Raw genomic sequence first — 55,880 nt, 5'->3', positions numbered from 1 at the left:
GAAGTCGCGGTGCAGCGCCTTGAGCTGGGTCCGCAGCTCCCATTTCATGTGCGGGTCGATCACCGTCAGCGGCTCGTCGAAGAGGAGCGCATTGACGTCCTCGCGCACCATGCCGCGGCCGAGGCTGATCTTCTGCTTGGCGTCGGCGGTCAACCCCCGCGCCTTGCGGTCGAGTTCGGCCTCCATGCCGATCATCGCCGCGATCGTCTGCACCCGCTCGGCGACGTAGCCCGCCGAGGCGCCGCGATTGCGGAGCGGGAAGGCCAGATTGTCGCGCACGCTCATGGTGTCGTAGACGACCGGGAACTGGAACACCTGCGCGATGTTGCGCTCGGCGGTGGCGGCGTGGGTCACGTCCTTGTCGTCGAAGAGGATGCGCCCCCGCGAGGGCTGCAAAAGCCCCGAGATGATGTTGAGCAGCGTGGACTTGCCGCAGCCCGAGGCGCCGAGCAGCGCGTAGGCCTCCCCGTCGGCCCAGACGTGATCGAGCTGCTTGAGCGCCCAGTCCTCCTCGCCCTTTGGGTCGGGCTTGTAGGAATGCGCGAGGTTGTCGAGCGTGATGCGCGCCATGTCTCTCTCCTCCCCCTCAGGCCGCGTCCGCGTAGGCCGCCGCCGCCGCGAGGCGCCCGTCCTCGCCGAAGACGTAGACATGCGCCGGGTCGAGCCAGACGTCGATCTCGGCCCCCTGCGTCAGGTCGTGCACGCCGTGAATGAGCCCCACCCAGCGCTCGCCGTGGTGGTCGAGGTGCAAAAAGGTCTCGGAGCCGGTGATCTCGGTCACGCTCAACGTCGCGGTGAAGTGCATCGCGTCCTCGACGTGGCGCTCCGCCTCGAGATGGTTGGGCCGGAAGCCCGCGACGTAGCGGCCGTCCGAAAGCTCGGCGAGGTGGCCCGTGGCCTGCGCGCTCTGGCCGTCGCCGAACATCAGCCGGTGGCCGGTCTTGGAGATCGGCAGGAAGTTCATCGGCGGGTCGGAAAAGACGCGCGCGGTCGTCGCGTCCACCGGGCGGCGATAGACCTCTGCCGTGGGGCCGAACTGCGCGACCCGCCCTTCCGAGAGCGCCGCGGTGTTGCCGCCCAGAAGGAGCGCCTCCTCCGGCTCGGTCGTGGCGTAGACGAAGATCGCGCCCGACTCGCGGAAGATGCGCGGGATCTCGACGCGCAACTCCTCGCGCAGCTTGTAATCGAGGTTCGCCAGCGGCTCGTCGAGGAGCACGAGGCCCGCGTCCTTCACCAGCGCGCGGGCCAGCGCGCAGCGCTGCTGCTGCCCGCCCGACAGCTCCAGCGGCCGGCGGTCGAGCATCGGCGCGAGCTTCATCAGCTCCGCCGTCTCGCGCACGCGGCGGTCGATCTCGTCGGCCGGGCGGCGCTGCAGGCGCAGGGGCGAGGCGATGTTCTCGTAGACGGTGAGCGTGGGGTAGTTGATGAACTGCTGATAGACCATCGCCACCTGGCGCTCCTGCACCGGCACGCCGGTCACGTCCCGCCCCTCCCAGAGGACGCGCCCCTCGGTCGGCTGGTCGAGGCCGGCCATCAGCCGCATCAGCGAGGTCTTCCCAGAGAGCGTCGGCCCGAGCAGCACGTTCATCGTGCCCTTCTCGAGCGTCAGCTCCGTCGGATGGATATGCACCGCCCCGCGGACGGTCTTGGCCACGCCGTCGAGCACAAGCGTCATCGCGCTCTCCTCCCTATTCCGCCGCGCGGGCGTCGTCCCTCTCGCGGCGCTGCTCGGCCATCCAGGCGTCGATCTCGGCGACCTCCGCCGCGGTGAGCCGGAGCCCGAGTTTCGTTCTTCTCCAGACGACGTCCTCCGCCGTCCGCGCGTATTCGTGGCGCATGAGCCAGCCGAGCTCTGCCTCGGTCAGCCCGCCGCCGAAGCTGCGCCCCGGCCCGCCGGCGGCGTCCATGAGGCGGCGCGCCTCGGTGCCGTAGGCGCGCACCAGCCGCCGCGCCTCCTCCGGCGCGAGGGCAGGGTAGGCCGCCGCGAGATCGGAGATCAGCGCCTCCACCCCGTCCACCGGGAAGTCGCCCCCCGGCAGCGGCGCCCGCGCGGTCCAGGGCGCGCCGGCCTTCGGGAAGTGACGCCCGATCTTCTCCAGCGCGGCCTCGGCGAGACGGCGGTAGGTGGTGATCTTGCCGCCGAAGACGTTCAGGAGCGGCGCGCCCTCCGCTTCGTCGAGGCTGAGCACGTAGTCGCGCGTCGCCGCCGTCGCCGATTTCGCCCCGTCGTCGTAGAGCGGCCGCACGCCCGCGTAGGTCCAGACGACGTCCTCCCGGGTGACGGGGCGGGCGAAATACTGCGAGGCGAAGTCGAGGAGGTAGTCCTGCTCCTCCTCGGTGCAGACCACCGGCTCGGCGGGGTCGGGGTGATCGGCGTCGGTGGTGCCGATCAGGGTGAAATCGCGCTCATAGGGAATGGCGAAGATGATCCGCCCGTCGGTTCCCTGAAAGAAATAGGCCTTGTCGTGCTCGAAGAGCTTGCGCGTCACGATGTGGCTGCCGCGCACCAGGCGCACGCCCTCGCGGCTCGGGATGTGGGCGACGTCGCGGATCACCTGCCCGACCCACGGCCCGCCCGCGTTGACGAGCATCCGCGCATGCGTGGCCCAGCGCGCGCCGGTCTCCACGTCCTCGAGCTCGATCCGCCACAGGTCGCCCTCGCGCGCCGCCTCGACCACGCGGGTGCGCGTCATGATCTCCGCGCCATGCGCCGCCGCGTCGCGCGCGTTCAGCACCACGAGGCGCGAGTCCTCGATCCAGCAGTCAGAGTATTCGAAGGCGCGGCGGAAGTCGGGCTTCAGCGGCGCGCCCTCGGGCGCCGTCGTCAGGTCGAGCGTCCGCGTGCCCGGCAGGATCTTCCGTCCGCCGAGATGGTCATAGAGAAAGAGCCCCAGCCGGATCAGCCACGCCGGCCGTCGCCCCTTCATCCACGGCATGACGCGGTTGAGGAGACGCGAGGTCGGCGTCTCGGATTCGAACCGCATCTCGGGGTGGTAGGGCAGCACGAAGCGCAGCGGCCAGGCGATGTGCGGCATCGCCTCGAGCAGCACCTCGCGCTCGATCAGCGCCTCCCGCACGAGGCGGAACTCGAAATACTCGAGGTAGCGGAGACCGCCGTGGAAGAGCTTGGTGGAGGACGACGACGTCGCCTGCGCCAGATCGCCCATCTCGGCGAGGCGCACCGAAAGGCCCCGGCCGGCCGCATCGCGGGCGATGCCGCAGCCGTTGATGCCGCCGCCGATCACGAAAAGATCGGCCGGTTCCCGGTCGCGCGTCACAGCGGGCACTGTGCTCCTCCCTCTTCCCTGATAGCGGAAACAAACAGATTCGCGGCATGTTGGTCAACGCAGATTTTTCGGTTTTGAGCGTTTTTGTTTGTTTGGCTGGAAAGGACGACCTGCGCCGCAGAAATTCCCGAAGAAACACAAAGGGAAACGCATATCGGGGCGCCCGGTTCCCGTGCCGCGGCGCGGGGCTCGCACCCGCGCGACCGTGCGCGACCGCCGCTGAGCGCGCTGTCATGCGCGCCGCCGATGCGCGCCCGCGCGCGCCCATGCGCGAAACTGCTCGCCTCACGCGCGCGGCGGATGCTATACATCCGGCGCGCGCCGCGGGTGCGGGGAAGGCAGGAAAAGGACGAGACCCATGTCGCAGTCGTTCCGGCAGCGGGACATCCTCGAGATCGCGCGCGCCGAGGGCCGCGTGCGGGTCGAGGACCTGGTGACGCGCTTCGGCGTCTCGGCGCAGACCATCCGGCGCGACCTGAGCGAGCTCGCCGACTCCGGCTGGTTGGAGCGCGTGCACGGCGGCGCGGTGCTGCGCTCGAGCGTGACCAACATCGGCTACGAGGACCGGCGCGACACCAACGAGGCGGCGAAGGCCGCGATCGCCGAGGCCTGTAGCGTGGCGATCCCGGACGGCGCGACGCTCTTTCTCGGCATCGGCACCACGACCGAGGCGGTCGCCGCGCATCTTCTCGGCCACCGCGAGCTTCTGGTGGTGACCAACAACATCAACGTCGCCAACATCCTCGCCGCCAACCGGGAATGCGAGATCGTGCTCTCCGGCGGGCGCCTGCGCCGCTCCGACGGCGGGCTCGTCGGCACGCTGACCACCAGCGTGCTCGAGCAGTTCCGCTTCGACGTGGCGGTGATCGGCTGCTCGGCGATCGCGGAGGACGGGGAGCTTCTGGACTTCGACTTTCAGGAGGTGGGCGTCAGCCAGAGCATCATCCGCCGCGCCCGCGCGACGTGGCTCGTGGCCGATCACTCCAAGTTCGAGCGCAGCGCGCCGGTGCGCGTGGGCTCGCTGCGCGACGTGGACCGCTTCTTCACCAGCGCGCCGCTCCCCGAAGAGGTGCTGCGCCTCTGCCGCGACTGGGGGACCGAGGCGCATGTCGTCGCGCCGGAGGCCGAGCCGCGCGAGCGCGCCGCGGGCTGATCCGTCAGGCGGCGCCCTCGGCGCGCACTTCCTCGGCCACGGCCTCCACGAACCAGTCGAAGCCCTCGCTGACGAGGGCCGGGGAGGCGTGCAGGTCGATCTGCACCGCGTCGAGCGGCGGCAGGCCGAGGCGCGCGCCCGCCTCGACGCAGCCCGCGGGCACGCTGGGGCGCGTCTTGACCGTCGCGGCGAGGCCCGCGCTCACCGGCTGATTGAGCCCGATGGGCGAGGTGCTGACGTAAGGTTCATGCCACGCGCGCCCCGCGCGGCCGAGCGCGGCGAGGGCGTGCGCGCGGAAGATGCAGCCCTCCGGATTGAGCGCGAGCGCCAGCGGCGCGGCCGGGTCGGGGGCGAAGTCGGGATGCGCGACCCAGATCATCCGCTTGAGCCCGAGGGGACGGCCGGTGCGCGTCGGCTCGTGGCGCACGGCGAGGATCACGTCCAGATCGCCCGCCTGGAACGCCGCGACGAGGCGGGAGGAGATGTCGCAGACGATCTCGATCTGAAGCCCCGGCTGCGCCGCGCGCGCCCGCGGCAGGAGACCGGGCAGATAGGTCTCCGCCTGCTCGCCGGGCAGGCCGAAGCGGATGCGCTCGGGCGCGCGGTCGCGGGCGACCTCTTCGCGGGCGTGATCGGCGAGCGTCAGCAGCCGCCGCGCGTAGGGCAGCAGCCGTCGGCCCTCCGCCGTCAGCGTGACCGACCGGCTGGTGCGCGCGAAGAGCGTCACGCCTAGATCGGCCTCCAGCCGCTTGATCTGCAGGCTGACGGCCGACTGCGTGCGGTTCAGCAGCGCGGCGGCCGGGCTGAAGCCGCCGCTTTCGGCCACGGCGAGGAAGGCGCGGAGCAGGTCGTTCGTCATCACCGATGAGCCATCGCAATAGATGCATCGAGAATAACTCGTTTCACAGATGGATTCGAGCCGCCTATCCCTGACGGCGTCCGACAGACCACGACCGACAGGATCCCATCCCATGACCGCGACACCGCTGCCCGGGGCGCCCGGGCGGACCCATCCGCTCGGCCGCATCATCGACCTCGACGCCTATCCCATCGACCGCCTCGCCACGCCGGAGGGGCGCGACCTCGTGGCGCGCTGCCGCGCGCAGCTCGGCGAGGACGGCTGCGTCGTGCTCGCCGATTTCATCCGCCCCGAGATGCGCGCCGACCTCGAGGCGGAGACCGCGCGCCTCTCGCCCGCGGCGCACATCAACGCGACCGAGACGAACCCCTACAACTCTGCCGGCGACCCGGCGCTGCCGCAGGACCACCCGAAGAACCGCTTCGACGACCGGACCAACGGCTTCGTCGCCGGCGACCTGATCGGCGAGGAGACGATGATCCGGCGCATCTACCGCGACCCGGATTTTCAGGCGTTCGTCCGGCAGGTGGTGGACGAGCCCGAGATCCACGAATTCGCCGACCCGCTCGCGGATCTCGTGGTCAACGTGCTGAAGGAGGGCCGCCAGCATCCGTGGCACTTCGACAGTAACGACTACATCGTCACGCTCTGCACCCGGAAGCCCGAGGCGGGCGGCGTCTTTCAGTACGTGCCGAACATCCGCGGGCCGCAGGGCGAGAACTTCGAGGGCGTGCAGGCGGTGCTCGACGGCGATCACTCCGCGCTGAAGTCGCTCGACGTGACGCCCGGCGATCTGCAGGTGTTCTTCGGGCGCAACGCGCTGCACCGCGTCACCCCGGTCGAGGGCCCGCGCGAGCGCCACTCGGTGATCTTCGCCTACGCCCGCGAGCCCGGCTTCGTCGGCCGCCCCGAGCGCGCGCGCCGCATCTTCGGGCGCACCGCGCCGGTCCACGACGCGATGGCGCAAGAGGGCGTCGTCCGGTCCGACGCGCTCGCCGACTGACGCCCGCGCCCCACGCCACAAGGAGACAGACCCGATGAGCATCGTCGAAAGCGAGGCGCTGACCGACAGCGAGCCCGACGACATCCCCGTGGTGCCCTCCGCGCCCACCGGCAACACCGACCCGATCCCGCAGGCCTTCGACCCGAAGCGCCTGCGCGCCGGACGGCTGACGCGGCTCAGGACCATGATGGCCGAGGAGGGCTACGCCGCGCTCGTCCTCTTCGATCCGAACAACCAGCGCTACGCCACCGGCTCGCGCAACATGTTCGGCTACTTCCTGCGCAACTCCACCCGCTACATCTACGTGCCGCTGCAGGGGCCGGTGATCCTCTTCGAGTATCCCGGCAGCGCGCATGTCTCGACCTGGCTCGAGACCATCGACGAGCATCGCACCTCCAACGTCGTCTGGTCGGCGGTGAACCAGCGCGACGACGTTTCGTCCGATCCCTTCGGACAGGAGATCGCGGAGCTCGTGCGCGCCCACGGCGGCGGCAACCGGAAGGTCGGGCTCGACCGCGCGGCGGTGAACCTCGTCCGCTCGCTGGAGGCCGAGGGGCTCGACGTCTTCGACTGCATGCAGGACACGCTCCACTGCCGGCGCATCAAGACGCCCGAGGAGATCGCCTGCCTCGCGCAGTCGGTCGCCGCGACCGAGGCCGCCGTCTGGGAGGTGGAGAAGGCGATCGAGCCCGGCGTCACCGAGAACGACCTCTTCGCCACGCTCTACGGCAACGTCATCAAGCAGGGCGGCGAGTTCATCGAGACGCGGCTGCTGAGTTCCGGGCCGCGCACCAACCCGTGGTTCAACGAGGCGAGCGACCGCGTCCTGCGCCCCGGGGAGCTCGTGGCGATGGACACCGACACGATCGGCTGCCACGGCTACTACTGCGATTTCTCGCGCACGTTCCACGCCGGCCCCGGCCGGCCGACGGGCTATCAGCAGAGCCTCTACCAGATGGCCTTCGAGCAGATTCACTACAACATGGACCTGCTGCGCCCCGGCCTCGGCTACCGCGAGCTTGCCGAGACCGCCTGGAAGATCCCCGAGCGCTTTCTCGACCTGCGCTATCCCTCGATCATCCACGGCGTCGGGCTGCACGGCGAGACGCCGCTCGTCGCGCACCACATGGATTTCGACCGCTTCTCGAAGGACGGGGTGCTGGAGCCCGGAATGGTCGTCTCGGTCGAGAGCTACATCGGCGAGCCGGGCGCGGCCGACGGCGTGAAGCTCGAGGAGCAGGTCGTCATCACCGAGACCGGCATCGCGAAGATGTCGCGCTACCCCTACGACGAGGCGCTGCTGGGCCGCGCGGTCTGAGCCCGCGCGATTTCGCGCTTCGCCCCGCGGCCGGCCGGCGTTAGGCTGGCCGCGGAGGTGGGCGCGTGGCGATCAAGCTCGAGATGATGCGCTGTTTCCGCGCGGTGGCGGAGCGCGGCACGCTCGCCGAGGCGGCGGAGGCGCTGGGCCGCACGCCCTCGGCCGTCTCGATGACGCTCTCGCAGTTCGAGCGCGAGGTGGGCGGCGCGCTCTTCGAGGGCGCGGGCAAGGGCCGGCTGACGCCCCTCGGGCGGATGGTGCTGGACGAGGTGACGGAGGCGCTCGACCACTTCGACCGCCGCCTGCGCGCGATCGAGGGGGCGGCGCGCGCCGAGGCGGGGGTCGTCCGGCTCGCCGTGACGCCTTCGCTCGCGACGGCCATCATGCCCGCCGTCGTCGAGCGCTTCCGCGCCGCGCACGCGGGCGTCCAGATCGAGATGCGCGACATGGATTCCCGCGCCGTCGTCGAGGCGCTGAAGGGCGAACGCGCCGACATCGGCCTCGCCACGGCGGCGGAGACCGACGGCATCGCGCGGCGCAGGCTCTTCTCCGACGCCTTCGGCGCGGTGGTCCCGGCGGGCCACCCGCTCGCCGGGCGCGCGGCCTGCGGCTGGGCGGAGCTTTCGGGCGAACGCTTCATCTCCAACGGGCTCTGCGACCTGATCCCCGATCCGGCCTTCGCGCCCATCCGCGAGGGGGCGGGGCTGCGCGTGCCCAACACCACCTCGCTCCTGGCGCTGGTGCGCGCGGGGCTGGGCGTGACCGTGCTGCCGCGCCTCGCGCTGGCGCAGGGCGAGACGGGCGTCGCCTTCGTGCCGCTCGAGGCGGTGGGCACCCGCCGGGAGGTGCATCTTCTCACCCGCGCCGGGCGCCCGCTCGCCCCCGCCGCGCGGGCCTTCGCCGACGGGATCGCGGCGGCGCGCGATCTCTGGGCCGGCGCGCTTCAGGCGGACTGAAGCAGATTTCAGAACTTGAGGTTTGCGCGACCGCCTGCCGCCGGGGCAGGCTGGATGCGAAACGCCGAGGGGACCGCATGACCTGCCGCATCGACGCCCTGCAATACGCCAACTGGTCGGAAAAGGTGTTCCGCCAGATGCGGGCGGGCGGGCTCGACGCGGTGCATGTCACCATCGCCTACCACGAGACCTTCCGCGAGGCGGTGGCCAACGTCGAACGCTGGAACCGCTGGTTCGAGCGCTTCCCCGATCTGATATTCCAGGGCTTCACCGGCGACGACGTGCGCCGCGCGCGGGCCGAGGGGCGCACGGCGATCTTCCTCGGCTTCCAGAACCCGTCGCCCATCGAAGACGACATCGGCCTCGTCGAGGTCTGGCACCGCCTCGGCGCGCGCTTCATGCAGCTCAGCTACAACAACCAGTCGCTGCTCGCCACCGGCTGCTATGAGGCCGAGGACCCCGGCCTGACGCGCATGGGGCGGGAGGTGATCGCCGAGATGAACCGCGTCGGCATGGTCGTGGACATGAGCCATTCCGCCGACCGCTCCACCATCGAGGCGGCCGCGCTGTCCGAGCGGCCGATCGCGGTGACCCACGCCAACCCGCACGCCTGGCACCCGGCGCTCCGGAACAAGCGCGACGCAGTGATCCGCGCGGTGACGGAGAACGGGGGGATGATGGGCTTCTCGCTCTATCCCCACCACCTGAAGGACGGCTCCGCCTGCACGCTCGGGAGCTTCTGCGAGATGGTCGCGCGCACCGCCGAGCGCTTCGGCGTCCGGCATTTCGGCATCGGCTCCGATCTCTGCCAGGATCAGCCCGACAGCGTGGTGGACTGGATGCGCACCGGGCGCTGGACCAGGGGGCCGGACTACGGCGAGGGCAGCGCGGCGGCGCCCGGCTTCCCGCCGCAGCCCGCCTTCTTCCGCGACAACCGGGATTTCCCCGGCCTCGCCGAGGGGCTGCGCGCCGTGGGCTTCGACGCGGAGGAGGTCGCGGCGCTGATGGGGGGCAACTGGCTCGCCTTCTTCGACGCGAGCTTCGGGCCGCGCGCCCCCGCGCGGGAGGTGCGGGCGGCCGAATAGGAGGGACGCGCATGGACGGATCGGCGAGCCGCCCCGAGACGATCGCGCCGCGCCCGGCGGCGACGGTCATGCGCCTCGCGCGGCTCGGCGCGCTCCACCAGACGCGGCTGTCGTTCATGCGCGTGCTGCTGCGCCGGCTCCGGCGGGAGGGCTGGCGCTTCGAGCGCCGCGCCTTCGCGATCGACGCCCGCGGCGTGGGCGAGGCCGTCTACACCATGCACGGACCCGAGCGCAGCTATTCGCTCGTCGCCTTCGGCCACGACCTGCCGGACGCGATGCGCTCCGACCGGGTGATCGCGACCGCATGGGACGCGACCTTCACGCTCTTCGACGGGGTGCCGACCGAGGACGACATCGCGCGCCTGCGCGCCGAGGTGCCCCGGCAGGAGGCCGGCCGCGTCAGCGAGCGGGAGTTGTCGCTGAGCCGCGCCAACCGCTCGGTGCGGCTCTTTTCCCACGTGGTCGAGGCGCTCGCCGCCGGGCGTCAGCCCGATCCCGCGCAGGTGGAGGCGGTGGGCTATCTGATGCGCACCACGGCCGTCTACGGCTCGGGCAAGTTCGGCGCCGCCGACCGCGCCGCGATCGAGGACCGGCCCGAGTTCGCCGCGCCCTTCCAGCCCGAGATGCTCTCGGTCTGGCTGACCCGCGCCTTCGTCCTCGACATGGTCGAGGAGATGGCCCGCCGCCGCGCGCCCGACCGGGCGGTGCCGCTCGATCCCGCGCTGCGCCGGCGCTTCGGGATCGGCAATTCCACCGGCCTCGGCATGGCGCCTTTTCTCGTGAGCCATCCGATCCTCCTGAACAACTGGATCGCCGCGCGGGAGGAGGCGCTGGCGCGCGTGCGCCGTCTGCCCGTGGCCGATGCCGAGGCGGCCGCGCGCTTCCGCGCCATGCTGCCGCGCGCGCAGGCCTGCGTGGCGCGCTGGCGCTCGGAGCATCCGGTGCAGCGCGCCCGCCTCGCCGCGCTCGGCGCCGATCTGGAGCGGCTCGCGGACCATGTCGCCGCCGCCGGGCTCTCGGGCGATCACCCGTGGGACGCGCTCTGGCGCTGGGGGGAGGGCGCGCTCTCGGAGGAGGGGCAGGAGATGCTCGTCTCGCTCCTTCTCGAGCCGCACGGGGCGCTGGTGGACGGCCTCGCGGAGTGCATGAGCGCGGGGGAGGAGACGGGCCTGGGCCTCGACGGGACGATGACCGCGGGCACGCTCCGCGCGCTCCTCGAAGAGGTCTACGACTGGGCGCTCGCCATCGACTGGGACGCGCCCGAGGCGCAGGCGCGGTGCTGGTACGTCTCCGAGGAGAAGCTCGAGCCCCGCCTCGGCGAGCGCTGGGCCGAGGAGATCGCGCCGTGGGAGCAGCCCCTCGCCCCCGGCCGGGACGCCGCGCGGCTCCACGCCGCGCTCCGCGACGAACCCCCGGGCGCGCCGGTGGCCGAGCTCCTCCTGCGCCGGCCGGAGCATCGCGCCGCCGTGCGCCGCGCGCAGATCGCCGCGCGCCGGCCCTACGCCGAGATCCGCGACAACACGATCGGTGCCGACCTGATGCCGATCGACATGCTGCGCGCGAAGCTCTCCTTCTTCGGGGCGGGCTGCTTCGATCCGCGCTCGGATCGCTGGGTGCGCATCGAAATGTACCGCGGCGCGCCCTTCCCGCACGAGCTGCACGACCTGCCCGAGGACGACTGGGCCTGGCCGGAGGCGGAGGCGTGACGCCGCTCTCGCTCGGCGAGGCCGAGGCGCTGGCGCGCAAGGCGGCGCGCGGCGCGGGGCTTGACTGGGGCACGGCGGAGGAGGCGGGCCGCGCGGTGCGCTGGCTCTGCGCGCACCAATTTCCGGGGGGCGAGGCGCTGGCCGGGCTTCTGATTGCGAGCGACCGCGTCCCCCCGGCGCGCCGCGCGCCGGTCTGCGGGATGGTCTGGCGCGCGCGGGCGGGCTGCCTCTGCCCGGTGACGGCGGGGGCGGCGCTCGCCGACCGGGCCGGGGCCGGGCCGCACGCGGTGACGCTGGCCGATCTCGCGTGGCCGCTCCTCCTCCTGCCCTTCGCGCAGGCGGCGGCCGCGCGCCATGGCGCCACGCTGCGGGTGGCGTGGCCCGGGTTCCGCGCCGACGTGGCGGCGGGGGCGCTCGCGCTCGGCCCGGCCGAGGCAGGCGAGGCCGCGCGCGCCGCCGAGGTCACCTGCCGCCCTGTGCCGGTGCCGCAGGGCGAGGGCCGGCCGCGCGGCTATCGCGCCGCGCTCCGGCCCGCGGCCCGCGCCGCGCTGGAGCGCTTCGCCGCGCGCACCTACGCCCCGGCCACGCAGGCCGGACGCCTCGCCGGGGCGGGGGCCGGGCTCACCGACAATGACTGACGCGCCGCGGGGCAGGGCAGGGGGCGCGCGTCCCGCGCCGCCGCCCCCGGCCGCCTGACCCTCACCGAAAGGACACCGACCGCATGACCACCGAGACGCTGACGCTCGCCGAAATCGAGACGCTCGCCTTCGAGGCGCTGACCCGGGCGGGGGCCAGCCGCGCGCAGGCGCAGCCGCTCGCCCGCGCCACCGCCGAGACGGAGGCCGACGGCGTGGCGAGCCACGGGCTCGCCTACATCCCGGTCTATTGCGAGCACCTGCGCTGCGGCAAGGTGCGGGGCGACGCGGTGCCCGAGGTCACGCGCCCCCGGCCCGGGCTCGTCGTCGCCGACGCGGGGCAGGGCTTCGCCCATGCCGCGATCGCGGCGGGCTTCGCCGAGGCGATCCCGGCGGCGCGGACGCAGGGCGTCGCCGCGCTCGCCGTGCGGGAGTCCTACAATTGCGGGGTGCTCGGCGTGCACACGCGCGCGCTCGCGGAGGCGGGGCTCGTCGGGCTCGGCTTCACCAACGCGCCGGCCTCGATCGCGCCGGCGGGCGGGGCGCGGCCGGTGGTGGGCACCAACCCGGTCTCGCTCGCCGCGCCGGACGGGGCGGGGGGCGTCGCGCTTCTGATCGACCAGAGCGCGAGCGTGATCGCCAAGTCCGAGATCATGGCCCACGCGCGGGAGGGCCGCGCGATCCCCGAGGGCTGGGCGCTCGGCCCCGACGGAGCGGCGACGACCGATCCCGAGCGCGCGCTCGCCGGCTCCATGGCGCCGGCGGGGGGCTACAAGGGCGCGGGCCTCGCGCTTCTGGTGGAGGTCATGGCGGCGGCGCTCACCGGCGCGACGCTCGGCCGCGACGCGAGCCCCTTCTCCGGGCCGAAGGGCGGCCCGCCGCGCACCGGGCAATGCTTCGTCGCGCTGGACCCGGCGGCGAGCTCGGGCGGCGCCTACGCCGCGCGCATCGCCGCCCTGACCGAGGCGATTCGCGCCGAACCGGGCGCGCGCCTGCCGGGCGACGGTCGCGCCGCGGCGCGGGCCCGCGCGCAGCGCGAGGGCGTCGCCGTGCGCGCCGCGACGCTGGAGCGCATCCGCGCGCTCTGAGGGGTGCGCGAGGGCGCTGGGCGGCTGTCGGCGCACACCGCGGCGACGGGCGCGGCGCGGCCGGGCTCGCCATCCGTTGACGTAGAGGCGCGCCGGCCGGCGGCGCTCAGGCGGGAGGCGCCGTTTTCGGAGCTGCCCGGCGCGCATCGGATGGGCCGCCCGGGCGCGTGCCCGGGCGAACCGCCGGCGCGCGGGGCGGATCGACCACCAAGGCCCGAGGCGCCGTTTTCAGAGCCGGGGGCGCTTACCCGTGCGGCGGTCGGGCGGCAGATCATGCTCTCCCAGGCCGGAAGGCTTCGTCGCGCGCGACGGCGGTCGCAGGTCGTGACGTCGGGCCTCTGTCGGCGGGGATTGGCGCTCACCGGTGAAGCTTATCGGTGGGGCGCATCCCGCCCGTTCGACGCGGAGCCGCGCGCCCGGGCGGCGGCTCCGCAGGTCCGGCGCGGCCGGGGGCCGCGCCGGGGCAGGCTCATTCCAGCAGGCCGGCGAGGTTCGCGCGGGCGTCCTCGTTCACCCATGCGCCCCAGATGTCGCGGCTCGACTGGATGAAATACGCGGCCGCTTCCTCGTTGGAGGCGTTGTTCTCCTCCTTCCAGGCGAGCAGGCCGTTCATCACGTCCACGTCGAAGCTCACGTTGCTCATCAGGTCGACGATCTCGGGCGAGGTGTCGCGGAACTCGGAGGTCACCACCGTCAGAACCGGCGCCGGCGGGAAGTCCGAGACGCCGGGATCGGGGTTGTCCTGGTTCTGGTTGGCGGCGTGGATCTCCTCGTCGATGGGGCCGAGCTCGACCTTGACCATGTCGTATTTGCCGAGCACCGAGGTCGGGCCGTACATGTAGCCGAACCACGGCTCGCCGTCCTCGTAGGCCGCGGCGAGCGAGGAGAAGAGCGTCTCGGCGGAGCCGTGGTTGAACACCTCGAGGCCCGCCTCCTCGAGGCCGAGCGCCGGGATCAGGTTGTCGTTGACGATCCGGCAGCCCCAGCCGTCGGGGCAGTTGTTGAAGCGGCCGCCGACGAGCTCGGGGTTGGCCATGACGCCCTCGATCGTGGTCAGCTCCGGGTGCGCCTCGGCGAGGTAGGACGGGATCCACCACCCCTCGACGCCGCCGGGGGCGAGGATATCGGCCACCGGCTCGACCTTGCCCTCCTCCTCGAGGCGGGCGTAGACCTCGCCGGTGGAGTTCAGCCAGAGCTCGGTCACGATGTCGGGCTCGGCGTTCTCGGCGAGCGAGGTGACGGCGGGCACGGTCGCCGAGGGCACCGTCGAGACGGTGCAGCCGTAGCCCTGTTCCATGATGAACTTCGAGACGGCGGTGACGATCTGGGCGGACGCCCAGTTCATCTCGGTGATCGAGACCTCGCCGCAGCCGTCCTGCGCGGCGGCGGGAGAGGCGAGCGCCGCGGCGGCCGCGGCGGCGAGAAGGCGGGTTTTCATGGGTCGGCTCCCTGTCGGTTCTGGTGCGTCGGTTTCGGTGCGTGGCGCCGCGACGCGGCGGCTGCTGTGCGGGCTCACGTAGCCCCGGATTGGGCACATGCCAGCCGCGCCGTGGCAAATCAGAAGTGCTGAAACGCGCTTCACCCGCCCTGAAGCGGGGCGCGCGGCCGCGGGCCGGCGGCTTGCATCCCGCGCGGGCGGCGTTATGCTGCCGCGCAGCAAATCCAGTCCGGCGCCGCGCCGCAGGCCCCGTGCCGCGGGGGCGCCGTCAACGACATGTCAGACACGACGGCACGCCGCCCGGCGACGGGTCGCGCGGCCGCGGAGCGTTATTTCCCATGATTTCAATCGACGCCTACCGGGGCCAGTGGCTCGGCAACATCCGCGGCGACCTGCTCGCCGGTATCGTCGTGGCGCTCGCGCTCATTCCCGAGGCGATCGCCTTTTCCATCATCGCGGGCGTGGACCCCAAGGTGGGGCTTTACGCCAGCTTCTCCATCGCGGTGATCACGGCGATCACCGGCGGGCGGCCGGGCATGATCTCGGCGGCGACGGCGGCGACGGCGGTGCTGATGGTCACGCTGGTCGCCGAGCACGGGCTGGAATATCTGCTCGCTGCGACGGTGCTCGCGGGGCTTCTGCAGATCGCGGCGGGCTTTCTGAGGCTGGGCTTCGTGATGCGCTACGTCTCGAAGTCGGTGATGACGGGCTTCGTCAACGCGCTCGCCATCCTGATCTTCATGGCGCAGCTTCCCGAGCTCGACCCGCGGCATGTCACGTGGCTGACCTATGCGCTCGTCGCGGGGGGGCTCGCGATCATCTACCTCTTCCCGATGGTGACGACGGCGGTGCCCTCGCCGCTGGTGACGATCGTGGTGCTCACGGCGCTCACCGTCGCCTTCGGCTGGGACGTGCGCACGGTGGGCGACATGGGCGCGCTGCCCGACACGCTGCCGGTCTTCCTGATCCCGGACATCCCGCTCACCTTCGAGACGCTGCAGATCATCCTGCCCTATTCGGTGGCGGTGGCGGTCGTGGGCCTCCTCGAGAGCCTGATGACGCAGAACATCGTGGACGACCTGACCGACACGAAATCCGACCGCGATCAGGAGTGCGTGGGCCAGGGCCTCGCCAACACGGCGACGGGCTTCATCGGCGGCATGGCGGGCTGCGCGATGATCGGGCAGTCGATCATCAACGTGAAGTCCGGCGGGCGCGGGCGGCTGTCGTCCTTCACCGCGGGGGTGGTGCTGCTGATCCTCGTCGTCGGGCTCGGCGACGCGGTGAGCGTGATCCCGATGCCCGCGCTGGTGGCGATCATGATCATGGTCTCGATCGGCACCTTCTCGTGGTCCTCGATCCGGAATCTGCGGGTGCACCCGCGCTCGTCCTCGGTGGTGATGCTCGCCACGGTGGCGGTGGTGGTCTACACCCACAACCTCGCCATCGGGGTGCTGGTGGGCGTGCTTTTGTCGGGCATCTTCTTCGCGGCGAAGATCGCGCAGCTCTTCCGCGTGACGAGCGAGATCAGCGCCGACGGCCGCGTGCGCACCTACCGCGTCGAGGGGCAGCTCTTCTACGGCTCGGTCGAGGACTTCATGGAGGCCTTCGACTTCCGCGAGGCGCCCGAGCGCGTGGTGATCGACGTGACACATGCCCACATCTGGGACATCAGCTCGGTGCAGGCGCTCGACATGGCGATCCTGAAGCTGCGCCGCGACGGCGCCGAGGTCGAGGTCGTCGGCATGAACGAGGCGACCGAGACGCTGGTGGACCGGCTCGCCATCCACGACAAGCCCGGCGCGATGGACGCGCTCACCGGCCACTGAAGGAAGCGACCCCATGACCGACAAGATCATCGCGCTGGTGGACGGCTCGATCTACTCCGCCTCCGTCTGCGAGCACGCCGCGTGGATCGCCGGGCGCACGGGCGCGGGGGTGGAGCTCATCCACGTCCTCGGCCGCCGCGAGGCGCCGGAGAAACACGACCTTTCGGGCTCCATCCGCCTCGGCGCGCGGACGCGGCTCCTCGAGGAGCTCTCGGAGCTCGACGAGCAGCGCGCGAAGCTGGTGCGCGCCCGCGGCCGCGCCATCCTCGAGGACGCGCGCGCCATCGTGGACGGCGCCGGCGTGGACGAGATCACCACGCGCCTGCGCCATGGCGACATCGTCGAGACCGTGGGCGAGGTGGAGGCCGAGGCGCGCGCCCTCGTCGTCGGCAAGCGCGGCGAGGCGGCGGATTTCGCCAAGGGGCACCTCGGCTCCAACCTCGAGCGGATCGTGCGCGCGGCGCACCGGCCTGTCGTCGTCGCCTCGCGCGCCTTCGCGCCGGTCGAGCGGGTGCTCGTGGCCTACGACGGCGGCGTCTCGGCGATGAAGGCGGTGGATCACATCGCGCGCAGCCCGCTTTTCGCGGGGCTGTCGATCAAGGTGGTCACCGTGGGCGCCGACACCGCCGCCGCGCGCAAGGGCCTCGCCGACGCGAAGGCGGTGCTCGACGCCGCGGGCCTCGCGGCGGAGACGGAACTCGTCCCCGGCCAGCCGGAGAAGGAACTCGGCGAGATCGTCGAGCGCGAGGGCGTCGGCATGGTGGTGATGGGCGCCTACGGCCACAGCCGCATCCGCAGCCTGATCATCGGCTCGACCACCACCGAGATGGTGCGCTCCTGCAAGGTGCCGGTCGTCCTGATGCGGTGAGACCGCGCGCGCCGGGCGCGGGACGGCGAGTCGGGGCCGCAAGGGCGCCGCGCGGCCGGGTGGTCGAGGTGCCGCGGGTGAGCTCCGCGTCCCGCGCGACGGGTCCGGACCCGGACGCCGGGCGCGCTGTGCGCGATCCGGGCGATCGTCTGTCGGGTCGCTCCGATCCGTCCGACACGCCTCGCGCGCAAGCGGCGAGGCAGGCGCGCCCCCCGCGGCCCGACGGATGGCCCCGCGCATCCGTACAGGGCCGATCCCGCCGCCGCCCTCCGAAAGACGCAGCGACGGTCGCGCGCCCGCGCGAGAAAGGGCTTTACCGACTCGCGAGTGTATAGTTAAGTTGACACCATGAGTGTCACCGACAGCATTCAGCCCCCCGCGGCCGCGCGTCGTTCCCTGCCCGAACCGCGGGCGGTGCTGACGCTTCTGAAGCCCGTGACGTGGTTCCCGCCGATCTGGGCCTATCTCTGCGGCATCGTCTCCGTGGGCGCCGATCCCTTCGGCGCCTGGGGCCTCGTGCTGCTCGGCATGGTCCTCGCCGGACCGATCGTCTGCGGCATGAGCCAGGCGGCGAACGACTGGTGCGACCGCGAGGTGGACGCCATCAACGAACCCGGCCGCCCGATTCCCTCGGGCCGCATCCCGGGGCGCTGGGGGCTCTGGATCGCGCTCGCCATGTCGGGCCTCGCGCTCGTCGTCGGCTGGCAGCTCGGGCCGTGGGGCTTCGGGGCGACGATCCTCGGCGTGCTCGCCGCCTGGGCCTACTCGGCCGAGCCGGTTCGGCTGAAGCGCTCGGGCGTCGCTGGGCCGGGGCTCGTCGGGCTCTCTTACGAGACGTTGCCGTGGTTCACCGGCGCCGCCGTGCTCTCGGCCGGCGCGCCCGCGCCCGAGATCGTGACGATCGCGCTCCTTTACGGGGTCGGCGCGCACGGCATCATGACGCTCAACGATTTCAAGGCGCTGGAGGGCGACCGGGCGACCGGCGTCAACTCGCTGCCGGTCACGCTCGGCCCCGCGCGCGCGGCCAAGGCCGCCGCCTGGGTGATGATCCTGCCGCAGATCGCGGTCTTCACCCTGCTCGCGGGCTGGGGGCAGGGCTGGCACGCGGCGGCGATCGCCGGGCTGATCCTCGGCCAGCTCTGGGCCGCGCGGGTGATGATGCGCGACCCGGCCGCCAAGGCGCCATGGTTCAACGCGACGGGAGTGGCGATGTACGTCTCCGGCATGATGATCGCGGCCTTCGCGCTGCGCGGCCTCGGAGGGCTCTGAGATGACGCTCTCCTGGCTCTCGATTTTCCGGCTCGGCCTGGTGCAGATGTGCCTAGGCGCGATCGTGGTGCTGACCACCTCGACGCTGAACCGGCTGATGGTGGTGGAGCTGGCCCTGCCCGCGGTGCTGCCGGGGCTTCTGGTGGCGCTCCACTACGGCATTCAGATCACACGGCCCAACTGGGGGTTCCTGTCGGACGCGGGGGGCAACCGGACGCTCTTCATCGTGGGCGGCATGGGTGTTCTGGCGCTCGGCGGGCTCGGCGCGGCCTGGGGCGTCGCGCTGATGGAGACGGCCTTCGCGCCGGGCCTCGCGGTCTCGATCGCGGCCTATGCGCTGATCGGCGTGGGCGTCGGCGCCTCGGGCACCTCGCTCCTGGCGCTGCTGGCGACGGCGACCGCGCCGCGCCGGCGCGCGGCGGCGGCGACGATCACCTGGCTGATGATGATCTTCGGCATCGCGGCCACGGCCGGCACGGTGGGCGCCTTCCTCGATCCCTATTCCCACGCGCTGCTCCTGCGCATCGTCGCCATCGTCGCAGGAAGCGCGGTGCTCCTGACGATCCTCGCCGTCTGGGGCGTCGAGCGCGGGGTGGACGCGCAGCCCGCGCATGACGAGCAGAGCTTCGTCGAGGGGCTGAAGGAGGTCTGGGCCGAGCGCCACGCGCGCAACTTCACGATCTTCGTCTTTCTCTCGATGACCGCCTATTTCATGCAGGAGCTCATTCTCGAGCCTTACGCCGGTCTTGTCTTCGGGCTCACGCCGGGGCAGTCTACCTCGCTCTCGGGCGCGCAGAACGGCGGCGTCTTCGTCGGCATGCTCCTCGTCGGGATCGCGGCGACGGGGCTGCGGATCGGCTCGCTCCGGTCGTGGGTGATCGCGGGGTGCCTCGGCTCGGCGGCGAGCCTCGCGGCGATCACCGTCGCGGGCAGCGCGGGGATCTCGGCGGGGCTGATGCCGGGGGTCGTCGCGCTGGGCATGTTCAACGGAATGTTCGCCGTCGCCGCCATCGGCTCGATGATGGCGCTCGCCGGCGAGGGCCGCGAATCGCGCGAGGGCACGCGCATGGGCCTCTGGGGCGCGGCGCAGGCCATAGCGGCGGGCTTCGGCGGGCTGACGGGCGCGGCGGCCGCCGACGTGATGCGCACCGTCGTGGCGAGCGACGCCACCGCCTTCGGGACCGTGTTCCTCGCCGAGGCGGCGCTCTTCCTCGTCGCTGCGGCGATGGCGGCCAAAGTGATCCAGACCGCGCGCGCGCCCGGCCGCGCCGCGATGATGCCGGGAGAATGAACATGTATGATGTCGTCGTCGTGGGCGCCGGGCCGTCGGGCGCCACCGCCGCGGAGGATCTCGCCCGCGAGGGGCGGAACGTGGCCTTCATCGACCGCGAGGGGCGCATCAAGCCCTGCGGCGGCGCGATCCCGCCGCGCGCGATCCGCGATTTCCACATCCCCGACGATCAGCTCGTGGCGCGGATCACCACCGCGCGGATGATCTCGCCGACGGGGCGGCGCGTGGACATCCCGATCGAGAACGGCTTCGTCGGCATGGTCGACCGCGAGCATTTCGACGCCTTCCTGCGCGACCGGGCCGAGGCCGCGGGCGCCGACCGCTACCGCGGCACCTTCACCAAGGTCGAGCGCGACGACGCGGGCACCCACGTCGTCTTCCGCGACAAGGACAGCGGCGAGACGCGGCGGCTGACCACGCGGCTGGTCATCGGGGCCGACGGCGCGAGGTCCAACGTGGCGCGGCAGGAGGTCGCCGGCGGCGACAAGATCCCTTACGTCATCGCCTATCACGAGATCATCGAGGCGCCCGGCAAGGTGGGCGAGTACGATCCCGAGCGCTGCGACGTGGTCTACGACGGCGCGATCTCGCCCGATTTCTATGGCTGGGTCTTCCCGCATGGCAAATCGGCGAGCGTCGGCATGGGCAGCATGGTCAAGGAAGTGGACGTCAAGCAGGCCACCGCCGACCTGCGCGCGGCCAGCGGATTGGCCGACTGCCCGACCATCCGCAAGGAGGGCGCGCCGATCCCGCTCAAGCCGCTCGACCGCTGGGACAACGGGCGCGACGTGGTGCTCGCCGGCGACGCGGCGGGCGTGGTCGCGCCGTCCTCGGGCGAGGGGATCTTCTACGCGATGGTCGGCGGGCGCGTCGCGGCGGCGGCCGCGGCGGCGACGCTCACCACCGGCGAGACGGCGAAGCTGAAGCTCGCGCGGCACCTTTTCATGCGCGAGCACAAGAGCGTCTTCAAGATCCTCGGCGCGATGCAGGACGCCTACTACAAGTCCGACGCGCGGCGGGAGCGCTTCGTCTCGCTCTGCCACGACATCGACGTTCAACGGCTGACCTTCGAGGCCTACATGAACAAGGAACTCGTGAAGGCGCGTCCGCTCGCGCACATCAAGATCGGGCTCAAGAACCTCGCCCATCTCTCGGGCCTCGTGCGGGAGACCTACACATGACGCTGACCGTTCCCGCCTGGGTGCAGGGCACCCTCATGCCGGTCGAGAAGCTGGAGGCGCACCGCCGCGGGCTCCGGCACAAGGCCGTGTCCGTCTTCGTGCTCTCGGGCGACTGGGTGCTCCTGCAGCGCCGCGCCGCGGGCAAGTATCACACGCCGGGGCTCTGGGCGAACGCCTGCTGCACGCATCCCGGCTGGGACGAGGCGCCCGAGGCCTGCGCGCGCCGCCGTCTCGCCGAGGAGCTCGGCGTCGAGGGGCTGCCGCTCGTGCACCGCGGACAGGTGGAATACCGCGCGGACGTGGGCGGCGGGCTGATCGAGCACGAGGTGGTCGAGATCTTCACCGCCGAGGCGCCGGGGCGCATCGCCCCCGATCCGAACCCCGAGGAGGTGCAGGAAACGCGCTGGACGACGCTCGCCGAACTCACCGAGGAGGTGCGCCGCGCGCCGGCCCGCTACACGCCGTGGCTGCGTATCTACCTCGAGGAGCACGCGCAGGACATCTTCGGCCGCGTGCCCGCCTGAGGGAACCGGCCCGCCGGGCGGCGGCGTTGTCTCCCGAAAGGAGGGAGACCCATGTCGCCACCCGACACCAACGTCGAGAAGCAGAAACGCCGCCACCGTCCCGCCCTGATCGGGATCGGCGCGGTGCTCGTCTTCGCGCTGCTCGTCGTGTTCGCCTTCGCCGTCTCCACGACCGACGGCGACCGGCCTCAGACGCCGCAGGCCACCCCCGACGCGACCGACGCCGCGCCCGAGGGCTGAGGCGCGTCGGCCGCCCTCTCGCGCGATGCGGCGCCGGGCGGCGCGGCTTGGTCCCCTGTCCGGGCGTCGCAGGCCCCGGATGGGATGACCCTCGACACTGCGCCATCGAGCCGCCGCGCCGTGCGGCGGCGCCGCGATGCCGATGGCGCCCCGGTCGGCCCTTTCTCCCGAAGATCCCAGCCTTCGAGCCCAGGGCGCCGGCCCGCTACCCGTCCCCCTGTCTCCGCTCCGGCGCGGCGGCGAAGCGCACGGCGACCGTGTAGCGCCCGTCCGTCGCCCCGTGGTCCACCCGCGCTTCGAGCTGCGAGGCGAAGGCCCGTATCAGCATCGAGCCGAGGCCCTGCGCCTCCTCCGTCTCGGCGCCGGGGGCGAGGCTGTTCTCCACCGTGAGCACGAAGCGCGCCGCCGCCGCGTCGTCGGGTTTCAGCGCGACGCGCAGCCAGCGCGCCCCCACCGCGTCCGGCGCGGCGTACTTGAGCGCGTTGGTCGCCGCCTCCGCCGTCAGGAGCGCCAGCGGCGCGGCCTGATCGGGCTCCAGCGTCACCGGGTCGAGATCGAAGCGCAGATCGACCGGCGCGCGCGCGCTGCTCGCCAGCGCCACGAGTTCGCGCACGACCTCCTCGATCAGCGCGTCGGCGCGCACCTGCGCCATGTCGCCCGACTGATAGAGGGTGCGGTGCACGGTGGCGAGGCTCGCGAGGCGGTCCTGCAGGTTGCGGATCGCGGCGCGCACCTCGGGGCTCGTGGCGCGGCGCGCCTGCATGTTCATGATCGAGGACATGAGCTGCAGGTTGTTCTTCACCCGGTGGTGCACCTCGCGCAGGAGAACCTCGCGCTCGTAGATCTTGTTCTCGAGATCCGCCTCGTCGTGGGCGATGGTCTCGGCCATGCGGTGGAAGGTGCCCTCGATGTCGCGCAGCTCGGCGGCGGCGTGGCTCAGGTCGCGGGTCGCGGGGATCTTGCGGCGGTCGGCGAAGCTGCGCATCGCGCGGCGCAGCGACCCGATCGGGCGCAGCACGAGGCGGTGGATCGACAGGAGCGCCACGGCGAGGCTGACGAGCCACATCGCCAGTGGGAACGAGAGCGACGAGAGCAACAACAGCGTCTGCCCGGGCAGCGGCCCGCGCGCCGGCCAGCTCGCCAGCGCGTAGGCCGCCCCCGGCGCGAGCGAGACCACCGCGAACTGCCGCGCCTCGCCGGCGCCGTTGCGCGCGGCGAAGCTCCGCGCATTGCCGCCCGCGAGCCCCGGCAGCGTCATGCCCGCGGGCAGCGCGTCGTCCACGGTCTCCGCGTCGGTGCTCGCGGTGATGACCTCGCCCTCGGGCGTGAAGGTCACCAGATCCGCCTCCGGCCCTATGCCCATCGACGCGCGCGCCTCGTCCAGCAGCCGCACGGGGAAGGAAAGCGCGGCGAAGCCCCGCAGGTCGCCCCCGGGGGCGTGGACCGGGTGGCTGACGACGATCACGGGCGCGTCGCTCACGCGGCCGGCGGGGTTGAAGGTGACGTCGGGCCGCGGGTCCGCCGACAGCCGGCGCGCCGTCTCGGCCAGGCTGACGGTGAAGGCCGCGCCGGTGGAGTTGCAGGCCGTCCGCCCGCCCGGTTCCACGAAGCCGGCGAAGCCGAGGCGCGGATGCCGCGCGACCGTGCGGCGCATGAGCGCGGTGCACTCCGGGTCATCGGGCGCCCGGGTGGCGAGCGCCTCCGCGAGCCCGGTGGCGAGGCCGAGGCTCGAGACGATCGCCTCGCGCTCCGGCGTGGCGATTCGCACCGCCTCGGCGAGCCGGTCGTTACGATAGTTCTCGTCGGCGACCTCGATCGAGCGCAGGGTCTGCAGGAGCGCGAGGCTGCCCACCGGCAGCAGCGCGAGCGTCAGCACCGCCGCGACGATCGTCAGCAGCGAGCGGCGCGGCCCGCGTCGCGGCGGGGCGTCGTCCTGCGGCGCGGGCTGGCCCCGCCCGCTCACCCGGAGGTCGGGTTCTCGGCGATGACGGCGAGCGTGGACTGGTCCGTCATCTCGAGCGAATCACGCGCCTCGACGCCGAGCAGCTCGGCGAGGCGCTTGCGGCCGCGGTTCGCGCGGCTCTTCACCGTGCCCACGGCGCAGCCGCACATCTCGGCCGCGTCCTCGTAGGAAAAGCCCTGCGCGCCGACGAGGATCAGCACCTCGCGCTGTTCGTCCGGCAGCTGTTCGAAGGCCGCGCGGAAATCGGCCATGGCGAGGCGGCCGTCGTGGTCCGGCTTCTCGGCGATCCGGCTGGCGAGCGCGCCCTCGGCGTCGGCCACCTCGCGCCGGGCGCGGCGGCGGTCCGAGTAGAAGGTGTTGCGCAGGATCGTGAAGAGCCACGCGCGCATGTTGGTGCCGGGCTCGAACTTGTCGATGTTGGTCCAGGCCTTGACGACCGTGTCCTGCACGAGATCGTCGGCGCGGTTGATATCGCGCGTCAGCGACAGCGCGAAGAGGCGCATGGGTTTCAGGTGCTCGGCGATCTCGTCGCGGGGGTCGCGTGGCGTCGCGCCGCCCTCCGCGGGCGCCTTGCGGGCTGCGGTCGCGCTCATTTTCCGCCCTCCTGCCGGCGCAGCTGATCCAGCAGCGAGCGGAAGCGGTCGGGGATCTCGTCCTCCACGAGGTCGTCGTAGACCTTGCGGAGGTTCTGATCGATCAGCGCGTCGACGCCGTCCTCCTCCTGCTGGGGCGGCGTCTGCGCGCTGGGCGGCGTCTTGGGCTGTCGTTTCGTGCCGGACACGTTGTCGTCCGTTACCTGCATCGTGGTTTCGCCTCTCTGGAGTCTGCATCACTGCCTATGGGCGACGCAACGCCGGCACCCGAAAGCGGTTCCCCAAAAAAGTGCGGCCTTCGGTTCAGCCGCGCGGCAGGCGGCGGAAGAGATGCGCCAGGAGCGCGACGACGAAGAGCACGAGGAAGACGGCGAAGAGGATCTGCGCGATCCCGGCGGAGGCCGCGGCGATGCCGCCGAAGCCGAAGAGCCCGGCGACGAGCGCGATGACCAGAAAAACGGCGGCCCAGTAGAGCATGGGTCTCTCCTTTCGGCCTTGTCCGAGGGTCCCGGACGAACCCGGGCGGCGCGGGCCGGGTTCCCGATGGCCGCGGTCAGAGCCGCGCGAGCCGGTCGAGCGCGGCGTGCAGCGCCGGCGTCGTGAAGGGCAACTCGAGCGGGACGGTCGGCAGGTCGCTCTCCTCCGGCGCGGGGCGCTTGCCGGTGGCGAGCCAGATCACCCCGCCGCCCGCCCCGTCCGCCGTCAGCGCCTCCGACAGTTCGGCGGGCGACACGGAGGTGACCACCGCGGCCACCGGGCCGAGCGCGGCGAGAAAGCCGGTCAACGCATCGGGATGCGCGCAGAGCGTGACGCGCGCGGCCGGGTCCCATTCCGCGATTCCCGCGGCGATGTCCTCGGCCACGAGCGGGCTCGTGGTGCAGACGACGTAATCGCGGCAGGGCAGGGCGGGGTCGGCGGGCATGGCGCGGGCGGCTCGGTTTCCGGGGTCGGGCGATCATGGAACGTCGCGGGCGGCGCCGCATTAATATCCGACATACCGCGGGAGAGTTCATTGACGACGGACTGCAACGACTGCCCGCTGCGGCGGCTGGAGCTGTTCCACGACTTCTCGTCCGACGAGCTGCGCTTCATGCGCCGGTTCAAGACGGGCGAGCTTCAGGTGGAGGCCGGCACCACCGTGCTGCTCGAAGGATCGAAGGCGCCGCAGCTCTACACGGTGCTGCGCGGCATGGGGCTGCGCAGCAAGGCGGCCGACGGCGGCGGGCGCCAGGTGCTGAACTTCGCGCTTCCGGGCGATTTTCTCGGGCTGCAGGCGGCGATGATGGAGGCGATGACCTACTCGGTCGAGGCGGTCACGCCGATGGTGCTCTGCGCCTTCCGCCGCTCCGACATCTGGGATCTCTACCGCCGCTTTCCCGAGCGCGCCTTCGATCTGACATGGGTCGGCGCGCTGGAGGAGCGGTTCCTCGGCGAGGCGCTGACGTCGCTCGGCCAGCGCCCGGCGCGGGAGCGCATGGGCTGGGCGCTGCTCACGCTCTACCGCCGGCTGCAGGCGCTCGGCTTCGAGACGGAGGGTCAGGGCGTGCCCTTCCCGTTCCGCCAGCAGGACCTCGCCGACGCGCTGGGGCTCTCGCTCGTGCACACCAACAAGACGCTGGCGCGGCTCCGGGACGCGCAGCTCGTGAGCTGGGCCGAGAGGCGGCTGCGCATCCCCGACACCGCGCGGCTCGCCGCCGCGTGCGGGGCCGAGCCGGGGCCGCCGCCGCGCCGCCCGCTGATCTGAGGACGTGACGTCGCGGCATGGGCGGCCTTGCAATCGGGGCGGGGAGGAGGCAGGCGTGGTGCGTTCACCCCAGGAGCGAGGAGACGCGCCGTGCTCAGAAACGATCTGCTCGAGGAGTGGGACCGCGAGAACTTCCTGCACCCCTCCACCCATCTCGCGGAGTTCGCGCGCGGCAACGCGCCGCAGCGCGTGATCCGCAGCGGCTCGGGCAGCCATATCGAGGACCGCGACGGCAACCGCCTGCTGGACGCCTTCGCCGGCCTCTACTGCGTGAACGTGGGCTACGGCCGCCCCGAGATCGCGGAGGCCATCGCCGAGCAGGCGCGCGAGCTCGCCTATTACCACGCCTACGTCGGCCATGGCACCGAGGCGAGCATCCAGCTGTCGAAGATGATCCTCGACCGCGCGCCGGACCACATGAGCAAGGTCTACTTCGGGCTCTCGGGCTCGGACGCGAACGAGACCAACGTCAAGCTGATCTGGTACTACAACAACGTCCTCGGCCGGCCGGAGAAGAAGAAGATCATCTCGCGCTGGCGCGGCTACCACGGCTCGGGTCTGATGACCGGGTCGCTCACGGGGCTGGAGCTCTTCCACAAGGCCTTCGACCTGCCGCTGGCGCCGGTGCTGCACACCGAGGCGCCCTATTACTTCCGCCGCGCCGACGTCTCGATGAGCGAGGAGGCCTTCGTCGCGCATTGCGCCGCCGAGCTCGAGGCGCTGATCGAGCGCGAGGGCGCCGAGACCATCGCCGCCTTCTGGGCCGAGCCGATGCTCGGCACGGGCGGCATCGTCCCCCCGCCCGCGGGCTACTGGGAGGCGATCCAGCCCATCCTGAAGAAGCACGACATCCTGCTCGTCGCCGACGAGGTGGTGACCGGCTTCGGGCGGCTCGGCACGATGTTCGGCTCCGAGCACTACGGGCTCGAGCCCGATCTCATCACCATCGCGAAGGGGCTGACCTCGGCCTATGCGCCGCTGTCGGGCTCCATCGTCTCCGAGAAGATCTGGAAAGGGCTCGAGCAGGGGACCGACGCCATGGGGCCGATCGGGCACGGCTGGACCTATTCCGCCCATCCCATCGGCGCGGCGGCGGGCGTCGCCAACCTCGAGCTCATCGACAAGCTCGACCTGGTGACCGCGGCCGGAGAGACCGGCGCGCATTTCAACCGCGCGCTGGCCGAGGCGCTCGGCGATCACCCGCACGTCGGCGAGGTGCGCGGCGAGGGCATGATCGCCGCGGTGGAGTTCGTCGAGGACCGCGAGGCGCGCGCCTTCTTCGATCCCGCGCGCAAGGTCGGCCCGCAGATCGCCGCGGCGCTCCTCGAGCGCGGCGTCATCGCCCGCGCCATGCCGCAGGGCGACATCCTCGGTTTCGCGCCGCCCTTCTGCCTCACCCGCGCCGAGGCCGAAGAGGTCGCCGACAAGACCGCCGCGGCCGTGCGCGCCGTCCTCGGCTGACCCGCGCCGGCGCCCGGACCCCGGGCGCCGGTTTGCCTCTTCAGGGGGCAGGGCTAACTATATTGCCGCGACGGCAACCTCTCGGCTGTTGCAACCGGGCCCCGGGATCGCTTTACTCGGAGTCTGACGGACAAAGCGGGCAGAGACCCGCGACGACAGGACAGGGAGCCGGGTTTGGCCGAGACCGACACGCAAGAGGCGTTCGTCGCCTTCGAACGCGTCCAGAAAAGCTACGACGGTGAAACGCTCGTCGTGAAGGACCTGAACCTCGCCATGCCGCGGGGGGAGTTCCTGACGATGCTCGGCCCGTCGGGCTCGGGCAAGACCACCTGCCTGATGATGCTCGCGGGCTTCGAGACCGCGACGCACGGCGAGATCAAGCTCGGCGGTCAGCCCATCAACAACATCCCGCCGCACAAGCGCGGGATCGGCATGGTCTTCCAGAACTACGCGCTCTTCCCGCACATGACGGTGGCCGAGAACCTCGCCTTTCCGCTCGAGGTGCGCAGCCTGCCGAAGTCCGAGCGCGAGGAGAAGATCCGCCGCGCCCTCGACATGGTGCAGATGGGCGAGTTCGGCGGGCGCCGGCCCGCGCAGCTCTCCGGCGGGCAGCAACAGCGAATCGCGCTCGCCCGTGCGCTGGTCTTCGAGCCGGAGCTCGTGCTCATGGACGAGCCGCTCGGCGCGCTCGACAAGCAGCTGCGCGAGCACATGCAGTTCGAGATCACCAACCTCGCGCATCAGCTCGGCATCACCGTGGTCTACGTCACCCACGACCAGACCGAGGCGCTGACCATGTCGGACCGCGTCGCCGTCTTCGACGATGGCCGCATCCAGCAGCTCGCCGCGCCCGACGTGCTCTACGAGACACCCGAGAACAGCTTCGTCGCGCAGTTCATCGGCGAGAACAACACGCTTCTCGGCACGGTGAAGGAAATTCGCAACGAGTACGCGGTGGTCGAGCTCGACGACGGGGAGCTCATCGACTGCAAGCCGGTCAACGTGAGCCAGCCGGGCGAGCGCACGCTCGTCTCGATCCGCCCCGAGCGGGTCGAGATCAACGCCGAGCGGCTGCAGGAGGGCGCGCACACCCTCAAGGCCGAGGTGCTCGAGTTCATCTACATGGGCGACATCTTCCGCACGCGGCTGCGCGTGGCCGGGAAGGACGACTTCATCATCAAGACGCGCAACGCCCCCGACCAGCGCCGCCTGCGTCCGGGCGAAAAGATCGAGATCGGCTGGCTGCCCGACGACTGCCGCGCGCTCGACGCGTGACACGGTTGACCGGCCCGCGCCTCGTGCCGGGTCGGCGCGCGCCGCAGGGCGCGCCAAGCGAGAGGGCCACCCGGTTCCGCCCGTGACCGCGGCCCCCTTTCAGCACCACGGGCACGACAAGGGAGCGATGAATATGAACCTTGCCAAGACCCTCATGGCCTCGACGGCCCTCACGGTCGCCGCGGGCGCCCTCGCCGCGCAGGACATGGAGAGCCCGGTCGCCGGCGAGCCGATGATCGACAGCATGACGCTCGTCTCCTGGGGCGGCGCCTACCAGAACTCGCAGCAGAAGGCCTATGTCGAGCCGTACATCGAGATGAACCCGGAGGTCTCGGCGACCTGGGACGAAAGCTCGAACGAGGCGGTCGCGAAGCTGCGCGCCATGGCCGAGGCGGGCAACATCACCTGGGATCTCGTGGACGTGGTGGCCTCCGACGCCATCCGCCTCTGCGACGAGGGCCTCGCGATGGAGGTCGACCACGACGACATCCTGAAGCCCGCGCCCGATGGCACCGACGCCTCCGACGACTTCGGCGACCTGATCGTCAGCGACTGCTTCATCCCGCAGATCGTCTACTCCACGACCTTCGGCTACCGCACCGACATGGTGCCCGAGGGCGTGGACGCGCCCGACAGCGTCTGCGACGTCTGGGACACCGAGACCTACCCGGGCAAGCGCAGCCTGGAGCGTCGCCCGATCAACAACATGGAGTGGGCGCTCTACTGCGACGGCGTGGCCAAGGACGAGATCTACGACGTGCTCGCCACCGAAGAAGGGCAGGACCGCGCGCTCGACAAGCTCGACGAGATCAAGGACGACGTGATCTGGTGGTCGGCCGGCGCCGACACGCCGCAGCTTCTCGCCGACGGCGAGGTCTTCATGGGCTCGACCTACAACGGCCGCCTCTTCTCGGTGATCGAGGAGCAGGATCAGCCGGTGGGCATGCTCTGGGACATGCAGGTCTTCGACCTCGACGGCTGGATCATCCCCGAGGACCTCGAAGAGGCCGAGCTGAACCGCGTGCTCGATTTCCTGTGGTTCGCCACGGACACCCAGCGCCTCGCCGATCAGTCGGCCTACATCTCCTACGGCCCGGCCCGCGAAAGCTCCGCGCCGCTGGTCTCGACGCACGCCGAGCTCGGCATCGAGATGGCGCCGCACATGCCGACCGATCCGGACAACGCCGAGAACACGCTGCTCTACAACTACGAGTTCTGGGCGGACTACCGCGACGACATCGACGCCAAGTTCCAGGCGTGGCTCGCGCAGTGATCGTATCGGTGCGGCGGGCGCCCGCCCGCCGCGCGTGACGACGGGGCGGGGCGGCCCGCGGGCCGCCCCGCCACCCCGAGGCCCGCCGCCGCGCGACGTCGCAGGCCGGGCCGCCCCATGGGTGGAGATCGAGGCATGAGCAGGCTCAGCAGCTCCGGACCGCAGACCGCCGACGCGCCGACGCCCGAGGACGCGTTCCACGAGACCGCGACCCTCGACGACCGTGCGCGCGGCCCCCAGCGCGGGACCGAGGCCGACGGCCCGATGCTCGCCGCCGACGGCACGCCGCTCAAGAAGAGCCTCGCGCGCGCGCTCCGGGCGCAGAAGCTGCGCGCGCTGGCGCTGATCGCGCCGCTCCTGATCTTCGTGCTCGTGACCTTCATCGCGCCGATCGCGGACATGCTCTTCCGCTCGGTCGAGAACCAGATCGTGCGCGACACGCTGCCGCGCACCAGCGCGGCGCTCGCCACCTGGGACGCCGAGAGCGGCGATCTGCCGCCCGACAGCGCCTTCGAGGCGCTCTATTCCGATCTCTTCCTCGCGGCCGAGGCGCGGCGCCACACCCGGCTCGGCCAGCGGCTGAACTACGAGAACACCGGCATGTCCTCGCTCTTCCGGGGCACGGGCCGGGACGTGGACGACTTCGGCGAGGCCAACGTCGAGATGCTCGAGGATCTGGACGACCGCTGGGAAGAGGCGGAGTTCTGGATCTCCATGACCTCCGGCACCGGAGGCGCGGCAGTGCTCGACGCCGCGCGCGAGCGGTTCATCCGGCTCGACGATCTCTCGACCCGCGGCCCGCTCGGCGACGCGTGGTGCGGGGTCAAGGGCGTCTTCGGCGCGCCCTGCGCCGTCTCGGCCGAGGACGTGGACCTCGGCTTCACGCTCTCCGGCGACTTCGCCGAGACCTTCCCGCGCACCGCCGAGGCCTACGCCGAGTTCGCCGTCTTCATGGCGATCGAGGAGGAGGAGACCGTCGCCGACGACGAGCCGTGGGAAGCGGTCTACGTCGCCCTCGACCGCGACCTGCGCGCCCTCTCGCCCGAGGAGCTCGCCGCCTACGACGGCCCGGAGGCCGAGGCGCTGCGCGCCGCGCAGGCCGCGCTCGCGGACGTTCCGCCGGTGGATTTCCGCGCCGCCTTCGTCGCCTCGGACGAGGACTGGGGCACCGTCGAGCCGTGGCGCACGATCCGCACCTACGCGCCGCCCTACACCACCGGCTATTTCCTCAACGCCGTGGACATGCAGAAGACGCCGGACGGCCCGGCGCTGCGCGACGAGGACGAGCGGATCTACGGGCTCCTGTTCCAGCGCACGCTCTTCATGAGCCTGATGATCACCTTCTCCTGCATCCTGCTCGGCTATCCGGTGGCCTGGCTGCTCGCCAACCTGCCCATGCGGACGGCGAACCTTCTGATGATCCTCGTGCTCCTGCCGTTCTGGACGTCGCTCCTCGTGCGCACGAGCGCCTGGAAGGTGATGCTCCAGCAACAGGGGGTGATCAACGACGTGCTCGTCTGGCTCGGGTTGGTGGCCGACGACGGCCGGCTCATCATGATCAACAACCAGTTCGGCACCATCGTGGCGATGACGCACATCCTCCTGCCCTTCATGATCCTGCCGCTCTACTCGGTGATGCAGACGATCCCGCCCTCCTACATGCGCGCGGCGAAATCGCTGGGCGCGACGCCGCTGACGGCCTTCCGCCGGGTCTATTTCCCGCAGACGGTGCCGGGGATCGGCGCGGGCTCGATCCTCGTCTTCATCCTTGCGATCGGCTACTACATCACGCCCGAGATCGTCGGCGGCACCACGGGCACCTTCATCTCGAACCGGATCGCCTACCACATCTCCAGCTCGCTCAACTGGGGCCTCGCCGCGGCGCTCGGCTCGATCCTGCTGGTGGTGGTACTGGTGCTCTACTGGGCCTACGACAAGATCGTCGGCATCGACAACGTGAAGCTGGGGGGCTGAGAGATGTCCGACGGGATCGCCATCACCGGCGCCAAGACGCTGCCCTTCTCCTTCACCCTGCCCGTGGTCGGCGCGGCGGGGGCGCTCTTCGGCCTCTTCGCGGGCACCGCGCAGGGCGCGACGCTCCTCGGCGTGCTCGGCGGCGCCGCGATCTGCGCCGCGCTCGCGTGGGCGGCGCTGTCGCTCGCGGGGGTGGAGCGTGAGCGCGCCGTCAAATGGGGCGTGATCGCGCTCTTCGCGCTCGCCGGGCTCCTCGTCGGGCGCATCGCGGGCGCCATCGTCGGCGCCCTCTTCGGGTGGTTCCTCGGCTGGTTCATCTACTGGATCGGGCGCGGGCGCTACCGGATGTTCCTGCCGCCCTACCTGACGGCCGGCGAGGTGCTCTGGCACTACACCTTCCGCGTGATCTGCGGCGCGGTCTTCGTCTTCCTGATCACGCCGATCCTCGTGGTCATGCCGCTCAGCTTCAACGCCGAGAACTTCTTCACCTTCACGCCCGAGATGCTGGCCTTCGACCCGGAGGGCTACAGCCTGAAGCACTACCGGGATTTCTTCACCTCCGCCGACTGGCAGCAGGCGCTCCGCAATTCGATCCTGATCGCGCCGGTCGCCACGCTCCTCGCCGTGAGCTTCGGCACCCTCGCCGCGATCGGGCTCAGCTCCGAGCACGTGCCCTTCCGGCAGGCGATCATGGCGGTGCTGATCTCGCCGATGATCGTGCCGCTGATCATCTCCGCGGCGGGGATGTACTTCTTCTACTCGCGCATCGGGCTACAGGGCACCTACCTCGGCGTGGTGCTCGCCCACGCGGCGCTCGGCATCCCCTTCGTCATCATCACCGTGACGGCGACGCTCGTGGGCTTCGACCGCTCGCTCACCCGCGCCGCGGCGAACCTCGGCGCCAACCCGGTGACGACCTTCCGGCGCGTGCAGATGCCGCTCATCCTGCCCGGCGTGATCTCCGGCGGGCTCTTCGCCTTCATCACCAGCTTCGACGAGGTGGTGGTGGTGATCTTCGTCGGCTCGGCCAACCAGCAGACCCTGCCGTGGCAGATGTTCACGGGCCTGCGCGAACAGATCTCGCCGACGATCCTCGCCGTGGCGACGATCCTCGTCTGCATCTCGATCGCGCTCCTGACAACGGTCGAAATCCTGCGCCGCCGGTCCGAGCGCCTGCGCGGCATGTCGCCCGGCTGAGACCTCGGGGCACGCACCCGGCGCGATCCGGGCCCGCCCCATCATCTTGGCCCAAATACTCCGGGGGGTGAGGCGGCGCAGCCGCCGAGGGGGGCAGCGCCCCCCTCCGCCACGGCCTCAGGCGCGCACCAGCGTCTCGTAGGCCTCCGCGATCTCCCGCGTCAGCGCGCCGACCTCGAAGGCGTAGTCGCCGATATGCCCGACGGGCGTCACCTCCGCCGCCGTCCCGGTGAGCCAGCACTGCTGGAACCCCTCGAGCTCCTCGGGCCCGATGTGGCGCTCGTGCACGGGGATGTTCCGCTCGCGCAGGAGTCCGATCACCGTCTGCCGCGTGATGCCGTTCAGGAAGCAGTCGGGCAGGGGGGTGTGCACCTCGCCGTCCTTGACGAAGAAGATGTTGGCCCCCGTCGCCTCGGCCACGTAGCCGCGGTAGTCGAACATCATCGCGTCCGCGAAGCCCTTCGCCTCGGCGGCGTGCTTGGACATCGTGCAGATCATGTAGAGGCCCGCGGCCTTGGCGTGGCTCGGGATCGTCTCGGGCGAGGGGCGCTTCCACTGCGAAATGTCGAGCGCGGCCCCTTTCGTCTTGGAATCGCCGTAGTAGGCGCCCCATTCCCAGGCCGCCACGGCGAGGCGCACCGGGTTGCGCGCCGAGCTCACGCCCATGTCCTCGCCCGCGCCGCGCCAGGCGAAGGCCCGCACGTAGGCGTCCGACAGGCCGTTCGCGGCCATGACCTCGGCCTTGGCGGCCTCGATCTGATCGACGCTCCAGGGGATCGGCATGTCGATCGCCGTGCCGCTCGCGATCAGGCGCTCGGAATGCGCGCGGCTCGCGAAGATGCGCCCGCCGTAGGCGCGTTCGCCCTCGAAGACCGAACTCGCGTAGTGCAGCGCGTGGCTGAGCACATGCACCTGCGCCCCGCGCCAGTCCACGAGCGCGCCGTCCAGCCAGATCTTCCCGTCCCGATCGTCGTAGCCTGTCATCTGCGGTGCCTTCCCTCGCCCGAGCTTGCCGATTGTTGCGCGCGTTGCGTCCGGAGCGGACATAAAATTGCGCAAAATGCGCGACTCGCTACCAACGGGGGCTTGGAGTGTCAATAACGCTGACTTAAAATGCATCCAAAGCGAGGGAGGCCGGCATGAGCGACGGGCGCAGCGCGACGGCGCAGGGGAGCGAGACGCTCCTCTTTCTCACGGACGAGCAGTTGCGGCAGGGGGTGGAGGCGATGTTCTTCGCCTACCGCGGCTTCACCGCCGACCCTGACCGCATCCTCGCCGAGTATGCCTATGGCCGTGCGCATCACAGGGCGCTGCATTTCATCAACGGCGCGCCCGGCACGACGGTCAACAACCTGCTCTCCATCCTCGGCGTCACGAAGCAGTCGCTCAACCGGGTGCTGCGCACGCTGATCGGCGACGGCCTCGTCGAAAGCCGGGTGGGGCGCAGCGACAAGCGCGAGCGCCACCTCTACCTGACCGAGGCGGGCGCCGAGCTGGAACGCCGCCTCTCGGACGCGCAGCGCGCGCGCATGCGCGCCGCCTACCGCGCGGCGGGGCCCGAGGCGGTGGCGGGCTTCCGCACCGTGCTCGAGGCGATGATGGACCCGGAGATGCGCCGCCACTACCGCGCGCTCCGCGAGGGGCGGGGATGACCGGCACGGACACGCACCTCCTGATCGTGGACGACGACGAACGTCTGCGCGGGCTCCTGCGCCAGTTCCTGTCGCGCAACGGTTTCCTCGTCACCACCGCGCGCGACGCGGGCCATGCCCGGCGGCTGCTCGCCGGGCTCGACTTCGACCTGATCGTGCTCGACGTGATGATGCCCGGCGAGGACGGCGTGGCCTTCACCCGGGCGCTCAGGGCCGAGCGGCGGACGCCGGTCCTGCTGCTGACCGCCCGGGGCGAGACCGAGCACCGCATCGCCGGGCTCGAGGCGGGGGCCGACGACTACCTCGCCAAGCCCTTCGAGCCGCGCGAGCTGCTGCTCCGGATCAACGCGATCTTGCGGCGCCTGCCGGAGCCGGAGACCGCGGAGGCGCCCGCCCTCCTGCACTTCGGCGCGCTGGCCTACGATCCGGGCCGCGGCGAGTTGTGGCGTGGCGAACAGCCGGTGCGCCTGACCTCGACCGAGGCGCAGCTCCTGCGGCTCTTCGCGGCCCGGCCCGGCGAGACGGTCAGCCGCGCGCGCCTCGTCGCCGATCTCGGCCGCGACGGGCATCAGGTGCAGGAGCGCGCGGTGGACGTGCAGATCACGCGCCTGCGCCGCAAGATCGAGGCCGACCCGAAGCAGCCGCGCTACCTGCAGACCGTGCGCGGCGAGGGCTACATGCTCGCCCCCGACTGAGGGCCGGCGCGCGCGCCGCGGCGAGTGGACCTTCGCGCCGCGCCGGCCTAGGCTTCGCCGCGCCAGAGAGGAAAGGACCGCCCATGCCGCTTCGCTTCGCGCCCGGGGACGCCGACGCCCTGCCGCTCACCGTGCTGGAGAAGGAGGCGCTCGGCGCCTGGCTCGACGGCCCCGGCGCCGCGCACCGCGCCTGGGTCGAGGCGGCGGGCTTCCGCGCCGGGATCGGCGAGGCGCTGCTCCTGCCCGGCGACGACGGGCCGGCGGGCGCGCTCGCGGGCTACGGCGACCGACAAGCGCGCGCGCGGGAGCGTTTCCCGCTCGCCGCCGCCGCGCAGGCGCTGCCGCCGGGCGACTACCGGCTGGCCGAGGGCCTGCCGGCCGAGGTCGCCGAGCGCGAGGCGCTGGGCTGGCTGTTCTCGGGTTACGCCTTCACGCGCTACCGCAAGGGGCCGGAGCGGCCCGCGCGCCGCCTCGTCGCGCCCGGGGGCGTGGACGCCGCGCGCGTCGAGCGGCTCGCCGCGGCGGAGGCGCTGACCCGCGATCTCGTCAACACGCCCGCGGCCGACATGGGGCCCGCGGCGCTCGAGGCCGCGGCGGCCGCGCTCGCGCAGCGCTTCGCCGCGTCGATCGAGGTGACGCGCGGCGAGGCGCTCCTGTCGGAAAATCTGCCGCTCATCCACGCCGTGGGCCGCGCGGCGGCGGAGGCGCCGCGGCTGATCGACATCCGCCACGGCGACGTCGGCCCGCGCCTGACCCTCGTGGGCAAGGGGGTGTGCTTCGACACCGGCGGGCTCGACCTGAAGCCGGCGCAGGCGATGGGGCTGATGAAGAAGGACATGGGCGGCGCGGCGAACGTTCTCGGCCTCGCGCAGACGATCATGGAGGAGGACTGGCCGGTGCGCCTGCGCGTGCTGATCCCGGCGGTGGAGAACGCCGTCTCCGCCGCCGCCTTCCGCCCCGGCGACATCCTGACGTCGCGCAAGGGGCTGACGGTGGAGGTGAACAACACCGACGCCGAGGGGCGGCTGGTGCTCGCCGACGCGCTGGCGCTCGCCTGCGAGGAGGGGCCCGAGGCGCTCGTCAGCATGGCGACGCTCACCGGCGCGGCGCGCGCGGCGGTGGGGCCGGACCTCGCCCCCTTCTACACCGACGACGAGGGGCTCGCCGCCGCGCTCTCCGAGCAGGCGGCGCTCTGGGCCGATCCGGTCTGGCGGATGCCCTTCCACGCGCCCTACGAGGCGATGATCGAGCCGGGCATCGCCGATCTGGACAACGCGCCGGCGGGCGGTTTCGCGGGGTCGATCACCGCGGCGCTCTTCCTGCACCGCTTCGCGGAGGGCGCGGGCGCCTACGCCCATTTCGACATCTACGCCTGGCAGCCGCAGCCGGCGCCGGGCCGGCCCAAGGGCGGCGCGGCGCAGGGGGTGCGGGCGCTGCGCGGCGCGCTGCCGGGCACGCTCGGGCTGTGAGCGACCGGCGGCTGACGCCGGCCAACGGCCGCGTCGCGGCGGCGCATCTGCGCGGGCAGGTGGCGGCGGAGCGCTTCGTCGCGGGCGAGGCGGCCACGCTCGCCGCGCCGGTGGCCGACCTGCTCGCCGCGCCCTGTGGCGCGCGTGACCGCCAGTGTCTTCTGGGCGAGGCGGTGACCATCTACGAGCGCCGCGGCGGCTGGGCCTTCGTGCAGGCGGCGAAGGACGGCTACGTGGGCTACCTCGCCGAGGCCGCGCTCGGCCCGCCGGGCGCGCCGACGCACCGGGTGGCTGCGCGCGCGACGCATCTCTACCCGGCCCCGGACATGAAGACGCGCGAGCGCATGAGCCTCAGCCTCGGGGCGCGGGTCACGGTGACGGGGGAGGCGGGGCGCTTCGCTGAGACGCCGCTGGGCTTCGTCCCGCGGGTCCACCTCGCGCCGCTGGAGAGGCCGGAGGCGGACCCGGTCGCGGTGGCCGAGCGGTTCCTCGGCGCGCCCTACCTCTGGGGCGGGAACTCCGCCTTCGGCATCGACTGCTCGGGGCTGGTGCAGGCGGCGCTCGCCGCCTGCGGGATCGCCTGTCCGGGCGACACGGACATGCAGGAAAGCCTCGGCGACGCAGCGCAGGGGCCGCCGCGGCGGGGGGACCTCCTGTTCTGGAAGGGTCACGTGGCGCTGGTGCGCGACGCCGAGACCCTGATCCACGCCAACGCCCACCACATGGCCGTGACGGTCGAGGAGATCGCCGCCGTCACCGACCGGATCGCCGCGGCGGGCGAGGGGCCGGTGACGGCGCACCGGCGGCCCTGAGCGGGGCGGAAGGCGCTTGGAAAGCGCCTTCCAAGCGGTTTGCAAACCGCTTGGCGCCCGGCGGCGCCGGCGGCGCGCCCCGGGTCAGGCGGCGGAGAGGCCCGCGTCGAGCGCGGCGAGGATCGTGTCCACCTCGCCCTCGGTGATCGTCAGCGGCGGCGACATCAGGATGTTGTGCCCGCCGAGCCGCACCATCGCGCCGGCCTCGTAGGTCGCCTGATGGATGCGCTGCATGGTCGCCGCGTCCATCGGCGTCTTGGCTGCGCGGTCCGAGACGATCTCCACCCCGGTCATCAGCCCGTGCCCGCCGCGCACGTTCCCCACGATGTCGTGCGTCTCGGCGAGGCGGCGCGCGCCCTCGAAGAGCTGCGCGCCCCGCGCCGCCGCGTTCGCCTTGGTGTCGAGGCGCCGCGTCTCCTCGAGGCAGGCGATGACCGCCGCCGCGCCCACCGGATGCGCCGAGTAGGTGTAGCCGTGATAGATCGCGCCGGCGGCCTCGGCGGTCTCGAAGACCTCGGCCACCTTCTCGTTCACGAGCGCGGCGCCCACCGGGAAATAGCCCGAGGTGATGCCCTTGGCGGTGCTCATCATGTCGGGCTGCACCCCCCAGTGGCGCGCGCCGGACCAGTCGCCGGTGCGCCCGAAGCCGGTGATCACCTCGTCGGAGATCATCAGGATGCCGTGGCGGTCGCAGATCTCGCGCATGAGCCCCATGAAGCGCGCTGGCGGCACGATCACGCCGCCCGCGCCCTGGATCGGCTCCATGATGAAGGCGGCGATGGTCGAGGGGTCCTGAAAGGCGATCTCGTCCTCGGCCATGGCCGCGATCCGCTCGGCGAGGCGGTCGGGGTCGGTCTCGTCGAAGGGGTTGCGGTAGGTGTAGGGCGAGGGCAGGTGGAAGCAGCCCGGCAGCATCGGCTCGTAGGCGGTGCGGAAGCGCGCGTTGCCGTTCACGCTCGCGCCGCCCCAGTGGGTGCCGTGGTAGCCCTTCTTGAGCGACAGGAACTTGATGCGCCCGGGCTCGCCGCGGAGCTTGTGATACTGCCGCGCGAGGCGCAGGCAGGTGTCGACCGAATCGGAGCCGCCCGAGGTGAAGAAGACGCGCGCCATGCCGTCCGCGGCGAAGAACTCGCGCACCGCCCAACTCGCCTCGATCGCCGCGGGGTTCGAGGTGCCCGCGAAGGCGGAATAATAGGGCAACTCCGAAAGCTGGCGCGCGATCGCCTCCTTCACCCTGTCGTTGGAATAGCCGAGGTTCACGCACCAGAGCCCGCCCACGGCGTCCACCGCCGAATGCCCGTCGATGTCGGTGATGCGCACGCCCTCGGCCGAGCGGACGATTCGCGGCCCCTCGGCCTGCGCGGCGCCGGGGTGGCCCATCGGGTGCCAGAGGTGGCGGGCGTTGTTCTCCTTGAGGAAGTTGTCGTCCTTCATGCGCTGCACTCCGCGGCCGGGGATCGGTGGATTTGATCAAATCCTATCACCGGCGCGCGCCGCGTCCAGCGTCGCGTCGCGCGCGGGCGGGGAAATCGCGGCCGCGCTGCGCCCTGCGCGACATCCCCTTGGACACGGCCCGCCGGAACGCTTACATCGCACCTCCATGGCCAAGAAGGACGACAGCGCGTCGAAGAACTACAAGGTCGTGGCGGAGAACCGCCGCGCCCGCTTCGACTATGCGATCCAGGACGAGATCGAATGCGGCATTGCGCTCCAGGGCTCGGAGGTGAAGTCGCTCCGCGCGGGCGGCGCCAACATCGCCGAGAGCTACGCCGCGGTCGAGAACGGCGAGCTCTGGCTCGTCAACAGCTACATTGCCCCCTATGAGCAGGCCAGGACCTGGGGCCACGAGGAGCGCCGCCGCCGCAAGCTCCTGGTGCACCGGCGCGAACTGGCGCGGCTCTGGAACGAGACGCAGCGCAAGGGCCTGACGCTGGTGCCGCTGGTGCTCTACTTCAACCACAAGGGGATCGCGAAGCTGAAGATCGCGATCGCCAAGGGCAAGAAGAAGGCCGACAAGCGCGAGACCGAGGCCAAGCGCGACTGGCAGCGCCAGAAGCAGCGCCTGCTGAAGGACCACGGCTGAGCCGCGTGGGCGGGGGCCGTGCGGCCCCCGCGCCCGGCCGGTCTCAGGCGGCCTCGGCCTCGACGCCGAAGCGGCCGTAGAAGCTTTCGCCCTTGTCGGCCATCTCGCGCAGGAGCGCCGGGCAGTCGAAGCGCGGGCCGTGGGTCGCCGAGAGCGCGTCGCAGAGCTCGGCCGCGCGCGCCGCGCCCAGCATGTCGAGCCAGCCGAAGGGCCCGCCCGACCACGGCGCGAAGCCCCAGCCGAGGATCGCGCCCACGTCGCCCTCGCGGATGTCCTCGAGCACGCCCTCCTCGAGCGCGCGCACCGCTTCGAGCACCTGCGCGAACATCAGCCGGTGCTGCACCTCCGTGAGTTCCGGCTGCGCCTCGGCCGGCGGATACTGCGCCGCGAGCCCCTCCCAGAGGCCGGTGCGCTTGCCGCTCTCGTCGTAGGCGTAGAAGCCGGCGTTGGCCTTGCGCCCGAGCCGGCCCTCGTCGGCCATCCAGAAGAGCACCTCGTCCACCGCGTCGTCCGGATAGCTCTCGCCCATGGCCGCGCGGGTCGCCTTGGCGATCTTCACGCCGAGGTCGATCGAGGTTTCGTCCACAAGTTGCAGCGGCCCCACGGGAAAGCCGAGCTGGCGCGCCGCGTTCTCGATCAGCGCGGGCGTCACGCCTTCGCCGACCATGCGAATCCCCTCGTTGATGTAGGGGATGATGCAGCGGTTGGCGTAGAAGAAGCGCGCGTCGTTCACCGCGATCGGCGTCTTGCGGATCTGGCGCACATAGTCGAGCGCCTTGGCCACCGCGCGGTCGCCCGTCTCGCGGCCCTTGATGATCTCGACGAGGAGCATCTTCTCGACCGGCGAGAAGAAGTGGATGCCGATGAACTGCTCCGGCCGGGCGCTCGCCTTGGCCAGATCGCTGATCGGAAGCGTCGAGGTGTTGGTGGCGAAGATCGCGTCCTCGGGCAGATGCGCCTCTGCCGCTCGCGTCACCTCGGCCTTGATCTTCGGGTCCTCGAAGACCGCCTCGATCACCAGATCGCAGCCCTGAAGGGCCGCGTAATCGGTGGTGGGCGTGATCCGCGCGAGCGTCTCGGCCGCCGTCTCCGGCGTGGTCTTGCCGCGCTTCTGCCCCTTCTCGAGATAGCTTTCGGTATAGGCCTTGCCCTTGTCGGCGGCAGATTGATCGCGGTCGATGAGCACGACCTCGATGCCCGCCTGCGCCGAGACGAGCGCGATGCCGGCCCCCATCATGCCCGCGCCGAGGACGCCCAGCTTCCGCACCCGCTGGTCCGGCGCCTCGGGGCGGTTCGCGCCCTTCTCGAGCGCCTCCTTGTTGACGAAGAGCGAGCGGATCATCGCCGCCGAGGAGGGGTTCATCAGGATATGCGTGAACCACCGCGCTTCGATCCGGAGCGCCGTGTCGAAGGGCACGAGCGCGCCTTCGTAGACCGCCGACAAGAGCGCCTTCGCCGCCGGGAAGGCGCCATGGGTCTGTGCGTTCACCATGGTTGAGGCGCCGACGAAGGTCATGAAGCCCGAGGGGTGATAGGGCGTGCCGCCCGGCATCTTGTAGCCCTTCGCGTCCCAGGGCTTGACGATATCGGCGTCGCCCGCGCCCAGCACCCACTCCTTCGCCGCGGCGAGCGGATTGTCGGCCACCGCGTCGATGATACCGGCGGATTTCGCCTTCGCCGGATCGACCGTCTTGCCCTCGAGGAGATAGGGCGAGGCCGCCATCGCGCCGAGCTTGCGCACGAGCCGCGTCGTCCCGCCCGCGCCGGGGAAGATGCCGACCTTGATCTCGGGCAGGCCGATCTTCGCCTTGGGGTTGTCGGCGGCGAAGATGCGGTGCGTGGCGAGCGGGATCTCCAGCCCGATGCCCACGGCCGTGCCGGGCAGGGCGGCGGCGATCGGCTTGCCGCCCTTCAGCGTCTTGGGGTCCATCCCGGCGCGCTCGATCTTCCGCAAGGCCTGATGCATCCGCATGATGCCGTCGAAGAGCCCCTGCGCCGGGTCGTCGCCCGCCGCGTCGCGCATCCGCGCCAGCACCTTGAGGTCCATGCCCCCGGCGAAGTCCTTCTTTCCGGAGGTGATCACGACGCCCTTCACCGCGTCGTCGGCCAGCGCGTCGTCGATCAGCCGGTCGAGTTCCTCCAGCGCCTCGAAGCTGAGCACGTTCATCGACCGCCCCGGCACGTCCCAGGTGATCACCGCGACGCCGTCGGCGCCCTTGTCCATCGTGAATTCGGTCATCTCTCTCGCCCTCACACGCGTTCCAGAATGGTCGCCGCGCCCATGCCCGATCCGATGCAGAGCGTGGCGAGGCCGGTCTCGCGGTCCGTGCGCTCCATCTCGTCGAGGAGCGTGCCGAGGATCATCGCGCCGGTGGCGCCCAGCGGATGCCCCATGGCGATGGCGCCGCCGTTCACGTTGACGCGGCCGGGGTCCACGTCGAAGGCCTGCATGAAGCGCATGACGACGGCCGCGAAGGCCTCGTTCACCTCGAAGAGGTCGATGTCGCCGATCTCCATCCCGCTCTCGCGCAGGATCTTGCGCGTCACCGGCACGGGGCCGGTCAGCATGATCGTGGGATCGGTGCCGATCTTGGCGGTGGCGCGGATGCGCGCGCGCGGCGTGAGCCCGCGCGCCTCGCCCCACTCCTTCGAGCCGATCAGCACGGCCGCCGCGCCGTCCACGATGCCGGAGGAGTTGCCGGCATGGTGGATGTGCTCGACCCGCTCCAGATGCGGATACTTCAGCATCGCCACCTTGTCGAAGCCCGGCATCGCCTCGCCCTGCTCCTTGAAGGAGGGCTTGAGGGCGCCCAGGCTCTGCATGTCCGTCTCGGGGCGCATGTGCTCGTCCCGGTCGAGGATCGTCAGCCCGTTCACGTCGCGCACCGGCACGATCGACTTCGCGAAGCGCGCGTCGTCCCAGGCGGCCTTGGCGCGGCGCTGGCTCTCGACGGCGAGCGCGTCGGCCTCGTCGCGGGTGAAGCCGTATTCGGTGGCGATGATGTCCGCGCCGATGCCCTGGGGGACGAAATACATGTCCATCGCCACCGAGGGGTCCGCCGCGATCGCACCCCCGTCCGAGCCCATGGGCACGCGGCTCATGCTCTCCACGCCGCCGGCGATGTAGCCCCCGCCCGCGCCGCCGCGCACCTGATTGGCGGCCATGTTCACCGCCTCGAGCCCCGAGGCGCAGAACCGATTGATTGACACGCCCGGGATCGACTGATCGAGCCCGGAGGCGAGCACCGCCGTCCGCGCGAGGCAGGCGCCCTGCTCGCCCACCTGCGTGACGTTGCCCCAGATCACGTCCTCCACGGCGTGCCCCTCGAGCCCGTTGCGGTCCTTGAGGGCGTCGAGCGCCGTGGTCGAAAGCCGCACCGCGGTCACCTCGTGCAGGCCGCCGTCGGAACGGCCCTTGCCCCGCGGCGTGCGCACGGCGTCGAAGATATAGGCGTCGGTCATCGTCTGCCTCCGTTCAGGCCCGGTCCGAGGGGCGGCCGGGAATCAGGTCGTAAGGGTGTTTCCAGCCCGGCAGCGCCGCGAGCCGCGCGAGCCAGGCGTCGATCGCGGGCCAGTCGGCCCGCGCGAACCCGAAGGGTTCGGGATAGTAGAGATAGCCGCAGCACGAGAAATCGGCGTTCGTCGGCCCGTCGCCCACGATCCAGTCGCGGCTCTCGAGATGCCGGTCGAGCACCGCGTAGGCGGCCTTGAGCCGTCCCTGCATGAAGGCGATCACCTCGGTCGGGCGCTTTTCTTCGGGCAGGAAATTCATAAGAAACCGCGTCATGCCCGCCTGGCTCGAGAGCTTGTGGTTGTCCCAGAGCACCCAGCGCAGGATCTCGCGGCGCTCCCGCGCGTCGCGCCCGCCGAACATCCCCGATTTCTCCGAGACGTAATCCTGGATCGCGCCGGACTGCGTGAGCACGTCGTCCCCGTCCACCATCACCGGCGCCTCTCCCATCGGGTTGAGCGCGCGATACGCCTCCGACCGCGTGGCGCCGCCGAAGAAGTCCACCTTCACCGGCCGCCACGCGAGGCCCGAAAGCTCGAGCGGCAGCGCGGCCTTGTAAGCGTTGCCGCTCTCGCCGAAGCAGTGGAGCTCGATGGTCACGGCGCGCTCCCTGTCTGACGGCGCGATGCGGGGGTTTCACACCCCCGCACCCCCGTGGGATATTTTTGTCCAAGAAGAAGCAGGGGACGCGTCGGCGTCCACGGTTCGTTAACCCTCTCCGGGGTATCGTCTTCCTGCGGTACAGGCTGGGAAGCCGATGACCGCCCAAGGAGAAGCTCCGCCGCTCGCCCGGTGCGCACGCACCGCGGGCGGCGGAGCGGACCGAGTGCGGCCCGAGCGCGAAACATGGGCTCGATGTGCGGTCCGGCTCCTTCTTCTTGGCTCAAATATCCCGCGGGGGTGTGGGGGCGCGAAGCCCCCACTGCCCACGGCGCCGCCTGCACCGCCGACGGGGTCATGTCTCCCCCGCGAAGCTGCGCGCGATGAGTTCCTTCATGATCTCGTTGGTGCCGCCGTAGATGCGCTGCACCCGCGCGTCGGCCCACATCTCGGCGACCGCATATTCCTGCATGAAGCCGTAGCCGCCGTGGAGTTGCACGCACTCGTCGAGCACTTCGCCCTGCGTGTCCGTCAGCCAGTATTTCGCCATCGCCGCCGTCTCGACGGTGAGCGCCCCCTCGAGATGCGCGGCGATGCAGTCGTCGAGGAAGGCGCGGGCGACCTTGGTCTTGGTCAGGCACTCGGCCAGCTTGAAGCGCGTGTTCTGGAACTGCATGAGCGGGCCGCCGAAGGCCTTGCGCTCCTTGCAGTAGGCGTTCGTGCGCGCGACCGCGCCCTCCATGGCGCCCACCGCGCCGCAGCCGATGATGAGGCGTTCCTGGGGGAGCTGCTCCATCATCTGGTAGAAGCCGCGCCCCTCCCGGCCGCCGAGGATGTTCTCGGGCGGCACCGGCACCGCGTCGAAGAAGAGCTCGGAGGTGTCGGCGGCGTGCGCGCCGATCTTCTCGAGGTTGCGGCCGCGGGAGAAGCCCTCGGCGCCCTCGGTCTCGACCACGACGAGCGAGGTGCCCTTCGCGCCCTCGGACGGGTCGGTCTTGGCCGCGACCACGATCAGGTCGGCGTGCTGGCCGTTGGTGATGAAGGTCTTTTGCCCGCTCACGCGGTAGACGTTGCCGTCGCGCACGGCGCGCGTCCTGATGTTCTGCACGTCCGAGCCAGCCGACGGCTCGGTCATGGCGAGCGCGCCGACCATCTCGCCGCTGACCATCTTCGGCAGCCAGCGCATCTTCTGTTCCTCGGTGCCGTAGGCGAGGATGTAGTGCGCGACGATGCCGGAGTGGATGCCGTGGCCCCAGGAGGCGAGGTTGGCGCGCGAGCCCTCCATCAGGATCACCGCCTCGTGGCCGAAATCGCCACCCGCGCCACCGTAGGCCTCGGGGATCGAGGGGCAGAGCAGGCCGAGCTCGCCGGCCTGCGTCCAGGTCTCGCGGTCCATCTCGCCCTGTCGGCGCCAGCGGTCGTAGTGCTGGACCCAGGTCTCCTCGATGAAGCGCCGGGTCATGTCGGCGAGCATCTGGTGCTCTTCGGTCATCCAGGCCGATGGCATCGCGGTTTCTCCTCCCCTTGAAACCTTTTTGTCGGCTTATCGTTTGCGCGCGTCGAGCTCCGCGTTGAAGAGGCGCAGCCGGTGGCCGAGCGCCTCGTCGTCGGTGACGCTGTCGAAGTGCTCGAAGAGAAACGACAGCGCCTCGCCCTCGTCGAGCCCGGCCTCCTGCGCGAAGCGGCGCAGGCGGCGATAGCCGTCCTCGGTCATCGCGACCTGAAAGCGCCGGGTCGTGCGGAAGCGTTTCGGCATGGCTCCTCCCTCCGTGCCGTCGTCGCGTGCGAGCTCCACCTGCACCCTACGTCAGAACTGCGCCGCGTCCAGCTCCATCACCGGCGCCGCGCCGCTGCCGATCCGCGCGAGGTGCATGCCCGTCGCCGGCAGCTGGCGCGCCATGTAGTAGCGCCCGGTGGCGAGCTTGGCCTCCATGAAGGCCGGGTCGCCGCGCCCCTCGGCGAGCGCCGCCTTCGCGGCGAGCCCCATCTTCGCCCACATGAAGCCGAGGCAGACGTGCCCGAAGAGGTGCATGAAGTCGTAGCTGCCCGAGAGCGCCGCCTGCGGGTTTTTCATGCCCTGCTGCATGAAGAACATGCCCGCCGACTGCAGGTCCTTGGAGGCCTGCTTGAGCGGTTCGAGGAAATCGCGGTCGAAGGCTTCGTCCGCGCCTTCGTGTTCCTTGTTGAAGGCCTTGACCATCTCGAAGAAGGCCATGATCGCCTTGCCGCCGTCCTGGCCGAGCTTGCGGCCCACGAGGTCGAGCGACTGGATGCCGTTCGTGCCCTCGTAGATCATCGTGATCCGTGAATCGCGCACGAACTGCTCGAGGCCCCATTCCTTCACGAAGCCCGAGCCGCCGAGCGTCTGCTGGGCGAGCACCGTCGTCTCGAAGCCCTTGTCGGTCAGGAAGCCCTTGATGACCGGCGTCAGCAGCGAAATCATCGCGTCCGCCTCGGCGTCGCCCGCGCGCTCGGCGCGGTCGATCATCTGCGCGCCCCAGAAGGTGAAGGCGCGCGCGCCCTCGACGAAGCTCTTCTGTTGAAGGAGGTTCCGCCGCACGTCGGGGTGCACGATGATCGGGTCGGCGGGGCCGTCGGGGTTGGCCGGGCCTGTCACGTCGCGCCCCTGCAGCCGGTCCTGCGCGAAGGCGCGCGCGTTCTGATAGGCGACTTCGCCCTGCGCGTAGCCCTGCAGGCCGACGCCGATGCGCGCCTCGTTCATCATGGTGAACATCGCGCGCATGCCCTTGTGCAGCTCGCCCACGAGGTAGCCGGTCGCGCCGTCGTAGTTCATCACGCAGGTGGCGTTGCCGTGGATGCCCATCTTGGACTCGAGCCCGCCGCAGGTGACGGCGTTGCGTTCGCCGAGGCTTCCGTCCGCGTTCACGAGGAACTTCGGCACGATGAAGAGCGAGATGCCTTTCGTGCCCTCGCCGCCGCCCGGCACCTTGGCGAGCACGAGGTGGATGATGTTCTCGGAAAGATCGTGCTCGCCGGCCGAGATCCAGATCTTCTGCCCGGTGATCCGGTAGCTGCCGTCGTCGGCCGGCTCCGCCTTGGTACGGATCAGCCCGAGGTCCGTGCCGCAGTGCGGCTCGGTCAGGTTCATGGTCCCCGACCAGATGCCGTCCACGAGGTTGGGGAGGTAGGTGCGCTTCTGCTCCTCCGAGCCGTGGGCGTGGATCGCGGAATAGGCGCCGTGGGTCAGGCCCTGATACATGTTGAAGGCCATGTTGGCGGAGACGAACATCTCGCCCACCGCCGAGCCGATCAGGTAGGGCATGCCCTGGCCGCCGTACTCGGGGTCGGCGTCGAGGCTCATCCAGCCGCCCGCGCGCATCTGTTCGTAGGCGTCGCGGAAGCCCTCGGGCGTGCGCACCACGCCGTTCTCCAGCGTGCAGCCCTGCGCGTCGCCCACCGGGTTGAGAGGAGCGAGCACGTTCTCCGACAGCCTGGCCGCCTCCCCGAGGATCGCGGCCGTCGTCTCGCGGTCCAGCTCCTCGTAGCCGGGAATTCCGGCCTCGGAGACCGCGAGCACGTCATGCAGCACGAACTGCATGTCGCGGGTGGGGGCGTCGTAGATCGGCATCGCTCACTCCCTTGGTGTGCCGCGGCCCTATTCGGCCGCGGTTCGGTTCATCGAATCCAGCATCTGCTCGCCCCATGCGATCTGCTCGCGCAGTTCGGTGATCGCGTCGTCGAGTTCGGCGCGCTCGCGCTCCATCTCGGCGAGGCGCGTCTGCGCAAGCTCGTGGGCGCGCATGATCTGCGTGCGCTGCTGGTCGTCCTCGTCGTAGAGGTCGAGCAGCTGGCGGATTTCCTCGAGGCTGAAGCCGAAGCGCTTGCCGCGCAGGATCAGCTTGAGCCGCGCGCGGTCGCGGCGGGTGAAGAGCCGCTTCTGACCGTCGCGGATCGGGAAGATGAGCTCCTTGGACTCGTAGAAGCGGAGCGTGCGGGGCGTGACGCCGAAGGCGTCGCACATCTCGCGGATGGTCATGGTCGCGTCGGTCTGGGTCTCGGCGCCTGCGTTCTCTGCGGTCATGTTCTTGGTCCTCGTCTGTCGCAGCGTGACGCCGGGGACATGCGGGTTCGCTCTAGCGGATACAACAGGATCGAAAGTTTACGTAACCAAGACGCCGCGTCATTTTGATCGGCCGGATATTTTGCGTCGCGACGAGGGAGTCGGACGCAACGAAATGACGCGGCGGGAGCCCTGCGAGAAACCGGATAACATCCCGCCGAGGCGCATTTTTTCCGGACGGAGCGCGGTCAGCCGGTGCGGCGCCCGGCGCCGTCCGCGAGGGTGGCGCGAGTCTCTTCGCGCATGCGCCGCAGCTCCGCCATCGCCTCCTCGATCTGGGCCTTCTGCCGGGCGAGCTCGTCGAGCTGCGCGTCGGCCGCCTCCACGAAGGTGCGCATCTGCGCGTCGGTGCCGTCCTTCTCGTAGATCAGGAGCCACTGCCGGATGTCCTCGAGCTGGAAGCCGTAGCGCCGCCCGCGCAGGATCAGCGTCATCCGGGCGAGTTCGCGCGGCCCGTAGAACCGCTGCCGCCCGACGCGCTCGGGCTGAAGAAGCTCGATATACTCGTAATAGCGCAGGGTGCGCGGCGTCACATCGAAGCGCGCGCACATCTCCTTGAACGAGAGGCGAGTCTCGGCCATCCGCGTCCTCCTGCCGTGCGACCTAGGGGCGCATGGCCGCGCGGGCAAGCGGGGCGCGGCCTTGCGCTCGCCCATGCGGCACGCGACAACGGTGACGAAGCCGTGAGGACCGACAGCGCATGACCCCCGACAAGGCCGAGATGGCGCGCCACTTCACCGAGTCGATTCCCCACGTGAAGGCGCTGGGCATGGCCTTCACGCATCTCGGGGACGGCGAGGCCTCCATGCGGATGCCGTGGGACGCGCGATTCGTCGGCGACCCGGAGACCGGCGTGATCCACGGCGGCGCGGTCTCGGCGCTGATGGACACCTGCTGCGGCGCCGCGGTGATGAGCCACCCGGCCTCGCCCGGCACGACGGCGACGCTCGACCTGCGGATCGACTACATGCGCCCCGCGACGCCGGGGCAGAGCGTGCGCACCACGGCGACCTGCTACCGGCTGACGCGCACGGTGGCCTTCGTGCGCGCCACCGCCTGGGACGACGACGACGCGCGGCCCGTGGCCACGGCCACGGGGGCCTTCACCGTGGAGGGCGTAACATGAGCCCCGCGCGCCCGGAACCGGTTCAGGTCGTCAAGCAGCGCCGCGACGCCGCGCTCGCCGCGCTCTCGGGCGGGGTGCCCTACATCCAGTATCTCGGCATCGGCTTCGAGCGTCGCGGCGACGAGCTCACCGCCGTTCTGCCCTTCGACGACAAGCTGATCGGCAACCCGAGGCTCCCCGCGCTGCACGGCGGCGTCACGGCGGCCTTCCTCGAGACGACGGCGATCATCGAACTCAGCTGGCAGATGCTCTGGCCCGACATCGAAGCGGGCGCGCTCGACCCCGACCGCCTCGCCGCGGGCGAGTTGCCGCGGCTGCCCAAGACCATCGATTTCACCGTGGACTACCTGCGCTCCGGCCTGCCGCGCGACGCCTACGCACGGGCGCGGGTCAACCGCTCCGGCCGGCGCTACTCGAGCGTGCACGTCGAGGCGTGGCAGGACAACCGGTCGCGCCTCTTCGCGCAGGCGACCGGGCATTTCCTGATGCCGCCGCGCGATGGCGGCTGAGGCGCCCGGGCCGCGCGCGGTCAGTCACGCCAGGGTGCTGCGCATCGCGGTGCCCATCGTCGTCTCGAACGCGACGATCCCGCTCCTCGGCGCGGTAGACACCGGCGTCGTCGGGCAGATGGGCGAGGCCGCGCCGATCGGGGCCGTGGGCCTCGGCGCGATCATCATCACCGCCGTCTACTGGGTCTTCGGCTTCCTGCGCATGGGGACCACCGGCCTCGCCGCGCAGGCCGAGGGCGCGGGCGACGGGGGCGAGGTCGCCGCGCTCCTGACGCGCGTGCTGCTGATCGGCTTCGGCGCGGGCGCTGCCCTGATCCTGTTGCAGCTGCCGATCTTCTGGGCCGCCTTCCGCCTCGCGCCGGCGAGCGCGGAGGTCGAGGGCCTTGCGCGCGGCTATCTCGGCATCCGCGTCTGGAGCGCGCCGGCGGCGATCGCGATCTACGGGCTGACCGGCTGGCTCATCGCGCGGGAGCGCACGCGCGCCGTCCTCGTGCTGCAGGTCTGGATGAACGGGGTGAACATCCTCCTGGACCTGTGGTTCGTGCTCGGCCTCGGCTGGGGGGTGGAGGGCGTGGCGACGGCCACCTTCCTCGCCGAGTGGTCGGCGCTCGCCCTCGGGCTCTGGCTCTGCCGCGACGCCTTCGGCCGGCCCGAGTGGCGCGACCGGGCGCGGGTCCTCGACGCCGAGCGGCTGCGCCGGATGGCGGTGGTGAACACCGATATCCTGATCCGCTCGCTCCTCCTGCAGGCGGTCTTCGTCTCCTTCCTCTTCGTCGGCTCGGATTTCGGCGACGTGACGCTCGCAGCCAATCAGGTGCTGATGCAGTTCCTGCAGATCACGGCCTACGCGCTCGACGGCTTCGCCTTCGCCGCCGAGGCGATCGTCGGGCAGGCGATGGGCGCGAAGAGCCGCGCCACCCTGCGCCGCGGCGCGGCGGTCTCCAGCCTCTGGGGCGGGCTTTCGTCGCTCGGCATGGCGGCGGCCTTCGCGCTCGCGGGGCCCGCGATCATCGACCTGATGGCCACCGCGCCCGAGGTGCGGGCCGAGGCGCGCGTCTTCCTGCCGTGGATGGTCGCCGCGCCGCTTCTGGGGCTGGCGAGCTGGATGCTCGACGGCATCTTCATCGGCGCGACGCGCACCGCGGACATGCGCAACATGATGGCGGTGAGCTTCGCGGTCTATGTCGCCGCGGCGCTCGCGCTGGTCCCGGCCTTCGGCAACCACGGGCTCTGGGCGGCGCTGCTCGTCTCCTTCGTGGCGCGGGGCGCGACGCTCGGCCTGCGCTACCCGGCGCTGGAGCGGGCGGCGGCCTAGGGGCGCGCGGCGCGGGTGCGTCGGATGGCGCCGCGGATGGCGACCGGGGCCAGTCCGTGGGGAGCGGCGCGCGGCACCCCTGGCCGCAGGGGGGCGATCTCACGCACCCCCGAGTGGCGCGGGTCGGACCGGCTCCGGCATCGCCGCGCGCGGCCCGGCGTAGCGCCGCGGGCCGCCGCCACGGGATCACGTCCAGGCGGCGCGTCCGGTTCCCACCGCCTCGGCCACGGTCTCGAACCCGTCGCGGGCGAGCAGGGCGTCGAGCCCCTCGGCGATCCGCGCGCCGAGCGAGAGGCCCTCGTAGGCGAGCGCGGTGTAGAGCTGCACCGCCGAGGCGCCGGCGCGGATCTTGGCGTAGGCGTCCTCGGCGCTCGCAACGCCGCCGACGCCGATCAGCGCCATCTCGCCCCGGGTGAGTTCCGCCAGCCGGGCGAGCACCCGCGTGGAGCGCTCGAAGAGCGGCCGGCCCGAGAGCCCGCCCGCCTCGCCCGCGCGCGCGGAGCGCAGGCGCTCGCGCGCGAGCGTCGTGTTGGTCGCCACGATCCCGTCGAGGCGCGCCTCCCGCGCGACGGCGGCCACGTCGGCGAGTTCTGCGTCGCCGAGATCGGGCGCGATCTTGAGAAAGAGGGGCAGGGGCCGCGCGAGCCCGTCGCGCGCCTCCGTCACGCGGGCGAGCAGCGCGGCGAGCGCCTCGGCCCCCTGCAGATCGCGCAGCTTCTCGGTGTTGGGCGAGCTCACGTTGACGGTGGCGAAGTCGAGCCACGGCCCGAGCCGTGCGAGCACCGCGGCGAAGTCGCCGGCGCGGTCGGCGCTGTCCTTGTTCGCGCCGAGGTTCAGCCCCAGCACGAGGTCGCGCGGCCGCGCCTCGAGCCGCGCAGCCACCGCCTCCATGCCGTTGTTGTTGAAGCCGAAGCGGTTGATGACGCCCGCGTCCTCCGGCAGCCGGAAGAGCCGCGGGCGCGGGTTGCCGGGCTGCGGGCGGGGCGTGACCGCGCCCGCTTCGACGAAGCCGAAGCCCGCCCGCGCCAGCGGATGGAGCGCGACGGCGTTCTTGTCGAAACCCGCGGCGAGGCCCACCGGATTGGGCAGGCGGAGCCCCGCGACCTCGGTGCGCAGGCGCGGAGTGGTGACGAGGCCGGGCAGCGGCGCCACCCGGGCGCGCAGCGCGGCGAGCGCGAGGTCGTGCGCGCGCTCCGGGTCGAGCCCGCGCAGGAGCGCGAGGCCCGCGCGCTCGGCGAGGCTCACGTCATCTCCGGCGGGAAGCGGTGCGTCCCGTCCGCCCCGAGCGGCAGGTCGCGCGCCCAGACCACGTCCGACAGCCGGAGCGGCGCATAGAGATGCGGAAAGAGCGCGCCCCCGCGCGAGGGCTCCCACCGGAGCGCGGGGCCGAGCGCCTCCGCCTCGACGGCGAGGATCTTCAGCCCGTCGAGGCCCGCGAAGTGCTTCGCGGCGGTCACGGCGGCCTGTTCGGCGGTGGAGAAATGCACGAAGCCGTCGGCGACGTCGATCGGCGCGCCGGCGGTCTCGCCCGCGGCCTCGAGCGCGGCCCATTCGTCGGCGCGCAGGATCTTGTAGATGAGCATGCCCTCCCTCTGCCGCGCGGGCGGGCGCCGGTCAAGCCGGGGCGTGCGCGTCACTGGCGGGCGCCGCCCGGGGCGGCTAGGCTCGGCCCATGTGCGGACGCTTCGCCGTGACCCTGCCGACCGACGCGATGGCGCGCCTCTTCGCGGCCGAGCCCGCGAACGACCTGCCCCCTGTGCCGAATTACAACGTCTGTCCGACCAATGCCGTCCACGCGGTCCGGGCCGAGGGGGCGGGGCGGCGCCTCGGCGCGATGCGCTGGGGCTTCCTGCCGCACTGGTACGAGACGCCCTCGGACGGCCCGCTCCTGATCAACGCTCGCGCCGAGACGGTGGCCGAGAAGGCCGCGTTCCGCGAGGCCGCGCGCCGACGGCGCTGCCTGATCCCGGCGCTGGGCTTCTACGAGTGGACGAAGGACGCCGAGGGCACCCGGTCTCCGTGGTTCGTGCGCCGGGCCGACGGCGCGCCCATGGTCTTCGCCGGCATCTGGCAGGACTGGGAGCGCGGCGGCGAGGCCTATCGGACCTGCGCCATCGTGACCTGCGCGGCCGGGCCGGACGTGGCGTCGATCCATCACCGGATGCCCGTCGTCCTCGACCCCGGGGACTGGCCGCTCTGGCTGGGCGAGGCGGGCCACGGCGCGGCGCGGCTGATGGTGCCGCCGCCCGGCGGCACGCTCGAGGCCCACCGGGTTAGCCGCCGCGTGAACTCGAACCGCGCCGAGGGGCCGGAGCTGATCGAGCCCATCGAGGACTGACGCGCGCGAGGGCCGGCAGGGGACGGGCGGTCGCGTCAGGTGCATTTCGGCGCTGCGGCCCAGGGCCGCCTGCGGGGAGAGGTGATTGGTGAGCGAGGGGCTAAAGGGGCGAGGGTGGCGCCTGCGCGCCATCGCCGGAACGCGTCTCCGCGCCGGGGCGCTCGCCCTGTGCCGCGCGCCGCTCCGAGGCGGGACAAGCGCCTGAGCCGCCCGGCCCGGCGCGGCGGCGGCGACATGGCGAGGGCGTCCATGGCCGCGGAAAGGTGGCGGACCCGTCTGCCCTCGGATCGTCCGAGCCGCGACCGGCCGCCCGGCGCCATCGCTTCCGCGTTGACGCGCCGCGTGCGACGGTCTAAGCCACGCGGCGCAGGCGGGTATAGCTTAATGGTAAAGCCCCTGCCTTCCAAGCAGGTGATGTCGGTTCGATTCCGTCTACCCGCTCCAGCCGCCTGCATGCCGCCGCATTCCGCCACGGGTTGACCCCTGCGCCCCGCGTGGCATTAACGTCGGACGCGGACAGGGAGACGGCATGGCCAAGGCCCCGCCAGTTCAGGAACAGGAGCGCGAGAAGTCGCGCCGGATCGGGGCCCTCGCCGAGCTCTGGCCGTTCATGCGCCCCTATCGCGCGCTGCTCGCCGCGGCGCTCGTGATGCTGGTGGCGACGGCGGTCGTCTCGCTCATCCTGCCGATCGCGGTGCGCCGCGTGGTGGACAACTTCGGCGTCGAGGACGGCGCCATCCTCGACAAGTATTTCGCCGCCGCGCTCGGCATCGCGGGGCTCTTCGCGTTGGGCTCGGCGCTGCGCTACGCGCTGGTCACGCGCCTCGGCGAGCGCGTCGTCGCCGACATCCGCAAGGCGCTCTTCGACCGGGTGATCGGCATGAGCCCGGCCTTCTACGAGCGGCTGATGACCGGCGAGGTGCTGAGCCGGATCACCACCGACACGACGCTGATCCTCTCGGTCATCGGCTCCTCGGTCTCGATCGCGCTCCGGAACCTGCTGATCTTCATCGGCGGGCTCGCGCTGATGCTGGCGACCTCGCCGAAGCTGACGGGGCTCGTGCTGCTGATCGTGCCGGCGGTGGTCTTTCCGATCCTCGTGCTCGGGCGGCGGCTCCGGAAGCTCTCGCGCGAGAACCAGGACTGGATCGCCGCCTCCTCGGGCAACGCCTCCGAGGCGCTGGGCGCGGTGCAGACGGTGCAGGCCTTCACCCACGAGGCGCTGAGCCAGGCCGAGTTCGGCCGCGTCACCGAGCAGAGCTTCGACGCCGCGCGCCGGCGGGTGAACACGCGCGCGGTGATGACGGCGATCGTGATCTTTCTGGTGTTCACCGGGGTGGTCGGCGTCCTCTGGATCGGCGCGCGCGACGTGCGCGCGGGCGGCATGACGCCGGGCATGCTGGTGCAGTTCGTGATCTACTCGGTCATGGTCGCGGGATCGGTCGGCGCGCTCTCCGAGATCTGGGGCGAGTTGCAGCGCGCCGCCGGCGCGACCGAGCGGCTCGTGGAGCTCCTGCGCGCCACGGACGCGGTGCAGGACCCCGAGACGCCGCGCCCGCTGCCCGATCCGGTCGCCGGCGAGCTCGCCTTCGAGGAGGTGCAGTTCGCCTATCCCGCCCGCCCCGACGCGCCGGCGCTCGACGGGGTGACCCTGCGCGTGGCGCCGGGCGAGACGATCGCGCTCGTCGGGCCCTCCGGCGCGGGAAAGACGACGATCATCCAGCTCCTGCTGCGCTTCTACGATCCCGCCTCGGGCCGGATTCGCCTCGACGGGGTGCCCATCGACGCGATGCGGCGCGACGCCTTCCGGCGGGCCATCGCGCTCGTGCCGCAGGACCCGGTGATCTTCGGGGCCACGGCGCGCGAGAACATCCGCTTCGGCCGGCCCGAGGCCACGGACGCCGAGGTGGAGGCCGCCGCCGAGGCCGCCGCGGCGCACGACTTCATCGCCAAGCTCCCCGAGGGCTACGACAGCTACGTCGGCGAGCGCGGCGTGATGCTCTCGGGCGGGCAGAAGCAACGCATCGCCATCGCCCGCGCCATCCTGCGCGACGCGCCAGTCCTGCTGCTCGACGAGGCGACGAGCGCGCTCGACGCCGAATCGGAGCGCGCGGTGCAGCACGCGGTGGACCGGCTGAGGAGCGGGCGCACGACGATCATCGTGGCGCACCGCCTCGCCACGGTGAAGAAGGCCGACCGGATCGTGGTCATGGACCAGGGCCGCATCGTCGCCGAGGGGCCGCACGACCGGCTCGTGTCGGAGGACGGGCTCTACGCGCGCCTCGCGCGGCTGCAGTTCACCGACGGCATCGCGGCGGAGTAGCGCGCGGCGGGCGCGGGGCGCGCTGTCCGAGGTGGCGTGCGTCGGCCGCGTCGCCATGAGGCGCGGCGCGGTCGCCGCGCCGCGGGAGGGGGGCTGTCTGCCCCCCTCTTGGCCTTCGGCCAATTCACCCCCCGAGAGTATTTGAGCCAAGATGAT

At 71.7% G+C, this 55,880-nt stretch carries 53 protein-coding genes and 1 tRNA gene (1 of these 54 only partly in view); 32 read left to right on the top strand and 22 right to left on the bottom strand.

The window, feature by feature from the left end; all coding sequences use genetic code 11:
- The 3 genes in view from DRV84_RS03425 to glpD are tightly spaced (at most 16 nt apart) and all read right to left on the bottom strand, a layout consistent with a single transcriptional unit that may run on beyond the window.
- Positions 1-570: the 5' portion of an ABC transporter ATP-binding protein gene (locus tag DRV84_RS03425; RefSeq protein ID WP_115978451.1), read on the bottom strand. It extends 507 nt beyond the left edge of the window; only the first 570 of its 1,077 coding nucleotides appear in the window; it begins with the start codon at positions 568-570; the stop codon falls past the left edge of the window.
- Between the two features lie 16 nt (positions 571-586).
- Complete coding sequence (locus tag DRV84_RS03420) at positions 587-1,675, bottom strand: ABC transporter ATP-binding protein (RefSeq protein ID WP_115978450.1); 1,089 nt, start codon at positions 1,673-1,675, stop codon at positions 587-589.
- 13 nt (positions 1,676-1,688) lie between these two features.
- Positions 1,689-3,287, bottom strand: a complete 1,599-nt coding sequence (glpD, locus tag DRV84_RS03415; protein ID WP_239994970.1) for a glycerol-3-phosphate dehydrogenase — start codon at positions 3,285-3,287, stop codon at positions 1,689-1,691.
- Positions 3,288-3,645: 358 nt separating this feature from the next.
- Between glpD and DRV84_RS03410 the strand changes: the two genes are divergently transcribed.
- Entirely contained in the window at positions 3,646-4,440 is a 795-nt protein-coding gene (locus tag DRV84_RS03410; protein ID WP_115978448.1) for a DeoR/GlpR family DNA-binding transcription regulator, read from the top strand.
- A gap of 4 nt (positions 4,441-4,444) precedes the next feature.
- Here the strand turns inward: DRV84_RS03410 and DRV84_RS03405 are convergent, their stop codons facing one another.
- On the bottom strand, positions 4,445-5,299 hold the full coding sequence (locus DRV84_RS03405; RefSeq protein WP_158547740.1) for a LysR family transcriptional regulator: 855 nt from the start codon (positions 5,297-5,299) through the stop codon (positions 4,445-4,447).
- A 112-nt stretch (positions 5,300-5,411) separates the two neighbouring features.
- Here DRV84_RS03405 and DRV84_RS03400 point away from each other — a divergent pair, with 112 nt between their 5' ends.
- The 7 genes from DRV84_RS03400 (at position 5,412) to DRV84_RS03370 (ending at position 13,090) form a co-directional block, all read left to right on the top strand.
- A complete protein-coding gene (locus tag DRV84_RS03400; RefSeq protein WP_115978446.1) occupies positions 5,412-6,302 on the top strand; it encodes a HalD/BesD family halogenase in 891 nt (296 codons plus the stop codon).
- A 34-nt stretch (positions 6,303-6,336) separates the two neighbouring features.
- Positions 6,337-7,620 carry a M24 family metallopeptidase gene (locus DRV84_RS03395; RefSeq protein ID WP_115978445.1) on the top strand — a complete coding sequence of 428 codons (1,284 nt, stop codon included), beginning with the start codon at positions 6,337-6,339 and terminating at the stop codon, positions 7,618-7,620.
- A gap of 65 nt (positions 7,621-7,685) precedes the next feature.
- Entirely contained in the window at positions 7,686-8,576 is an 891-nt protein-coding gene (locus DRV84_RS03390) for a LysR family transcriptional regulator (protein ID WP_115978444.1), read from the top strand.
- A 77-nt stretch (positions 8,577-8,653) separates the two neighbouring features.
- Positions 8,654-9,661: a membrane dipeptidase gene (locus tag DRV84_RS03385; RefSeq protein ID WP_115978443.1), complete on the top strand. Its 1,008-nt coding sequence runs from the start codon at positions 8,654-8,656 to the stop codon at positions 9,659-9,661.
- Between the two features lie 11 nt (positions 9,662-9,672).
- Positions 9,673-11,367: a hypothetical protein gene (locus DRV84_RS03380; RefSeq protein WP_115978442.1), complete on the top strand. Its 1,695-nt coding sequence runs from the start codon at positions 9,673-9,675 to the stop codon at positions 11,365-11,367.
- Entirely contained in the window at positions 11,364-12,005 is a 642-nt protein-coding gene (locus DRV84_RS15565; RefSeq protein ID WP_158547738.1) for a DUF3726 domain-containing protein, read from the top strand. Before DRV84_RS03380 ends, DRV84_RS15565 begins: the two co-directional genes overlap by 4 nt.
- An 83-nt stretch (positions 12,006-12,088) precedes the next feature.
- Positions 12,089-13,090, top strand: coding sequence for an Ldh family oxidoreductase (locus DRV84_RS03370; protein WP_115978440.1), 1,002 nt, complete (start codon positions 12,089-12,091; stop codon positions 13,088-13,090).
- Positions 13,091-13,559: 469 nt separating this feature from the next.
- Here the strand turns inward: DRV84_RS03370 and DRV84_RS03365 are convergent, their stop codons facing one another.
- A complete protein-coding gene (locus DRV84_RS03365; RefSeq protein WP_115978439.1) occupies positions 13,560-14,528 on the bottom strand; it encodes an ABC transporter substrate-binding protein in 969 nt (322 codons plus the stop codon).
- A 338-nt stretch (positions 14,529-14,866) separates the two neighbouring features.
- On the opposite strand from DRV84_RS03365, the gene DRV84_RS03360 reads away from it, so the two are divergent.
- From DRV84_RS03360 to DRV84_RS03330, 7 genes are all read left to right on the top strand, one after another.
- Positions 14,867-16,357, top strand: coding sequence for a SulP family inorganic anion transporter (locus DRV84_RS03360; protein ID WP_115978438.1), 1,491 nt, complete (start codon positions 14,867-14,869; stop codon positions 16,355-16,357).
- Positions 16,358-16,370: 13 nt separating this feature from the next.
- Positions 16,371-17,225, top strand: coding sequence for a universal stress protein (locus DRV84_RS03355; protein WP_115978437.1), 855 nt, complete (start codon positions 16,371-16,373; stop codon positions 17,223-17,225).
- A gap of 348 nt (positions 17,226-17,573) precedes the next feature.
- Positions 17,574-18,494 (top strand): chlorophyll synthase ChlG, encoded by a 921-nt coding sequence (gene chlG / locus DRV84_RS03350; RefSeq protein ID WP_115978436.1) that lies wholly within the window; start codon positions 17,574-17,576, stop codon positions 18,492-18,494.
- Between the two features lies 1 nt (position 18,495).
- Entirely contained in the window at positions 18,496-19,785 is a 1,290-nt protein-coding gene (locus DRV84_RS03345) for a BCD family MFS transporter (RefSeq protein WP_115978435.1), read from the top strand.
- A gap of 2 nt (positions 19,786-19,787) precedes the next feature.
- Positions 19,788-20,966, top strand: coding sequence for a geranylgeranyl diphosphate reductase (locus tag DRV84_RS03340; protein WP_115978434.1), 1,179 nt, complete (start codon positions 19,788-19,790; stop codon positions 20,964-20,966).
- Complete coding sequence (idi, locus tag DRV84_RS03335; RefSeq protein WP_115978433.1) at positions 20,963-21,490, top strand: isopentenyl-diphosphate Delta-isomerase; 528 nt, start codon at positions 20,963-20,965, stop codon at positions 21,488-21,490. Before DRV84_RS03340 ends, idi begins: the two co-directional genes overlap by 4 nt.
- A gap of 51 nt (positions 21,491-21,541) precedes the next feature.
- On the top strand, positions 21,542-21,730 hold the full coding sequence (locus DRV84_RS03330) for a hypothetical protein (RefSeq protein ID WP_115978432.1): 189 nt from the start codon (positions 21,542-21,544) through the stop codon (positions 21,728-21,730).
- A 205-nt stretch (positions 21,731-21,935) separates the two neighbouring features.
- Here DRV84_RS03330 and DRV84_RS03325 read toward each other — a convergent pair whose 3' ends face one another.
- The 5 genes from DRV84_RS03325 to DRV84_RS03305 form a co-directional block, all read right to left on the bottom strand.
- Positions 21,936-23,693 carry a sensor histidine kinase gene (locus tag DRV84_RS03325; RefSeq protein WP_115978431.1) on the bottom strand — a complete coding sequence of 586 codons (1,758 nt, stop codon included), beginning with the start codon at positions 23,691-23,693 and terminating at the stop codon, positions 21,936-21,938.
- Entirely contained in the window at positions 23,690-24,286 is a 597-nt protein-coding gene (locus DRV84_RS03320; protein WP_115978430.1) for an RNA polymerase sigma factor, read from the bottom strand. Before DRV84_RS03320 ends, DRV84_RS03325 begins: the two co-directional genes overlap by 4 nt.
- The gene (locus DRV84_RS15560; protein ID WP_158547736.1) at positions 24,283-24,495 is read right to left on the bottom strand and encodes a NepR family anti-sigma factor; all 213 of its coding nucleotides are present in this window, start codon (positions 24,493-24,495) and stop codon (positions 24,283-24,285) included. Before DRV84_RS15560 ends, DRV84_RS03320 begins: the two co-directional genes overlap by 4 nt.
- A gap of 94 nt (positions 24,496-24,589) precedes the next feature.
- Positions 24,590-24,763 (bottom strand): DUF1328 domain-containing protein, encoded by a 174-nt coding sequence (locus DRV84_RS03310; RefSeq protein WP_115978429.1) that lies wholly within the window; start codon positions 24,761-24,763, stop codon positions 24,590-24,592.
- Between the two features lie 76 nt (positions 24,764-24,839).
- A complete protein-coding gene (locus tag DRV84_RS03305) occupies positions 24,840-25,208 on the bottom strand; it encodes a hypothetical protein (protein WP_115978428.1) in 369 nt (122 codons plus the stop codon).
- A gap of 90 nt (positions 25,209-25,298) precedes the next feature.
- Here DRV84_RS03305 and DRV84_RS03300 point away from each other — a divergent pair, with 90 nt between their 5' ends.
- The 6 genes from DRV84_RS03300 (at position 25,299) to DRV84_RS03275 (ending at position 33,210) form a co-directional block, all read left to right on the top strand.
- The gene (locus DRV84_RS03300) at positions 25,299-26,030 is read left to right on the top strand and encodes a Crp/Fnr family transcriptional regulator (RefSeq protein WP_239994969.1); all 732 of its coding nucleotides are present in this window, start codon (positions 25,299-25,301) and stop codon (positions 26,028-26,030) included.
- 90 nt (positions 26,031-26,120) lie between these two features.
- The gene (locus tag DRV84_RS03295; RefSeq protein ID WP_115978427.1) at positions 26,121-27,491 is read left to right on the top strand and encodes an aspartate aminotransferase family protein; all 1,371 of its coding nucleotides are present in this window, start codon (positions 26,121-26,123) and stop codon (positions 27,489-27,491) included.
- Positions 27,492-27,665: 174 nt separating this feature from the next.
- Positions 27,666-28,766, top strand: coding sequence for an ABC transporter ATP-binding protein (locus DRV84_RS03290; protein ID WP_115978426.1), 1,101 nt, complete (start codon positions 27,666-27,668; stop codon positions 28,764-28,766).
- A 133-nt stretch (positions 28,767-28,899) separates the two neighbouring features.
- Positions 28,900-30,039 carry an extracellular solute-binding protein gene (locus DRV84_RS03285; RefSeq protein WP_115978425.1) on the top strand — a complete coding sequence of 380 codons (1,140 nt, stop codon included), beginning with the start codon at positions 28,900-28,902 and terminating at the stop codon, positions 30,037-30,039.
- Between the two features lie 135 nt (positions 30,040-30,174).
- On the top strand, positions 30,175-32,013 hold the full coding sequence (locus DRV84_RS03280) for an ABC transporter permease (RefSeq protein WP_420852965.1): 1,839 nt from the start codon (positions 30,175-30,177) through the stop codon (positions 32,011-32,013).
- Positions 32,014-32,016: 3 nt separating this feature from the next.
- Positions 32,017-33,210 (top strand): ABC transporter permease, encoded by a 1,194-nt coding sequence (locus DRV84_RS03275; RefSeq protein WP_115978424.1) that lies wholly within the window; start codon positions 32,017-32,019, stop codon positions 33,208-33,210.
- A gap of 117 nt (positions 33,211-33,327) precedes the next feature.
- Here the strand turns inward: DRV84_RS03275 and DRV84_RS03270 are convergent, their stop codons facing one another.
- Positions 33,328-34,194, bottom strand: a complete 867-nt coding sequence (locus tag DRV84_RS03270; RefSeq protein ID WP_115978423.1) for a branched-chain amino acid aminotransferase — start codon at positions 34,192-34,194, stop codon at positions 33,328-33,330.
- Positions 34,195-34,349: 155 nt separating this feature from the next.
- On the opposite strand from DRV84_RS03270, the gene DRV84_RS03265 reads away from it, so the two are divergent.
- The 4 genes from DRV84_RS03265 (at position 34,350) to DRV84_RS03250 (ending at position 37,838) form a co-directional block, all read left to right on the top strand.
- Entirely contained in the window at positions 34,350-34,862 is a 513-nt protein-coding gene (locus tag DRV84_RS03265; protein WP_115978422.1) for a MarR family winged helix-turn-helix transcriptional regulator, read from the top strand.
- The gene (locus DRV84_RS03260) at positions 34,859-35,557 is read left to right on the top strand and encodes a response regulator (RefSeq protein WP_115978421.1); all 699 of its coding nucleotides are present in this window, start codon (positions 34,859-34,861) and stop codon (positions 35,555-35,557) included. The genes DRV84_RS03265 and DRV84_RS03260 overlap by 4 nt, the downstream gene beginning before the upstream one ends.
- Before the next feature lie 83 nt (positions 35,558-35,640).
- Positions 35,641-37,026, top strand: coding sequence for a leucyl aminopeptidase family protein (locus DRV84_RS03255; protein WP_115978420.1), 1,386 nt, complete (start codon positions 35,641-35,643; stop codon positions 37,024-37,026).
- Positions 37,023-37,838, top strand: a complete 816-nt coding sequence (locus DRV84_RS03250; RefSeq protein ID WP_115978419.1) for a C40 family peptidase — start codon at positions 37,023-37,025, stop codon at positions 37,836-37,838. Before DRV84_RS03255 ends, DRV84_RS03250 begins: the two co-directional genes overlap by 4 nt.
- An 84-nt stretch (positions 37,839-37,922) precedes the next feature.
- Here the strand turns inward: DRV84_RS03250 and DRV84_RS03245 are convergent, their stop codons facing one another.
- The gene (locus DRV84_RS03245; RefSeq protein WP_115978418.1) at positions 37,923-39,272 is read right to left on the bottom strand and encodes an aminotransferase class III-fold pyridoxal phosphate-dependent enzyme; all 1,350 of its coding nucleotides are present in this window, start codon (positions 39,270-39,272) and stop codon (positions 37,923-37,925) included.
- 166 nt (positions 39,273-39,438) lie between these two features.
- Between DRV84_RS03245 and smpB the strand changes: the two genes are divergently transcribed.
- Positions 39,439-39,921: an SsrA-binding protein SmpB gene (gene smpB / locus DRV84_RS03240; RefSeq protein ID WP_115978417.1), complete on the top strand. Its 483-nt coding sequence runs from the start codon at positions 39,439-39,441 to the stop codon at positions 39,919-39,921.
- Between the two features lie 43 nt (positions 39,922-39,964).
- On the opposite strand, the gene DRV84_RS03235 is transcribed toward smpB, so the two are convergent.
- From DRV84_RS03235 to DRV84_RS03200, 8 genes are all read right to left on the bottom strand, one after another.
- Positions 39,965-42,160 (bottom strand): 3-hydroxyacyl-CoA dehydrogenase NAD-binding domain-containing protein, encoded by a 2,196-nt coding sequence (locus tag DRV84_RS03235; protein WP_115978416.1) that lies wholly within the window; start codon positions 42,158-42,160, stop codon positions 39,965-39,967.
- Between the two features lie 11 nt (positions 42,161-42,171).
- Positions 42,172-43,383, bottom strand: a complete 1,212-nt coding sequence (locus DRV84_RS03230; protein ID WP_115978415.1) for an acetyl-CoA C-acetyltransferase — start codon at positions 43,381-43,383, stop codon at positions 42,172-42,174.
- 13 nt (positions 43,384-43,396) lie between these two features.
- The gene (locus DRV84_RS03225) at positions 43,397-44,032 is read right to left on the bottom strand and encodes a glutathione S-transferase family protein (protein ID WP_115978414.1); all 636 of its coding nucleotides are present in this window, start codon (positions 44,030-44,032) and stop codon (positions 43,397-43,399) included.
- A 355-nt stretch (positions 44,033-44,387) separates the two neighbouring features.
- On the bottom strand, positions 44,388-45,539 hold the full coding sequence (locus tag DRV84_RS03220; protein ID WP_115978413.1) for an acyl-CoA dehydrogenase family protein: 1,152 nt from the start codon (positions 45,537-45,539) through the stop codon (positions 44,388-44,390).
- A gap of 36 nt (positions 45,540-45,575) precedes the next feature.
- Positions 45,576-45,788, bottom strand: a complete 213-nt coding sequence (locus DRV84_RS03215) for a hypothetical protein (RefSeq protein WP_115978412.1) — start codon at positions 45,786-45,788, stop codon at positions 45,576-45,578.
- A 51-nt stretch (positions 45,789-45,839) separates the two neighbouring features.
- Positions 45,840-47,621 (bottom strand): acyl-CoA dehydrogenase C-terminal domain-containing protein, encoded by a 1,782-nt coding sequence (locus DRV84_RS03210; protein ID WP_115978411.1) that lies wholly within the window; start codon positions 47,619-47,621, stop codon positions 45,840-45,842.
- A gap of 27 nt (positions 47,622-47,648) precedes the next feature.
- On the bottom strand, positions 47,649-48,074 hold the full coding sequence (locus DRV84_RS03205) for a MerR family transcriptional regulator (protein WP_192881389.1): 426 nt from the start codon (positions 48,072-48,074) through the stop codon (positions 47,649-47,651).
- Between the two features lie 227 nt (positions 48,075-48,301).
- Positions 48,302-48,694 (bottom strand): MerR family transcriptional regulator, encoded by a 393-nt coding sequence (locus DRV84_RS03200; RefSeq protein WP_115978410.1) that lies wholly within the window; start codon positions 48,692-48,694, stop codon positions 48,302-48,304.
- 119 nt (positions 48,695-48,813) lie between these two features.
- Here DRV84_RS03200 and DRV84_RS03195 point away from each other — a divergent pair, with 119 nt between their 5' ends.
- The 3 genes from DRV84_RS03195 to DRV84_RS03185 are packed head-to-tail and all read left to right on the top strand — an operon-like array spanning position 48,814 to position 51,063.
- Positions 48,814-49,239: a PaaI family thioesterase gene (locus tag DRV84_RS03195; RefSeq protein WP_115978409.1), complete on the top strand. Its 426-nt coding sequence runs from the start codon at positions 48,814-48,816 to the stop codon at positions 49,237-49,239.
- Positions 49,236-49,748 carry a PaaI family thioesterase gene (locus DRV84_RS03190; RefSeq protein ID WP_115978408.1) on the top strand — a complete coding sequence of 171 codons (513 nt, stop codon included), beginning with the start codon at positions 49,236-49,238 and terminating at the stop codon, positions 49,746-49,748. The genes DRV84_RS03195 and DRV84_RS03190 overlap by 4 nt, the downstream gene beginning before the upstream one ends.
- A complete protein-coding gene (locus DRV84_RS03185) occupies positions 49,738-51,063 on the top strand; it encodes an MATE family efflux transporter (RefSeq protein WP_115978407.1) in 1,326 nt (441 codons plus the stop codon). The genes DRV84_RS03190 and DRV84_RS03185 overlap by 11 nt, the downstream gene beginning before the upstream one ends.
- Positions 51,064-51,249: 186 nt before the next feature.
- Here the strand turns inward: DRV84_RS03185 and DRV84_RS03180 are convergent, their stop codons facing one another.
- Together DRV84_RS03180 and DRV84_RS03175 are read right to left on the bottom strand one after the other, a co-directional pair.
- Positions 51,250-52,308 carry a quinone-dependent dihydroorotate dehydrogenase gene (locus DRV84_RS03180; RefSeq protein ID WP_115978406.1) on the bottom strand — a complete coding sequence of 353 codons (1,059 nt, stop codon included), beginning with the start codon at positions 52,306-52,308 and terminating at the stop codon, positions 51,250-51,252.
- On the bottom strand, positions 52,305-52,646 hold the full coding sequence (locus tag DRV84_RS03175) for a DUF952 domain-containing protein (RefSeq protein ID WP_115978405.1): 342 nt from the start codon (positions 52,644-52,646) through the stop codon (positions 52,305-52,307). The genes DRV84_RS03180 and DRV84_RS03175 overlap by 4 nt, the downstream gene beginning before the upstream one ends.
- Before the next feature lie 89 nt (positions 52,647-52,735).
- Between DRV84_RS03175 and DRV84_RS03170 the strand changes: the two genes are divergently transcribed.
- From DRV84_RS03170 to DRV84_RS03160, 3 genes are all read left to right on the top strand, one after another.
- Positions 52,736-53,401 carry an SOS response-associated peptidase gene (locus tag DRV84_RS03170; RefSeq protein ID WP_115978404.1) on the top strand — a complete coding sequence of 222 codons (666 nt, stop codon included), beginning with the start codon at positions 52,736-52,738 and terminating at the stop codon, positions 53,399-53,401.
- A 370-nt stretch (positions 53,402-53,771) separates the two neighbouring features.
- Positions 53,772-53,845: transfer RNA gene (locus DRV84_RS03165), tRNA-Gly, on the top strand.
- Positions 53,846-53,930: 85 nt separating this feature from the next.
- Positions 53,931-55,724, top strand: coding sequence for an ABC transporter transmembrane domain-containing protein (locus DRV84_RS03160; protein WP_115978403.1), 1,794 nt, complete (start codon positions 53,931-53,933; stop codon positions 55,722-55,724).
- Positions 55,725-55,880: the final 156 nt, after the last annotated feature.

Source organism: Rhodosalinus sediminis (assembly GCF_003385555.1).
Classification (GTDB): Bacteria; Pseudomonadota; Alphaproteobacteria; order Rhodobacterales; family Rhodobacteraceae; genus Rhodosalinus; species Rhodosalinus sediminis.
The sequence above is the reverse complement of the archived record's forward strand: the minus strand, read 5'-3'. Positions and strand labels throughout refer to the sequence as shown.

Bases quoted from the DNA above. Each gene is read 5' to 3' on its own strand.
- DRV84_RS03420 (WP_115978450.1), bottom strand. From the start codon at position 1,675: ATGACGCTTGTGCTCGACGGCGTGGCCAAGACCGTCCGCGGGGCGGTG.
- DRV84_RS03410 (WP_115978448.1), top strand. From the start codon at position 3,646: ATGTCGCAGTCGTTCCGGCAGCGGGACATCCTCGAGATCGCGCGCGCC.
- DRV84_RS03405 (WP_158547740.1), bottom strand. From the start codon at position 5,299: ATGACGAACGACCTGCTCCGCGCCTTCCTCGCCGTGGCCGAAAGCGGC.
- DRV84_RS03400 (WP_115978446.1), top strand. From the start codon at position 5,412: ATGACCGCGACACCGCTGCCCGGGGCGCCCGGGCGGACCCATCCGCTC.
- DRV84_RS03395 (WP_115978445.1), top strand. From the start codon at position 6,337: ATGAGCATCGTCGAAAGCGAGGCGCTGACCGACAGCGAGCCCGACGAC.
- DRV84_RS03385 (WP_115978443.1), top strand. From the start codon at position 8,654: ATGACCTGCCGCATCGACGCCCTGCAATACGCCAACTGGTCGGAAAAG.
- DRV84_RS03380 (WP_115978442.1), top strand. From the start codon at position 9,673: ATGGACGGATCGGCGAGCCGCCCCGAGACGATCGCGCCGCGCCCGGCG.
- DRV84_RS03370 (WP_115978440.1), top strand. From the start codon at position 12,089: ATGACCACCGAGACGCTGACGCTCGCCGAAATCGAGACGCTCGCCTTC.
- DRV84_RS03365 (WP_115978439.1), bottom strand. From the start codon at position 14,528: ATGAAAACCCGCCTTCTCGCCGCCGCGGCCGCCGCGGCGCTCGCCTCT.
- DRV84_RS03360 (WP_115978438.1), top strand. From the start codon at position 14,867: ATGATTTCAATCGACGCCTACCGGGGCCAGTGGCTCGGCAACATCCGC.
- DRV84_RS03355 (WP_115978437.1), top strand. From the start codon at position 16,371: ATGACCGACAAGATCATCGCGCTGGTGGACGGCTCGATCTACTCCGCC.
- chlG (WP_115978436.1), top strand. From the start codon at position 17,574: ATGAGTGTCACCGACAGCATTCAGCCCCCCGCGGCCGCGCGTCGTTCC.
- DRV84_RS03345 (WP_115978435.1), top strand. From the start codon at position 18,496: ATGACGCTCTCCTGGCTCTCGATTTTCCGGCTCGGCCTGGTGCAGATG.
- DRV84_RS03340 (WP_115978434.1), top strand. From the start codon at position 19,788: ATGTATGATGTCGTCGTCGTGGGCGCCGGGCCGTCGGGCGCCACCGCC.
- idi (WP_115978433.1), top strand. From the start codon at position 20,963: ATGACGCTGACCGTTCCCGCCTGGGTGCAGGGCACCCTCATGCCGGTC.
- DRV84_RS03330 (WP_115978432.1), top strand. From the start codon at position 21,542: ATGTCGCCACCCGACACCAACGTCGAGAAGCAGAAACGCCGCCACCGT.
- DRV84_RS03320 (WP_115978430.1), bottom strand. From the start codon at position 24,286: ATGAGCGCGACCGCAGCCCGCAAGGCGCCCGCGGAGGGCGGCGCGACG.
- DRV84_RS15560 (WP_158547736.1), bottom strand. From the start codon at position 24,495: ATGCAGGTAACGGACGACAACGTGTCCGGCACGAAACGACAGCCCAAG.
- DRV84_RS03310 (WP_115978429.1), bottom strand. From the start codon at position 24,763: ATGCTCTACTGGGCCGCCGTTTTTCTGGTCATCGCGCTCGTCGCCGGG.
- DRV84_RS03305 (WP_115978428.1), bottom strand. From the start codon at position 25,208: ATGCCCGCCGACCCCGCCCTGCCCTGCCGCGATTACGTCGTCTGCACC.
- DRV84_RS03285 (WP_115978425.1), top strand. From the start codon at position 28,900: ATGAACCTTGCCAAGACCCTCATGGCCTCGACGGCCCTCACGGTCGCC.
- DRV84_RS03280 (WP_420852965.1), top strand. From the start codon at position 30,175: ATGAGCAGGCTCAGCAGCTCCGGACCGCAGACCGCCGACGCGCCGACG.
- DRV84_RS03275 (WP_115978424.1), top strand. From the start codon at position 32,017: ATGTCCGACGGGATCGCCATCACCGGCGCCAAGACGCTGCCCTTCTCC.
- DRV84_RS03270 (WP_115978423.1), bottom strand. From the start codon at position 34,194: ATGACAGGCTACGACGATCGGGACGGGAAGATCTGGCTGGACGGCGCG.
- DRV84_RS03265 (WP_115978422.1), top strand. From the start codon at position 34,350: ATGAGCGACGGGCGCAGCGCGACGGCGCAGGGGAGCGAGACGCTCCTC.
- DRV84_RS03260 (WP_115978421.1), top strand. From the start codon at position 34,859: ATGACCGGCACGGACACGCACCTCCTGATCGTGGACGACGACGAACGT.
- DRV84_RS03255 (WP_115978420.1), top strand. From the start codon at position 35,641: ATGCCGCTTCGCTTCGCGCCCGGGGACGCCGACGCCCTGCCGCTCACC.
- DRV84_RS03245 (WP_115978418.1), bottom strand. From the start codon at position 39,272: ATGAAGGACGACAACTTCCTCAAGGAGAACAACGCCCGCCACCTCTGG.
- smpB (WP_115978417.1), top strand. From the start codon at position 39,439: ATGGCCAAGAAGGACGACAGCGCGTCGAAGAACTACAAGGTCGTGGCG.
- DRV84_RS03235 (WP_115978416.1), bottom strand. From the start codon at position 42,160: ATGACCGAATTCACGATGGACAAGGGCGCCGACGGCGTCGCGGTGATC.
- DRV84_RS03230 (WP_115978415.1), bottom strand. From the start codon at position 43,383: ATGACCGACGCCTATATCTTCGACGCCGTGCGCACGCCGCGGGGCAAG.
- DRV84_RS03220 (WP_115978413.1), bottom strand. From the start codon at position 45,539: ATGCCATCGGCCTGGATGACCGAAGAGCACCAGATGCTCGCCGACATG.
- DRV84_RS03215 (WP_115978412.1), bottom strand. From the start codon at position 45,788: ATGCCGAAACGCTTCCGCACGACCCGGCGCTTTCAGGTCGCGATGACC.
- DRV84_RS03210 (WP_115978411.1), bottom strand. From the start codon at position 47,621: ATGCCGATCTACGACGCCCCCACCCGCGACATGCAGTTCGTGCTGCAT.
- DRV84_RS03205 (WP_192881389.1), bottom strand. From the start codon at position 48,074: ATGACCGCAGAGAACGCAGGCGCCGAGACCCAGACCGACGCGACCATG.
- DRV84_RS03200 (WP_115978410.1), bottom strand. From the start codon at position 48,694: ATGGCCGAGACTCGCCTCTCGTTCAAGGAGATGTGCGCGCGCTTCGAT.
- DRV84_RS03195 (WP_115978409.1), top strand. From the start codon at position 48,814: ATGACCCCCGACAAGGCCGAGATGGCGCGCCACTTCACCGAGTCGATT.
- DRV84_RS03190 (WP_115978408.1), top strand. From the start codon at position 49,236: ATGAGCCCCGCGCGCCCGGAACCGGTTCAGGTCGTCAAGCAGCGCCGC.
- DRV84_RS03185 (WP_115978407.1), top strand. From the start codon at position 49,738: ATGGCGGCTGAGGCGCCCGGGCCGCGCGCGGTCAGTCACGCCAGGGTG.
- DRV84_RS03175 (WP_115978405.1), bottom strand. From the start codon at position 52,646: ATGCTCATCTACAAGATCCTGCGCGCCGACGAATGGGCCGCGCTCGAG.
- DRV84_RS03170 (WP_115978404.1), top strand. From the start codon at position 52,736: ATGTGCGGACGCTTCGCCGTGACCCTGCCGACCGACGCGATGGCGCGC.
- DRV84_RS03160 (WP_115978403.1), top strand. From the start codon at position 53,931: ATGGCCAAGGCCCCGCCAGTTCAGGAACAGGAGCGCGAGAAGTCGCGC.